The 55,625-nt window shown below is 73.7% G+C and carries 53 protein-coding genes, 1 rRNA gene and 1 pseudogene (1 of these 55 running past the window's edge); 34 read left to right on the plus strand and 21 right to left on the minus strand.

Annotation, left to right across the window (positions count from 1 at the left end; all coding sequences use genetic code 11):
* The 10 genes from rrf to P3H78_RS25045 all read left to right on the plus strand — a co-directional run.
* A 5S ribosomal RNA gene (rrf, locus tag P3H78_RS25000) occupies positions 1–82 on the plus strand; the annotation flags it as partial.
* Between the two features lie 60 nt (positions 83–142).
* Positions 143–787 (plus strand): HAD family hydrolase, encoded by a 645-nt coding sequence (locus tag P3H78_RS25005; RefSeq protein ID WP_276111403.1) that lies wholly within the window; start codon positions 143–145, stop codon positions 785–787.
* A 93-nt stretch (positions 788–880) separates the two neighbouring features.
* Complete coding sequence (locus tag P3H78_RS25010) at positions 881–1,657, plus strand: VC0807 family protein (protein WP_276111404.1); 777 nt, start codon at positions 881–883, stop codon at positions 1,655–1,657.
* A 66-nt stretch (positions 1,658–1,723) separates the two neighbouring features.
* Positions 1,724–2,941, plus strand: coding sequence for an MFS transporter (locus P3H78_RS25015; protein ID WP_276111405.1), 1,218 nt, complete (start codon positions 1,724–1,726; stop codon positions 2,939–2,941).
* Entirely contained in the window at positions 2,892–4,064 is a 1,173-nt protein-coding gene (locus P3H78_RS25020) for an acetoin utilization protein AcuC (protein WP_276111406.1), read from the plus strand. The genes P3H78_RS25015 and P3H78_RS25020 overlap by 50 nt, the downstream gene beginning before the upstream one ends.
* Positions 4,065–4,196: 132 nt before the next feature.
* On the plus strand, positions 4,197–5,039 hold the full coding sequence (locus tag P3H78_RS25025) for a phosphatase (protein WP_438828040.1): 843 nt from the start codon (positions 4,197–4,199) through the stop codon (positions 5,037–5,039).
* Between the two features lie 129 nt (positions 5,040–5,168).
* Positions 5,169–5,381: a helix-turn-helix domain-containing protein gene (locus tag P3H78_RS25030; protein ID WP_004984898.1), complete on the plus strand. Its 213-nt coding sequence runs from the start codon at positions 5,169–5,171 to the stop codon at positions 5,379–5,381.
* A 155-nt stretch (positions 5,382–5,536) separates the two neighbouring features.
* Complete coding sequence (locus P3H78_RS25035; protein ID WP_003948845.1) at positions 5,537–5,635, plus strand: 30S ribosomal protein bS22; 99 nt, start codon at positions 5,537–5,539, stop codon at positions 5,633–5,635.
* Positions 5,636–5,857: 222 nt separating this feature from the next.
* Positions 5,858–6,919, plus strand: a complete 1,062-nt coding sequence (locus tag P3H78_RS25040; protein WP_276111408.1) for an NAD-dependent epimerase/dehydratase family protein — start codon at positions 5,858–5,860, stop codon at positions 6,917–6,919.
* A 14-nt stretch (positions 6,920–6,933) separates the two neighbouring features.
* Positions 6,934–7,989 (plus strand): lysophospholipid acyltransferase family protein, encoded by a 1,056-nt coding sequence (locus P3H78_RS25045; RefSeq protein WP_276111409.1) that lies wholly within the window; start codon positions 6,934–6,936, stop codon positions 7,987–7,989.
* A 103-nt stretch (positions 7,990–8,092) separates the two neighbouring features.
* Here P3H78_RS25045 and P3H78_RS25050 read toward each other — a convergent pair whose 3' ends face one another.
* The 3 genes from P3H78_RS25050 to P3H78_RS25060 form a co-directional block, all read right to left on the minus strand.
* On the minus strand, positions 8,093–9,337 hold the full coding sequence (locus tag P3H78_RS25050) for a DUF5667 domain-containing protein (protein ID WP_276111410.1): 1,245 nt from the start codon (positions 9,335–9,337) through the stop codon (positions 8,093–8,095).
* Between the two features lie 234 nt (positions 9,338–9,571).
* Positions 9,572–10,396 carry an ECF subfamily RNA polymerase sigma factor, BldN family gene (locus tag P3H78_RS25055; RefSeq protein ID WP_276111411.1) on the minus strand — a complete coding sequence of 275 codons (825 nt, stop codon included), beginning with the start codon at positions 10,394–10,396 and terminating at the stop codon, positions 9,572–9,574.
* 426 nt (positions 10,397–10,822) lie between these two features.
* Entirely contained in the window at positions 10,823–11,755 is a 933-nt protein-coding gene (locus tag P3H78_RS25060; protein ID WP_276111412.1) for an HAD family hydrolase, read from the minus strand.
* Between the two features lie 185 nt (positions 11,756–11,940).
* Here P3H78_RS25060 and P3H78_RS25065 point away from each other — a divergent pair, with 185 nt between their 5' ends.
* From P3H78_RS25065 to P3H78_RS25085, 5 genes are all read left to right on the plus strand, one after another.
* Positions 11,941–12,225 carry a glutaredoxin family protein gene (locus tag P3H78_RS25065; RefSeq protein ID WP_276111413.1) on the plus strand — a complete coding sequence of 95 codons (285 nt, stop codon included), beginning with the start codon at positions 11,941–11,943 and terminating at the stop codon, positions 12,223–12,225.
* A gap of 280 nt (positions 12,226–12,505) precedes the next feature.
* Positions 12,506–13,264, plus strand: a complete 759-nt coding sequence (locus P3H78_RS25070; RefSeq protein WP_276111414.1) for a redox-sensing transcriptional repressor Rex — start codon at positions 12,506–12,508, stop codon at positions 13,262–13,264.
* The gene (locus P3H78_RS25075) at positions 13,261–15,015 is read left to right on the plus strand and encodes a glutamyl-tRNA reductase (RefSeq protein WP_276111415.1); all 1,755 of its coding nucleotides are present in this window, start codon (positions 13,261–13,263) and stop codon (positions 15,013–15,015) included. Before P3H78_RS25070 ends, P3H78_RS25075 begins: the two co-directional genes overlap by 4 nt.
* Positions 15,012–15,986, plus strand: coding sequence for a hydroxymethylbilane synthase (gene hemC / locus P3H78_RS25080; RefSeq protein WP_276111416.1), 975 nt, complete (start codon positions 15,012–15,014; stop codon positions 15,984–15,986). Before P3H78_RS25075 ends, hemC begins: the two co-directional genes overlap by 4 nt.
* Positions 15,983–17,689 (plus strand): bifunctional uroporphyrinogen-III C-methyltransferase/uroporphyrinogen-III synthase, encoded by a 1,707-nt coding sequence (locus P3H78_RS25085; RefSeq protein WP_276111417.1) that lies wholly within the window; start codon positions 15,983–15,985, stop codon positions 17,687–17,689. Before hemC ends, P3H78_RS25085 begins: the two co-directional genes overlap by 4 nt.
* Positions 17,690–18,016: 327 nt before the next feature.
* On the opposite strand, the gene P3H78_RS25090 is transcribed toward P3H78_RS25085, so the two are convergent.
* Positions 18,017–19,009 (minus strand): phospholipase D-like domain-containing protein, encoded by a 993-nt coding sequence (locus P3H78_RS25090; RefSeq protein WP_276111418.1) that lies wholly within the window; start codon positions 19,007–19,009, stop codon positions 18,017–18,019.
* Positions 19,010–19,277: 268 nt separating this feature from the next.
* Here P3H78_RS25090 and hemB point away from each other — a divergent pair, with 268 nt between their 5' ends.
* Positions 19,278–20,276 (plus strand): porphobilinogen synthase, encoded by a 999-nt coding sequence (hemB, locus tag P3H78_RS25095; RefSeq protein ID WP_276111419.1) that lies wholly within the window; start codon positions 19,278–19,280, stop codon positions 20,274–20,276.
* A gap of 83 nt (positions 20,277–20,359) precedes the next feature.
* On the opposite strand, the gene P3H78_RS25100 is transcribed toward hemB, so the two are convergent.
* Positions 20,360–21,157 (minus strand): DUF4232 domain-containing protein, encoded by a 798-nt coding sequence (locus P3H78_RS25100; protein ID WP_276111420.1) that lies wholly within the window; start codon positions 21,155–21,157, stop codon positions 20,360–20,362.
* Between the two features lie 213 nt (positions 21,158–21,370).
* Here P3H78_RS25100 and P3H78_RS25105 point away from each other — a divergent pair.
* Both P3H78_RS25105 and P3H78_RS25110 read left to right on the plus strand, forming a co-directional pair.
* A pseudogene (locus P3H78_RS25105) lies at positions 21,371–21,523 on the plus strand (helix-turn-helix domain-containing protein); the annotation flags it as partial.
* Between the two features lie 654 nt (positions 21,524–22,177).
* Positions 22,178–23,098 carry a hypothetical protein gene (locus P3H78_RS25110; RefSeq protein WP_276111510.1) on the plus strand — a complete coding sequence of 307 codons (921 nt, stop codon included), beginning with the start codon at positions 22,178–22,180 and terminating at the stop codon, positions 23,096–23,098.
* A gap of 201 nt (positions 23,099–23,299) precedes the next feature.
* Here the strand turns inward: P3H78_RS25110 and P3H78_RS25115 are convergent, their stop codons facing one another.
* Both P3H78_RS25115 and P3H78_RS25120 read right to left on the minus strand, forming a co-directional pair.
* Positions 23,300–23,449 (minus strand): hypothetical protein, encoded by a 150-nt coding sequence (locus P3H78_RS25115; RefSeq protein ID WP_276111421.1) that lies wholly within the window; start codon positions 23,447–23,449, stop codon positions 23,300–23,302.
* A gap of 192 nt (positions 23,450–23,641) precedes the next feature.
* On the minus strand, positions 23,642–24,421 hold the full coding sequence (locus P3H78_RS25120; protein WP_276111422.1) for a DUF4253 domain-containing protein: 780 nt from the start codon (positions 24,419–24,421) through the stop codon (positions 23,642–23,644).
* A gap of 358 nt (positions 24,422–24,779) precedes the next feature.
* On the opposite strand from P3H78_RS25120, the gene P3H78_RS25125 reads away from it, so the two are divergent.
* Complete coding sequence (locus P3H78_RS25125; RefSeq protein WP_276111423.1) at positions 24,780–25,205, plus strand: hypothetical protein; 426 nt, start codon at positions 24,780–24,782, stop codon at positions 25,203–25,205.
* A 71-nt stretch (positions 25,206–25,276) separates the two neighbouring features.
* Here the strand turns inward: P3H78_RS25125 and P3H78_RS25130 are convergent, their stop codons facing one another.
* Positions 25,277–25,663, minus strand: a complete 387-nt coding sequence (locus P3H78_RS25130) for a VOC family protein (protein ID WP_276111424.1) — start codon at positions 25,661–25,663, stop codon at positions 25,277–25,279.
* 71 nt (positions 25,664–25,734) lie between these two features.
* On the opposite strand from P3H78_RS25130, the gene P3H78_RS25135 reads away from it, so the two are divergent.
* Positions 25,735–26,697, plus strand: a complete 963-nt coding sequence (locus P3H78_RS25135) for a helix-turn-helix transcriptional regulator (protein ID WP_276111425.1) — start codon at positions 25,735–25,737, stop codon at positions 26,695–26,697.
* Positions 26,698–26,706: 9 nt separating this feature from the next.
* On the opposite strand, the gene argS is transcribed toward P3H78_RS25135, so the two are convergent.
* Positions 26,707–28,470, minus strand: coding sequence for an arginine--tRNA ligase (gene argS, locus P3H78_RS25140; protein ID WP_276111426.1), 1,764 nt, complete (start codon positions 28,468–28,470; stop codon positions 26,707–26,709).
* A gap of 234 nt (positions 28,471–28,704) precedes the next feature.
* Between argS and lysS the strand changes: the two genes are divergently transcribed.
* Positions 28,705–30,447, plus strand: a complete 1,743-nt coding sequence (gene lysS / locus P3H78_RS25145; protein WP_276111427.1) for a lysine--tRNA ligase — start codon at positions 28,705–28,707, stop codon at positions 30,445–30,447.
* A gap of 85 nt (positions 30,448–30,532) precedes the next feature.
* Here the strand turns inward: lysS and P3H78_RS25150 are convergent, their stop codons facing one another.
* The 3 genes from P3H78_RS25150 to P3H78_RS25160 all read right to left on the minus strand — a co-directional run bounded on the left by P3H78_RS25150 (position 30,533) and on the right by P3H78_RS25160 (position 34,011).
* A complete protein-coding gene (locus P3H78_RS25150; protein ID WP_276111428.1) occupies positions 30,533–31,960 on the minus strand; it encodes a DUF2637 domain-containing protein in 1,428 nt (475 codons plus the stop codon).
* A gap of 105 nt (positions 31,961–32,065) precedes the next feature.
* Positions 32,066–32,968 carry a DUF3558 domain-containing protein gene (locus tag P3H78_RS25155; RefSeq protein ID WP_276111429.1) on the minus strand — a complete coding sequence of 301 codons (903 nt, stop codon included), beginning with the start codon at positions 32,966–32,968 and terminating at the stop codon, positions 32,066–32,068.
* Between the two features lie 161 nt (positions 32,969–33,129).
* On the minus strand, positions 33,130–34,011 hold the full coding sequence (locus P3H78_RS25160) for a DUF3558 domain-containing protein (protein WP_276111430.1): 882 nt from the start codon (positions 34,009–34,011) through the stop codon (positions 33,130–33,132).
* Positions 34,012–34,230: 219 nt separating this feature from the next.
* Between P3H78_RS25160 and P3H78_RS25165 the strand changes: the two genes are divergently transcribed.
* Positions 34,231–35,424 carry an RtcB family protein gene (locus tag P3H78_RS25165; protein ID WP_276111431.1) on the plus strand — a complete coding sequence of 398 codons (1,194 nt, stop codon included), beginning with the start codon at positions 34,231–34,233 and terminating at the stop codon, positions 35,422–35,424.
* 58 nt (positions 35,425–35,482) lie between these two features.
* Here the strand turns inward: P3H78_RS25165 and P3H78_RS25170 are convergent, their stop codons facing one another.
* The 4 genes from P3H78_RS25170 to P3H78_RS25185 form a co-directional block, all read right to left on the minus strand.
* Positions 35,483–35,635, minus strand: coding sequence for a hypothetical protein (locus P3H78_RS25170; RefSeq protein WP_276111432.1), 153 nt, complete (start codon positions 35,633–35,635; stop codon positions 35,483–35,485).
* Positions 35,632–36,411: an SDR family NAD(P)-dependent oxidoreductase gene (locus P3H78_RS25175; RefSeq protein ID WP_276111433.1), complete on the minus strand. Its 780-nt coding sequence runs from the start codon at positions 36,409–36,411 to the stop codon at positions 35,632–35,634. The genes P3H78_RS25170 and P3H78_RS25175 overlap by 4 nt, the downstream gene beginning before the upstream one ends.
* An 86-nt stretch (positions 36,412–36,497) precedes the next feature.
* On the minus strand, positions 36,498–36,836 hold the full coding sequence (locus tag P3H78_RS25180; RefSeq protein WP_276111434.1) for a YnfA family protein: 339 nt from the start codon (positions 36,834–36,836) through the stop codon (positions 36,498–36,500).
* Between the two features lie 103 nt (positions 36,837–36,939).
* Positions 36,940–37,884: a LysR family transcriptional regulator gene (locus P3H78_RS25185; protein WP_276111435.1), complete on the minus strand. Its 945-nt coding sequence runs from the start codon at positions 37,882–37,884 to the stop codon at positions 36,940–36,942.
* Between the two features lie 449 nt (positions 37,885–38,333).
* Between P3H78_RS25185 and P3H78_RS25190 the strand changes: the two genes are divergently transcribed.
* From P3H78_RS25190 to P3H78_RS25210, 5 genes are all read left to right on the plus strand, one after another.
* Positions 38,334–39,749 carry an MFS transporter gene (locus tag P3H78_RS25190; protein ID WP_276111436.1) on the plus strand — a complete coding sequence of 472 codons (1,416 nt, stop codon included), beginning with the start codon at positions 38,334–38,336 and terminating at the stop codon, positions 39,747–39,749.
* A 159-nt stretch (positions 39,750–39,908) separates the two neighbouring features.
* Positions 39,909–41,009, plus strand: coding sequence for an LLM class flavin-dependent oxidoreductase (locus P3H78_RS25195; RefSeq protein ID WP_276111437.1), 1,101 nt, complete (start codon positions 39,909–39,911; stop codon positions 41,007–41,009).
* Positions 41,006–41,734: a CE1759 family FMN reductase gene (locus P3H78_RS25200; protein WP_276111438.1), complete on the plus strand. Its 729-nt coding sequence runs from the start codon at positions 41,006–41,008 to the stop codon at positions 41,732–41,734. Before P3H78_RS25195 ends, P3H78_RS25200 begins: the two co-directional genes overlap by 4 nt.
* 221 nt (positions 41,735–41,955) lie before the next feature.
* Positions 41,956–42,666, plus strand: coding sequence for a response regulator transcription factor (locus P3H78_RS25205; protein ID WP_276111508.1), 711 nt, complete (start codon positions 41,956–41,958; stop codon positions 42,664–42,666).
* Positions 42,667–44,130 carry a sensor histidine kinase gene (locus P3H78_RS25210; RefSeq protein WP_276111439.1) on the plus strand — a complete coding sequence of 488 codons (1,464 nt, stop codon included), beginning with the start codon at positions 42,667–42,669 and terminating at the stop codon, positions 44,128–44,130. It begins immediately after the preceding gene.
* A 61-nt stretch (positions 44,131–44,191) separates the two neighbouring features.
* Here the strand turns inward: P3H78_RS25210 and P3H78_RS25215 are convergent, their stop codons facing one another.
* Both P3H78_RS25215 and P3H78_RS25220 read right to left on the minus strand, forming a co-directional pair.
* Complete coding sequence (locus P3H78_RS25215) at positions 44,192–46,006, minus strand: phosphatidylglycerol lysyltransferase domain-containing protein (protein ID WP_276111440.1); 1,815 nt, start codon at positions 46,004–46,006, stop codon at positions 44,192–44,194.
* A gap of 241 nt (positions 46,007–46,247) precedes the next feature.
* Entirely contained in the window at positions 46,248–46,595 is a 348-nt protein-coding gene (locus P3H78_RS25220) for a hypothetical protein (RefSeq protein ID WP_276111441.1), read from the minus strand.
* A gap of 186 nt (positions 46,596–46,781) precedes the next feature.
* Between P3H78_RS25220 and P3H78_RS25225 the strand changes: the two genes are divergently transcribed.
* Positions 46,782–47,384 (plus strand): TetR/AcrR family transcriptional regulator, encoded by a 603-nt coding sequence (locus P3H78_RS25225; RefSeq protein WP_276111442.1) that lies wholly within the window; start codon positions 46,782–46,784, stop codon positions 47,382–47,384.
* Entirely contained in the window at positions 47,381–48,232 is an 852-nt protein-coding gene (locus tag P3H78_RS25230; protein WP_276111443.1) for an alpha/beta fold hydrolase, read from the plus strand. The genes P3H78_RS25225 and P3H78_RS25230 overlap by 4 nt, the downstream gene beginning before the upstream one ends.
* A 154-nt stretch (positions 48,233–48,386) precedes the next feature.
* On the opposite strand, the gene P3H78_RS25235 is transcribed toward P3H78_RS25230, so the two are convergent.
* Entirely contained in the window at positions 48,387–49,760 is a 1,374-nt protein-coding gene (locus P3H78_RS25235) for a sensor histidine kinase (protein ID WP_276111444.1), read from the minus strand.
* Positions 49,757–50,428 (minus strand): response regulator transcription factor, encoded by a 672-nt coding sequence (locus P3H78_RS25240; RefSeq protein WP_276111445.1) that lies wholly within the window; start codon positions 50,426–50,428, stop codon positions 49,757–49,759. Before P3H78_RS25240 ends, P3H78_RS25235 begins: the two co-directional genes overlap by 4 nt.
* A 151-nt stretch (positions 50,429–50,579) precedes the next feature.
* Here P3H78_RS25240 and P3H78_RS25245 point away from each other — a divergent pair, with 151 nt between their 5' ends.
* The 3 genes from P3H78_RS25245 to P3H78_RS25255 are packed head-to-tail and all read left to right on the plus strand — an operon-like array spanning position 50,580 to position 52,899.
* On the plus strand, positions 50,580–51,233 hold the full coding sequence (locus P3H78_RS25245; protein WP_276111446.1) for a DUF4956 domain-containing protein: 654 nt from the start codon (positions 50,580–50,582) through the stop codon (positions 51,231–51,233).
* The gene (locus P3H78_RS25250) at positions 51,230–52,048 is read left to right on the plus strand and encodes a polyphosphate polymerase domain-containing protein (RefSeq protein ID WP_276111447.1); all 819 of its coding nucleotides are present in this window, start codon (positions 51,230–51,232) and stop codon (positions 52,046–52,048) included. Before P3H78_RS25245 ends, P3H78_RS25250 begins: the two co-directional genes overlap by 4 nt.
* Positions 52,045–52,899, plus strand: coding sequence for a phosphatase PAP2 family protein (locus P3H78_RS25255; RefSeq protein ID WP_276111448.1), 855 nt, complete (start codon positions 52,045–52,047; stop codon positions 52,897–52,899). The genes P3H78_RS25250 and P3H78_RS25255 overlap by 4 nt, the downstream gene beginning before the upstream one ends.
* A 127-nt stretch (positions 52,900–53,026) precedes the next feature.
* Here P3H78_RS25255 and P3H78_RS25260 read toward each other — a convergent pair whose 3' ends face one another.
* Positions 53,027–53,653: a hypothetical protein gene (locus P3H78_RS25260; protein ID WP_276111449.1), complete on the minus strand. Its 627-nt coding sequence runs from the start codon at positions 53,651–53,653 to the stop codon at positions 53,027–53,029.
* Between the two features lie 410 nt (positions 53,654–54,063).
* Between P3H78_RS25260 and hemL the strand changes: the two genes are divergently transcribed.
* Positions 54,064–55,380: a glutamate-1-semialdehyde 2,1-aminomutase gene (gene hemL, locus P3H78_RS25265; protein WP_276111450.1), complete on the plus strand. Its 1,317-nt coding sequence runs from the start codon at positions 54,064–54,066 to the stop codon at positions 55,378–55,380.
* A protein-coding gene (locus P3H78_RS25270; RefSeq protein WP_276111451.1) for a histidine phosphatase family protein crosses the window boundary here: on the plus strand, positions 55,377–55,625 show its beginning. Its footprint extends 444 nt past the window's final position; the window shows 249 of its 693 coding nt (coding positions 1–249); it begins with the start codon at positions 55,377–55,379; its stop codon lies beyond the right edge, outside the window. Before hemL ends, P3H78_RS25270 begins: the two co-directional genes overlap by 4 nt.

The following is a 55,625-nucleotide window of genomic DNA, read 5'->3' on the forward strand; positions in this document are numbered from 1 at the left end:
CATTTCGAACCCGGAAGCTAAGCCTTACAGCGCCGATGGTACTGCAGGGGGGACCCTGTGGGAGAGTAGGACGCCGCCGAACTAATGTTGGGGAAAACCCCGCACCGTATGGTGCGGGGTTTTCTGCGTTTAGGGTTGGATCATGCGCTACGACCTGGTGATCTTCGACAACGACGGTGTGCTCGTCGACAGCGAGCCCATCTCCAACCGGCTGCTCGCCGCACACCTCACCGAGCTGGGGCACCCCACCTCGTACGAGGACTCCATACGGGACTACATGGGCTCGGCCATGCACCGCATCCACGAACTGGTCCTGGAGCGCACGGGCGAGCGGCTGCCGGACGACTTCGACGACGTCTTCCACGCACGCGTCTTCGCCGCCTTCGAGCGGGAGCTGAAGCCCGTGGCCGGCGTCGCCGGTGTGCTGGAGAAGCTGGCGGCGGACGGAACGCCGTACTGCGTGGCCTCCTCGGGCAGTCATGAGCGGATCCGGGTGGGGCACCGGACGACCGGGCTCGACCGGTGGTTCGACGAGGAGCGGGTCTTCAGCTCGCAGGACGTCGGCCGGGGCAAGCCGGCGCCCGACCTCTTCCTGTACGCGGCCGAGCGCATGGGGGTGGCACCCGCGCGATGCGTCGTCGTGGAGGACTCCCCGCTGGGCGTCCGGGCCGCCGTCGCGGCCGGCATGGACGTCCTCGGGTTCACCGCGATGACGCCCCCGGAGCGGCTCACCGGAGCCACCCGACTCTTCGGCGAATTCGGCGAGTTGACGGCTCTGCTGGCATGACGCGGACCATCGCGCGGGCACTGACAATTGTCATGCGGAGCTCCGGACGATCGTTTCTACCGCCGGTAGGGGCCCGACCGCGAAGCTGAAGGCATGACGACGAACCCGGGCACCAGCCAGAGCCACAGCAAGCTGAAGAACCTCGCGCCGCTGCTCATCGACGTCGCGGTGCCCATCGGCGGCTACTACGTGCTGAAGGACGGCCTCGGCACCAGCACCCTCGCCGCCCTCGGCTGGAGCAGCGTCGTGCCGGCCGCCCGGACCGTGTGGAGCGCGGTGAAGGAGCGCAGCGTCAACGGGCTGGCCGCTCTGATCCTGTTCGTGAACGTCGTCGGCCTCCTGCTGAGCCTCGTCTCCGGCGACCCGCGGCTGATGCTCGCCAAGGACAGCGGGGTGAGCAGCGCCATCGGCATCGGCATCCTGGTGTCCGTGGCCCTCGGCAAGCCGATGATGACCGTCGGCATGAAGCCGTGGCTGGTGAAGGGCATGGCGAGTCGTGAGGCCGCCTGGGAGCGGCTGGTCCGGGGGTCCGAGGCGTTCCGCCGGGCGGAGCGGCGCTTCTCGGTGGTGTGGGGCGTGGTGCTGCTCGCCGAGTGCGTGGTGCGGGCCGTGGGCGCCTTCACGCTGCCCGTCGACACGATGGTGTGGCTGGGCACGGTCGTCATGGTCGCGGCGATGTCCCTCGGGTTCCTCGTCAGCGGTGCGGTGGCGGCCGGCCCGATGGCCCGCATGCTCATCGCCGAGGCGCAGGCCGGCGAGGCGCCGCAGCAGCCCGGGACCACGACGACGATCACGGCGGCGACCGCGACGACGGCCACGGCGGTGACCGCCCCGGCGGCGCCCCTCCCCAGCACCGCCTCCGCCCGCTGAAGGTGAGAAGAATTCATCTTCGGCCGTGTCTACCCACAGGTAGTGCGGGGCCCTACGCTCGCCGCCATGACAGACGTGGTGCGGCGGGGCAGGGCCTCGTTGGCGTTCGGCTTCTTCGCGCAGGGCGCCGCCTTCGCCCTCCTGGTGACACGGATCCCGGCGATCCAGGACCGGTACGGCATCTCCGACGCGCTGCTGCCCGCCTTCCTCGCGGCCGTGCCGATCCTCGCGGGGGTCGGCAGCGTCACCACCGAGCGGCTGGTGCGACGGATCCGGCCCAGCCGGCTGCTGCGCTGGTCGCAGCCGCTGGTGCTGCTGGCACTGCTCGGGGTCGGCGCCGGCGACCGGCTCGTGGCGCTGGCCGCCTCGCTCGCCGTCTTCGGACTCGCCGTGGGTGCGCTGGACGCGTCGATGAACATGCTCGGCGTGAGCCTCCAGCGGACGGTCGGGCGCAGCATCATGCTCGGCTTCCACGCCGCCTACAGCCTGGGCGGGATCGTGGGCGCCTCGCTGGCCTGGGCGGGGGCGCACTGGCACCTGTCGCTGTTCGTGTCCTACCTGCCGGTCGTGCTGGTGCTGCTGCCGGCGACGCTCGTGGGCAGCCGCTGGTACGTCGACGGGTCCGGCGCCGCCGCGGCCGACGGGACGGGCCCGGGCGGGGAGCAGGCGGTCGTCTTCCGGCTGCTGCTGCCGCTGTGCCTGGTGATGACGTTCGCGTACATCGGCGACTCCACGGTCTCCAACTGGAGCGCGAAGTACCTCCAGGACGTGCTCGGCAGCTCGGAGCAGCTCGCGACGGTGCCGTACAACGTCTACATGATCACCACGCTGCTCGGCCGTGCCGTCGGCGACCTCGGGGTGCGGCGGTTCGGGGCGGTGGCGGTGGTGCGGCTGGGGGCGCTGGTCGCGGCCGGCGGCTTCGCCGTGGTCTCCGTGGCGCCGGGCGCCTGGGTGGGGATGCTCGGCTTCACCCTGCTCGGACTCGGGCTGTGCGTGCTGGTGCCGCAGACGTTCGCCGCGGCGGGCCGGCTGTTCCCGGGTGCGTCGGACGCGGCCGTGGCGCGGCTGAACATCTTCAACTACGTCGGCTTCCTGGTGGGTTCGCCGCTCGTGGGCGCGCTCGGGGACGCCTGGAGCTACCGCGGGGCGATGCTGGTGCCGATGGCGCTGGTGCTGGTGACCTTGGTGTATGCCCGGTCGTTCGCGCCGCGGGCCGACCGATACGGTGGCGGTCATGAGCGGCCGCGCACAGCTGATGTGGGACGAGGCAGTAACGGGCTATGACTTCGGCCCGGACCATCCGATGGACCCGGTCCGGCTGGCGCTGACCCGGAAACTGGTCGAGGCCCTCGGAGTCGACCGCGGGACGGACGTCGTCGCGGCCCGGCAGGCCGGTGACTCGACGCTGCGGCTGGTGCACCGCGAGGACTACATCGAGGCGGTGAAGGCCGCGTCGGCGGCCCCGGACGCCTGCGACGGGTCGTACGGGCTCGGGACGCTCGACGATCCCGCCTTCGCCGGGATGCACGAGGTCTCGGCCCTGATCGCCGGGCAGTCGGTGGGGGCGGCGGAGGCCGTGTGGCGGGGGGACGCGCTGCACGCGGTGAACTTCGCGGGCGGCCTGCACCACGCGATGCCGGGCAGCGCCTCGGGCTTCTGCGTCTACAACGACGCGGCGCTCGCGATCGCCCGGCTGCTGGAACTGGGCGCGGAGCGGGTCGCGTACGTCGACGTCGACGTGCACCACGGCGACGGGGTCCAGGCCGCGTTCTGGGAGGACCCGCGGGTGCTCACCGTCTCGCTGCACGAGCATCCCCGCACGCTGTTCCCGCAGACCGGATGGCCGGAGGAGACCGGGGCGCCGTCGGCGGAGGGCTCGGCGGTGAACCTGGCGCTGCCCGCGGGGACCGGGGACGCGGGCTGGCTGCGGGCCTTCCACGCGGTGGTGCCGGAACTGCTCGCCGACTTCCGGCCGCAGGTGCTGGTGACGCAGCACGGGGCCGACACGCACTTCGAGGACCCGCTGGCGCACCTGGCGGTGTCGCTGGACGCGCAGCGGGCCGTGCAGGCGGCCTGCCACGACCTGGCGCACGAGCACGCCGGCGGGCGCTGGGTGGCGCTGGGCGGGGGCGGGTACGCGGTGGTGGAGGTCGTGCCGCGGTCGTGGACGCACCTGGTGGGCATCGCGGCGGGCCGTCCGGTGGACCCGGAGACGGTGATCCCGGAGAGCTGGCGGCAGGAAGTGTTCGCGCGGACGCGGCAGTTGGGGCCGATGCGGATGACGGACGGACGGTGGCCGGTCGCCTGGGCGGACTGGGAGTCCGGCTACGACCCGGCGGACCGGCTGGACCAGGCGATCCTCGCCACCCGCCGCGCCGTCTTCCCGCTGCGCGGCCTGCTGGCCTGACCCCCCGACCGAGGCGGCCGGAGGCGGCCGCGAAGAGCATGCGCCCGGGGACTTCTCCGCAGGGGCGTCCGAGTGCCGGACGGTGGCTGCTTACGCCGACTGTGCGGTGTTTCCCGGGTTCTCGTGACGTTCATGCCGGGAGTCGGTCACCATCGCAGCGTGGGGAGCACCGCGGCGCTGCGCGCCCATCTGGTGGCGGTCCGGCTGGCCGGGACCGTGGCCACGACGCGGGAGCGGAGCCTGCGGAGCTACCGGTTGTTCGCCGCCCGCGATCCGCGCGCCCTGATCGGAATCGATCCGGAACGCGCTTGGGACCATGGCGATCTGATCGCGTTGATGGCCGAGAAGTGCGGGGTCTCGGCCGACCCCGGTCACATCTCCGGTCATGATGTGATTGACCCGGAGCTGACCCTGGCCGCCCTCGACTCCTTCGCGGACCGGATCGGCGCGGTCGCCCGGCGCGGCGCACCCGTGCTCCTGGGAACCGGCCACCCGCACCGGCTGCTGGGTTTCTACGCCTCCTTGGCCGATGCCCTGTCGTCGTCCGGCTGTACTGTCCTCACCCCCGCGCAGGGTCGCCGTGTCGACATAACGACCCGGTTCGGTCTACGCACGCACCGTCTCGACTACGCCCGGGGCGTCGCCTTCGTCCGGCCCGCCGACGGCGGGCGCCCCGGTGGTGGGCCCGGCGCGCACAGCCACTCGCCGCTCCCGGTTCGCCTCGCGCTGGCCGCGGCCGCGGAGGCCGGCGGCCCGCTGCCCCAGCTGGTGGTCGGGGATCACGGCTGGGTCTGCGGAGCAGGTCAACTGGGGTTCGAGGCCGTCGGCCTGGCCGACACCGACGACCCGGCGCTCTTCGTGGGCGAGGCCGAGGGGCGGATCCGGGTGGCCGTTCCGCTTGATGACGCGGTGCGGCCGGACTACTACCGTCCGCTCATCCGCTACGTACTCAATCGAGCGTGTCTGTCACAGTAGGCCTGCGATGGGTGCACCTCTTCCCCACTCGCATCATCCGCCCCTAGTCTGGGGAGTGAGCACGCAACGACGAAGAGTCACCGGAAGGGGAAGCCGGTGACCGTCGAGTGCGGAAGGTTCAGGTGTGTCATGGCTGCAGCTGGCGAGAGGCCTCTGAACGAGGTTCAGTTCCTGACCGTGGCGGAGGTCGCCTCGGTGATGCGAGTGTCGAAGATGACCGTGTACCGGCTGGTGCACAGCGGTCATCTGCCCGCGATCCGGGTGGGACGGTCGTTCCGTGTCCCGGAGCAAGCGGTTCACGAGTACCTTCGCGAGAGTTACGTGGGGGTGGAAACCGCCTGACATCGGCCGGCGGGGTCCCGCTCAGGGCACCTGGGACCCCCGCCGTTCCCCTCGATTACGAACCTCGGCACTCGGGCGGGTAGGCTAGCCCCTCGTAGGTCGTGTGGGCCCATGGCGCCCAAACACCGAGTGATGAGAAGTGAGCGAGGGTAGTCGTGGGCTCTGTTATCAAGAAGCGGCGCAAGCGGATGGCCAAGAAGAAGCACCGCAAGCTGCTCAAGCGCACCCGCGTCCAGCGTCGCAACAAGAAGTGACGTCGGCCGCTACGAGGTAGCGCGACACTGCGCAAGCGTGTCTGTGGCCCCCCACCGCAATCGGTGGGGGGCCACGTGCGTGTGCGGGGCCGCATGTGTTCGCACGTACGTGCGGGCGGTCACGTCGCGCATCGGGCGGTCATCACAGCGCAACATCGACCCGATAGGTTGGCCGTACACGGGGAACGCGGGATACAGGGTCCTGGAAGGAAGGCGCTGATCTTGGGACAGGTCGTGCTCGTGACGGGAGTGGCCCGGCAGCTGGCGGGCCGGTTCGTGCGGCGGATCCAGCGCGACCCGGAGGTGGACCGGGTCGTCGCCGTGGACGCCGTACCGCCCGAGCACCATCTGGGCGGCGCCGAGTTCGTCCAGGCGGACATCCGGCAGCCCACCATCGCCCGTGTGCTCGCGGAGAGTTCCGCCGACACGGTCGTCCACATGGACGTGACCGGCACCCCGCTGGGCAGCGGCAGCCGGGCCACGGTCAAGGAGACCAACGTCATCGGCACCATGCAGCTCCTCGGTGCCTGCCAGAAGTCCCCGGACGTGCGGCGGCTGGTGGTGAAGTCCAGCACCAACGTCTACGGGTCCGCGCCGCGGGACCCGGCCGTCTTCACCGAGACCACCCCCGCCAAGTCGCTGGCCGGCGGAGGCTTCGCCAAGGACACCGTCGAGGTCGAGGGCTACGTCCGCGGCTTCGCGCGCCGCCGGCCCGACGTCGCCGTGTGCGTCCTGCGGTTCGCGAACATCCTCGGCCCCACCGCGGACTCCCCGCTCGCCTCGTACTTCGCGCTGCCGGTCCTGCCGACCGTCTTCGGCTACGACCCGCGGCTGCAGTTCGTGCACGAGGACGACGTGATCGACGTGCTGCGGATCGCCGCGCACGATCCGCGCCGCGGCACCCTCAACAGCGGCACCTTCAACATCGCCGGGGACGGCGTGCTGCTGCTCTCCCAGTGCTCGCGGCGGCTCGGCCGCCCCACCGTCCCGCTGCTGCTGCCCGCGGTCACCTGGGCGGGCTCCCTGGTGCGTACCCTGGGCATGACGGACTTCTCACCCGAGCAGATCCGCCTGCTCACCCACGGCCGGGTCGTGGCGACGGACCAGATGCGCGAGACCCTGGGCTTCGCACCGCGCTACACGACCGCGGAGACCTTCGCGGACTTCGCCCGCAGCCGCGGACCCGGACTCCTGCCGCCGGAGGCCCTCGCGGGGGCCGTCGACCGGATCGCCGCGCTGTCCCCCGGGGGCAGCGGCCACCTCCCGACGGACAGCGCCAACTGAGGAGCGCAGCAACGATGGCGGACGCCAAGGTCATTCCGTTCGACGACGACCGCTCCCGCGGGAACCCCGCACAGCGGCCGCAGCGGCGCCGGGGCTCGGGCAGCCGGCGCGGCGCCCCGGACGCGGCGCCGGTCCGCGAGGTCCAGCCCCTGGCCGGCCGGGACGCCCCCGAGGACGACGTCCCGGCGGCCTCCGGAGAGGCGCAGCCGGGGCAGGGCGCCCGGCACGAGGGCGGACTGGAGCGCCGGATCGCCGGCGGCCTGTCCTTCCTGCGCCGCCGCCTCACCGGGGACTACGAGGTCGACGACTTCGGCTACGACGCCGAACTCACCGACCAGGTCCTGATGTCCCTGCTGCGCCCGGTCTACGAGAAGTACTTCCGGGTGGAGGTGAAGGGCGTCGAGAACATCCCCGACAAGGGCGGGGCGCTGATCGTCGCCAACCACTCCGGGACGGTCCCGCTGGACGGCCTGATGATGCAGGTCGCCGTGCACGACCACCATCCTGCGGGCCGGCACCTGCGGCTCCTCGCGGCCGACCTGGTCTTCGTGCTGCCCGTAGTCAACGAACTCGCCCGCAAGCTCGGCCACACCCTGGCCTGCTCCGAGGACGCCGAACGGCTCCTGGAGCAGGGCGAGCTGGTCGGGGTGATGCCGGAGGGTTTCAAGGGCATCGGCAAGCCCTTCAGCGAGCGCTACAAGCTCCAGCGGTTCGGCCGCGGCGGCTTCGTGTCGACCGCGCTGCGCCAGGGCACGCCGATCGTCCCCTGCTCGATCGTCGGGGCGGAGGAGATCTACCCGATGATCGGCAACGCCAAGACCGTCGCGCGGCTGCTGGGGTTCCCGTACTTCCCGATCACGCCGACCTTCCCGTGGCTCGGGCCGCTGGGTGCGATCCCGCTGCCGACGAAGTGGACCATCCAGTTCGGCGAGCCGATCGCCACGGACAGCTATCCGGCGGAGGCGGCGGAGGACCCGATGCTGATGTTCAACCTGACCGACCAGGTCCGCGAGCAGATCCAGCACACGCTGTACAAGCTGCTGGTGCAGCGGCGGTCGGTCTTCTTCTGAGCCGTCGCCGGGTCCGGTCCGTCCCCGGATCCGCGCCGCTGCGACACGACGGTGGGGGCGCCCCTGATGCCAGGGGCGCCCCCACCGTCGTGGCCGCGAGGGGTCAGTTCGTGTTCTGCCCGTCGATGCCGAGGCCGGGCAGGAGGCCCGGCAGCAGCGGCGGGATCGTCACGTCGGGACCGCTCGAGGGCGACCTGCCCGCGGACGGGGACGCGCTGTCGCCGGTCTTCGGCGGGTCGAGCAGACCACCCGTGCTGCCGCCGATCAGCCCGTCGCCCTCACTGCCGGAGCCCGCGGACCCGCTGGGGCTGCTGCTGCCGGAGGCGTGGCCGCCGGCGGTGGGGCCGCTGCCCGTGCTGGGCCGTGCCGCGTGGCCGGTGCCCGGGGCGCTGCCGGAGGGCGCGGCCGGACCGGTGCCGTGCTGCTGCCCGCCGCCGCTCGGGGTGGGGGACTGCGGAAGCAGCGACTGCAACGGCGCGACCTCTTCGTCTATGGCCGCGAACACCGACGACACCTGCTGACTGACGTCACCGAGCTGCGAGGGCAGCCGCTCGCGCAGCGCCCCCCAGACCTCGCGGTGGGACCGGGAGAAGGCGTCGAGGGCCTGGATCGGGCCGAGCGAGCCGGGGTCCCGCTCGTACGCCTCGTGCAGCAGGCGGTGGCCCTCGGCCGCGTCGTGCTGCATCCCCGACAGGGTGCGGCGGACCTCGCCGATGGACTCGTGGTCCAGTCGGCCGCTCCGGTCGCGCTCCATCAGGCGGCGGGCCTCGTTGAGCCGGGTGGAGGCCATGTCCAGATAGGCCTGGCCCTGCTGGTCCGCGCCCTCGGCCAGATACGTGAGCTTGAAATCCTCTATGCCGCGCTTGAGGCCGTACAGCGAGTCACCGGGGAGGGCGTCGGAGCTGGCGGCGGCGACCCCACCGAAGGCGCTCGCCGCCACACCCACGCTGAGCCCGCCGGCGGCCAGGCCCTTGGTCAGCCGCGTGCGCGGCCGCAGTTTCCCCAGCCCGCTCGCCCGGTGGGCGCCCCGGGCCCGGGGCGCCCGCTGCTCGGGCACCGAACGGCCCGTTGCCTCGCCTCCCACGGTGCCCGCCTGCAGCATGGCCTCCATCGCGGCCACCAGTTGGGCCCGCTGGACGACCTTGACCTCGGGGTCCAGCTCCGGCCGCGGCAGCGCGCCCAGGCCCGCGGCAAGGGCCAACAGAGGCCCCCGCTCGGTCCGTTCGGCGGCTGCCGCGGCTGGCGCCGGGCCCTCGGACTGCTCGGCCGCCGTGCCCTGGTCGGACAGCTCCTCCAGGGCCTGGGCGAAGGCGTTCGCCCGCCGGTGCGCCGATACGTTCGCGATCACTGGCGGCACCTCCTCTCGTCATGACGGTCGACTCCCCAGGGGTCCTGGCGGTTGCATGTCCGCGACCGCATCCACACGATCGGGTGATCGGGATCGGCCGGGACGTGACCACAGGGAGCCTGCATCCCGCACAACGAGCGGCTCGGCACTTGGGTTACGGACGAATGTGGATCGAGTCCGGAAGTCAACGCACAGCGACGGAACGTCAGTTGGTGGTCGCTGTGCGTGTGCGGGTCAGCGGGCGTCGTCCGGCAGGAGCCGGGCGAGGGTGCGCACGGCCCGGTACTGGAGCGTCTTGATCGCACCCTCGTTCTTCCCCATCGCCCGCGCGGTCTCCGCGACCGAGAGTCCCTGCAGGAAGCGCAGGGTCACGCACTCCTGCTGCTGGGGATTGAGCCGCCGTACGGCGTCCAGCAGGGCGGCGTTGGACAGCGACTCCAGGACGGAGTCCTCCGGGGAGCGCTCGACCTCGTTCGCGTCGAGCATCTCGCCGGTGGTGACCTCCAGCCGGAAGCGGCTGGACTTGAAGTGGTCGGCGACGAGGTTGCGGGCGATGGTGACCAGCCAGGCGCCGAAGTCGCGCCCCTGCCAGGTGAAGGTGCTGATGCGCCGCAGGGCCCGCAGGAAGGTCTCGCTGGTGAGGTCCTCGGCCGTCGCCTTGCCCCCCACCCGGTAGTAGATGTACCGGTACACCGTGTCGCTGTACTGGTCGTAGAGGCGGCCGAAGGCGTCGGCCTCGCCGGCCTGGGCCCGCTCCACGAGGTCCATCATCCGGGCGCTGTCGCTGTCCGCGGCCGGCCGGCGGACGGTGGTCCCGGCGGCCGGGCGTGCGCGTCTTCCGGCGGTGCGGCCTTCCCCCGCCCGCCGCCCCTCGACCACGGCGCTGCGCGCCGGAGCCTGCTCCATGCCGTCGGCCAGCGCGTAGTGCGGGCCCGCGGGCGCAGCGGTGGCGAATGCGGGACCGGCGTACGCGGTGGGGACGAGACCGCGCAGCAGGTCGAGGACCGTTGCGCGGAGCGTAGCCAGGCCCGAGGCGTCAACCCCGACGTGTGGGTACACGGGACTCCCAGAGGCAGAGCTTGCATCACGTGCAGTGCGGAACCGTTCACCCGTCGTAGCGACGGAGGGGTACCGGTTTGCGTCTGAGGAGAATAACGCTTCGTGCAGGCGCTGCTACACCCAGTTGCTCAAATCGTCGATTACGTCGCTTCCGTAACCGGTTGACGGTCACTCTCTTATCGCAGAGTGACCGTTTTCTGATCGATCGAGTCCGGCTTCCGTGTGACTCCCGGGCGGGTTGTGGCGGTGTACCGCCAATACAAATGGCCAGGCCAGTGCGGGGATGCGTTCGACCGGACGGCTCGGTTTCGGGTGTGCCGCGCAGGGGTGGGCCGGAGTGATCGCCGACACCGCGGCCGGAGCCGCGTGCGCGGCCCCGGCCGGGTGGTGACAGGGGGTGTCGGAGGTGCCGGTGACGCCGGGCGGCTACCGCCGGCGCCGGTGCAGGGCGATCGCGGCCGCCGTGCCGCCGGCCACCGCGCCCACCCCGGCGGCGGCCGGGATGCCGACCCGTGCCGCCTTGCGGCCGGTGCGGTAGTCGCGCAGCCGCCAGTCCATGCTGCGGGCGTGCCGGCGCAGCTTGCTGTCCGGGTTGATCGCGTACGGGTGGCCGACCAGCGACAGCATCGGGATGTCGTTGTGCGAGTCGCTGTACGCGGCGCAGCGGCCCAGGTCCAGGCCCTCGGCCGTGGCCAGGGCGCGCAGCGCCTCCGCCTTCGCCGGGCCGTGCAGCGGCTCGCCGACCAGCCGGCCGGTGTAGACGCCGCCGACCGACTCGGCGACCGTGCCGAGGGCGCCGGTCAGGCCCAGGCGGCGGGCGATCACCTGGGCGATCTCCACCGGCGCGGCCGTGACCAGCCACACCTTCTGGCCGGCGTCCAGGTGGGCCTGTGCCAGGGCGCGGGTGCCGGGCCAGATCCGCTCGGCCATGTACTCGTCGTAGATCTCCTCGCCGATGGACTGCAGCTCGGCGACGCGGTGGCCCTGCACGATGGACAGGGCCGAGTCGCGCGCCTCCTGCATGTGTTCGGGGTCCTCGACCCCGGCGAGCCGGAACCACGCCTGCTGCCAGGCGAACCGGGCGAGGTCGCGGGTCTCGAAGAACTTCCGCTTGTACAGGCCCCGTCCGAAGTGGAAGAGCGCGGCGCCCTGCATGACGGTGTTGTCCAGGTCGAAGAAGGCGGCGGCCCGGTCGTCGCCGGGCACCGGGAACGGGATCTCCTCCTCGCCCAGGGCGTCCTGGTGCTGCGGGGAGTCCTGCGAGGACTTGCGCGCTGCCTCCGCCGAGGCCTCGCCTGCCAACACGCTCCGCGCCGTGGCGGAGCGCCTACGGGGAGTGAGCCATCCGAGAGCGGCCATGGCGTGAGCATAGCCAGTCGGTTCGGCGGTTCCGGAGCCGAGAGGTTCGAAGGCTGTGAACTCTGCGCGGCCGTGTCGTTAAGGCGTGCGTGCGGACGGCGGGGCTCGGCTCCCCGGCGGCGGGTGCGGGCGCCGGTCCCGGGGTCGCGCCCGGCGGGTCCCGGGCGGCCGGCGCGGGCGCGAGAATGGCCGACATGAGCCCTCTCTTCCGCCGCAGGCCCTCCGCTCCGGGGGACCGCGTGGTCACCCTCGTCCGCAAGCCCGGCTGTCACCTGTGCGACGACGCGCAGGCCGTCGTGGAGAAGGTCTGCGCCGACCTCGGGGTCCGCTGGGAGCAGAAGGACATCACCGAGGACGCGCAGCTGCACGACCAGTACTGGGAGCAGATTCCGGTGGTGCTGATCGACGGTGCGCAGCACACGTTCTGGCGCGTCGACGAGGGGCGGCTGCGCAAGGCACTGACCGACTAGTACAAACGGCCGGAATTTCGCTTAGGATCGACGGCGTCTTGGTCTCGGGGGCGGTGATCGTAGAGGAGAGTGTGCGGTTTTGCCCCCGACAAGCAAGGAATGCGGGTGCTCCTGCGCCGGTTCCCCACCGGCGCGCGGGGGGCGCGTGACCCCGGTCACGTTGGCCGGGCAAATCGGACACCATCTTTGTGCACACGTTCACAAAGACATAGCCTGCTTTCCACGGGGCGGTCCGGGGACGTACGACCGCCCACAGCCCCGCTCTACCCGCAGGAGCACCGTGGCAACTGGCCGAACTCACCGACCGGCGACCCGCAGCCGAGGGATTCCCGAGGCCACCGTCGCCAGGCTTCCGCTGTACCTCCGTGCCCTGACCGCACTGTCGGAGCGCTCGGTGCCCACCGTCTCCTCCGAGGAGCTGGCCGCGGCGGCGGGGGTCAACTCCGCCAAGCTGCGCAAGGACTTCTCCTACCTCGGCTCCTACGGGACGCGCGGTGTGGGCTACGACGTCGAGTATCTCGTGTACCAGATCTCGCGTGAACTCGGCCTCACCCAGGACTGGCCGGTTGTCATCGTCGGTATCGGCAACCTCGGCGCGGCCCTCGCCAACTACGGCGGCTTCGCCTCCCGCGGCTTCCGGGTCGCCGCCCTCATCGACGCCGACCCCGCGATGGCCGGGAAGCCGGTCGCCGGGATCCCGGTCCAGCACACCGACGAGCTCGAGAAGATCATCCAGGACAACGGCGTCTCTATCGGCGTGATCGCGACCCCCGCGGGCGCCGCCCAGCCGGTCTGCGACCGGCTCGTGGCCGCCGGTGTGACCTCCATCCTGAACTTCGCGCCGACCGTGCTGAACGTCCCCGACGGCGTCGACGTGCGCAAGGTCGACCTCTCCATCGAGCTGCAGATCCTCGCCTTCCACGAGCAGCGCAAGGCCGGCGAGGAGGCCGCCGCCGACGGCGCACTGCCGACCGCCGCCCGCGCGGGGTCCGCCGACCAGGGGCCCGACGGGGACGTCCCCGCCGTGATGCCGGCATGAGTCTCCTCGTCGTCGGGCTCAGCCACCGCAGCGCTCCGGTCAGCGTCCTGGAGCGGGCGTCGCTGAACGCGGACGCCCAGTTCAAGCTGCTCCAGGACACCGTCGCCGCCGAGCCGGCCACCGAGGCCGCCCTGCTGGCCACGTGCAACCGGATCGAGCTGTACGCCGACGTGGACAAGTTCCACGCCGGTGTGGCCGAGCTGTCCACGCTGCTGGCCCAGCACAGCGGGGTCGGCCTGGAGGAGCTCACGCCGTACCTCTACGTGCACTACGAGGACCGCGCCGTCCACCACCTGTTCTCGGTGGCCTGCGGCCTGGACTCGATGGTCGTCGGCGAGGGCCAGATCCTCGGCCAGATAAAGGACTCCCTGGCGATCGCCCAGGAGCTGCACACCGCCGGACGGCTGCTGAACGACCTGTTCCAGCAGGCGCTGCGGGTCGGCAAGCGGGCCCACTCGGAGACCGGCATCGACCGCGCCGGGCAGTCCCTGGTCACCTTCGGCCTGGAGCAGCTCTCCGCGGGCGCCGACGTCGAGACCTGGGCGCGGGGCAGGAAGGCCCTGGTCATCGGGGCCGGCTCGATGTCCTCGCTGGCCGCCGCCACGCTCGCCCGGGCGGGCGTGGCGGAGATCGTCGTCGCGAACCGCACCCCGGCCCGCGCCGAGCGGCTCGCGCAGATCCTCACCGAGGGTGACGACACGGACGTGCTGGCCCGCGCGGTACCGATGGACGCGGTGCCGCTCGAGCTGACACGGGCCGACGTCGCCGTCTCCTGCACCGGCGCGACCGGACTGGTCCTGCCCGCCGACACCGTCGCCGCGGCCGTCGACGGCCGCCTCCCCGGGCCCGCAGCGGCCGGGAACGGCGACGCCCCCGCGGCCGAGGACGCTCCGGGCGCCGCGGACCGCCGTACGACGGTCCGGGCGGACCAGCGGGACACCCCCCTGCCGCCCGCCGGCGCGGGCGCGGAGGAGAGCTGCCCGCTCGACCTCTCCGACGTGCAGGCGGGTTTCTCCGTGCACGGCGAGGCAGCCGTGGCCGGCATGGACGCGGCCACCCTGGAGCAGCACTCCGCCTGGGTCGACAACGGCACCGTGGACCGCCGCGAGTCGGCCCGCCGCAGCGCCGAGGCCGACGCCGCGCTGATCACCAGGCTCGCGGCGGCCGCGACCGCCGTCGGCCGCATCCCCGAGCGCCGCATCCCCGAGCAGCCCACCGGGGCCCCGCGTCCCGAGCCGGTGCTGTTCCTGCTCGACCTCGCCATGCCGCGGGACGTCGACGCGGCCGTGCACCGGCTGGCCGGTGTGCGCCTGGTCGACATCGAGTCCCTCGCCGAGGCCTCCGCCGACGCGCCGATGGCGGCCGACGTGGACCAGGTCCGGCGCATCGTCGCCGCCGAGGTCACGGCCTTCGGGGCGGCCCAGCGGGCGGCCCACATCACGCCGACCGTCGTCGCCCTGCGCAGCATGGCCGCCGACGTCGTCGCCGGGGAGATCACGCGCCTCGAGGGGCGCCTGCCCGGCCTGGACGACCGGCACCGGGCGGAGATCACCCAGACCGTGCGGCGCGTCGTCGACAAGCTGCTGCACGCCCCGACCGTCAGGGTCAAGCAGCTCGCGGCCGAACCCGGCGGTGCCGGGTACGCGGACGCGCTGCGCACCCTGTTCGACCTCGACGCCGAGACGGTGGCCTCCGTCTCGCGCGCCGTGGAAAGCACCGAAGAGAAGGCCAGGAACCGAGGGCCGGCATGAGTGAGAAGGCACTGAGGCTCGGGACCAGGCGGAGCAAGCTCGCCATGGCCCAGTCCGGGCAGGTGGCGCAGGCCGTGAGCCGGGTGACCGGACGGCCCGTCGAACTCGTCGAGATCACCACCTACGGCGACACCTCCCGCGAGCACCTCGCGCAGATCGGCGGTACCGGTGTGTTCGTCACGGCGCTGCGCGACGCGCTGGTGCGGGGCGAGGTCGACTTCGCGGTTCACTCGCTGAAGGACCTCCCCACCGCGCAGCCCGCGGAACTGGTCCTGGCCGCCGTGCCGGAGCGGGAGGACCCGCGCGACGTGCTCGTCGCCCGGGACGCCCTGAAGTTCACCGACCTGGCCGCGTCCGCCCCGCGGGGCGTCGCGCGCATAGGCACCGGCTCGCCGCGCCGCATGGCGCAGCTGAACGCGTACGCGCGCAGCCACGGGCTGGACGTCGAGACGGTCCCGATCCGCGGGAACGTCGACACGCGCATCGGTTTCGTCCGCAGCGGCGAACTGGACGCGGTCGTGCTGGCCGCGGCCGGCCTGAACCGCATAGGACGCAGCGACGAGGTGACCGACTTCCTGTCGGTCGACACCGTTCTGCCCGCCCCCGGCCAGGGGGCCCTGGCGATCGAGTGCTCCGCGGGCAACGCGGACCTGATCGCCGCGCTCGCGGAACTCGACGACCCGTTCACCCGGGTCGCCGTGACCGCCGAGCGGTCACTGCTCGCCGCCCTGGAGGCCGGTTGCAGCGCACCTGTGGGTGCACTGGCCGACCTGCTGGCCGACGGGCAGTTTGTCAAGGAAATGCGCCTGCGCGGCGTCGTCGGCACCACCGACGGCACCTCGCTGGTGCAGCTGTCCACCACCGGTCCCGTGCCCCGCACGCAGGCGCAGGCGATGGCGCTCGGTCGCGAACTCGCCACCGAGATGCTTGCCCAGGGCGCGGCCGGTCTGATGGGGGAGCGAGCACATTGAGCCCCACCACCCTTCCCGCCGGTCCTGAACACGGGCACGTCACCTTCCTCGGTGCCGGACCCGGAGATCCGGGACTACTCACACTGCGCGCCGTGGAGGCGCTGGCGAGCGCGGACGTCCTCGTCGCCGAGCACGAGGTGCTCGACGTCGTACGGCCCCATGCCCGGCAGGGCGCCTCCTTCGTGCACACGGACGACGGTCCTGCCCAGGACCCCGTTCCGGGCACGGGCGCGCCCCAGTTGACGGTGGTTGACGGTACGTCAACAACCGTCGGCGCCCCCGCGGTGCGGGATGCCGCACATCTTGTCATGGAGGCTGCGCGGGGCGGCAGGCGGGTCGTCCGTGCGGTGTCCGGGGACCCGGGACTTGATACGTACGCCGCCGAGGAAATGCTCGCCTGCGCCGCAGCGGGTGTGCCCTTCGAGGTGGTGCCCGGTATCGCGAGCGCCGTCGGCGTGCCCGCGTACGCCGGTGTGCCGCTGCGCGACGCCCAGGGTGCCGACGTCCGCTTCGTGGACGCCCGGACGGCCTCCGACCGCTGCTGGACCGAGGTCGGCGCCTCGGACGGCACGGTCGTGGTGTCGACCACCCTCGACTCGGTCGCCGCGGCGGCCGGGGAGCTGGTGTCGGCCGGTCGCAAGCCGGACACGCCGCTGACCGTCACCGTCGCCGGCACGACCACCCGGCAGCGGACCTGGACGGCCACGCTGGGGACGATCGCGCAGACGCTGAAGCAGGCGAAGGTGCTGCCGTCCCCGGAGGGCGGGCGGCCGGTGATAGCCGTGGTCGGCGAGCGTTCCGCCGCCGCCCAGCGCGACCAGCTGTCGTGGTTCGAGTCCAAGCCGCTGTTCGGCTGGAAGGTCCTCGTGCCGCGCACCAAGGAGCAGGCGGCGTCGCTCTCCGACCGGCTGCGGTCCTACGGGGCCGTGCCGCACGAGGTCCCGACCATCGCCGTCGAGCCGCCGCGCACGCCCCAGCAGATGGAGCGGGCGGTCAAGGGCCTGGTCACCGGCCGCTACGAGTGGATCGCCTTCACCTCGGTCAACGCGGTCAAGGCGGTCCGGGAGAAGTTCGAGGAGTACGGCCTTGATGCTCGGGCTTTTGCGGGTATCAAGGTGGCTGCGGTGGGCGAGCAGACCGCGAAGGCGCTCATCGCCTTCGGCGTGAAGCCGGACCTGGTGCCGAGCGGGGAGCAGTCCGCCGCCGGGCTGCTGGAGGACTGGCCGCCCTACGACCCGGTCTTCGACCCGATCGACCGGGTGTTCCTGCCGCGCGCCGACATCGCCACGGAGACCCTCGTCGCCGGGCTCATCGAGCTGGGCTGGGAGGTCGACGACGTCACCGCCTACCGGACGGTCCGCGCCTCGCCGCCGCCGGCGGAGACCCGTGAGGCGATCAAGGGCGGCGGCTTCGACGCCGTGCTGTTCACCTCCTCCTCCACGGTGCGGAACCTGGTGGGCATCGCGGGCAAGCCGCACAACGTGACGGTGATCGCCTGCATCGGCCCGGCCACCGCCAAGACGGCGGAGGAGCACGGGCTGCGGGTCGACGTCATGGCGCCGGAGCCGTCGGCGCTCCGGCTGGCGGAGGCGCTCGCCGACTTCGGCATGCGCCGCCGGACCGCGGCGCTGGAGGCGGGCGACCCGGTGACCCGCCCGAGCGAGCGACGGCCGGGGGCTCGTCGGAGGCGGTCCACGACCTGAGGCGCCCGAGCAACGCGGACGGCCCGCGCCGTGCACCGCACGGCGCGGGCCGTCCGCGTCCGCGCAGTCCCGCGGGCGGCGGCCCGGCGAGGGTCGCGCACGGTCGGCTACGAGTGGATCGGCGACGCGTGGATCGACGACGGCGACCAGGCGGCCGTCCTCGTCCGGACCGGCCTGCTGGACCCGCCCCTGACGGCCCGCCTCCCCCTGCCCACCGACCGGACCACGGCCCTGGGCACCGGCACCGGTTTCGACGGACCGGCGCTGCGGGGGCGGGGGCGGCGGACACGGGCGCGACGCACCGCCCCCGTGTCCGCCGTCCGGCCGTCAGGCCGGGGTGCCGCCTGCGTAGTCGCTGTTGAAGGTGGACTCGACCGTGGCGGCGACCGACTGGGCCACGCCGGTGCCGGTGAGGATCAGGCCCAACTCGCGGTTGTTGCTGAGCGAGTTGCTGCTGATGTTCATGGAGCCCGCCTCGACCGCCTGGGTGGACAGACCGTAGTCGGCGACCATCGCCTTGGCGTGGATGTAGAAGCCGTTGGGGTCGGAGTAGCCGACGACGGTGCCGCCCGCGGACTTGATGGAGGACACCTCGCTCGCGTAGCTCGACGGGTTCTCCAGGACCACCCGGACCGCCACGCCCGCCTTGGCGCGGGCCACGATGGCGTTGACCACCGTGCTGTCGCTCAGCTCCAGTTCCTGGACGTCGAGGGTCTTGGTGGCGGCGTTGACGAAGGAGACCAGGCGGTTGCGGGAGTCGGTGGGGGACCACAGCAGGTGGTCGCCGTCGGTCGGGGTGATCGAGGTGGCCGCGTAGTCCGCGTTGAAGACCTTCTCGATCGAGGCGACGTCGCGGGTGTCGTCGTCGAACACCCCGTAGTCGCGGCTGGTCGTGTAGTACTGCGAGGTGAGGTTGCCCGTCATGATGAGGGACTTGGTGCCGTCGACCGTGATGGTCTTCTGGTGGGTGTAGACGTAGGCGGACGAGGACCAGACCACGCCCACGCCCGCATTGGTCAGGGACGTGTACGCCGAACCGTTCGCGCTCTGGTGCTGTCTGTCGAGGACGACCCGTACGGTGACGCCCTTGTTCTTCAGGGCTATCAGGTCGTTGACGGCGGTGGTGTCCTCCAGCTCGTACATGGTCATGTCGAGCGTGCTGGTGGCCGAGTTGATGAAGTCGTAGATGGTGGGCTGGCTGCCGCTCTGCGAGAAGGCGAACGCGGAGTAGCTGGCCGCGTTCGCGGGGACGGCGGTGGCGACGACGGCGGCGCCGGCCGCCAGCGCGACGCCCGCACGGCCGAGGACCTTCCACAGCATGGATGACTCCTAGTCGGTGGGGAGCCCACGGATGGGGAGTGGGCGCGTGCATGACACCACGCGCGTAGAACACTGGGGAGGTGTGCGGATCCAGGGACGGTCAGGACGCTGCAAAGACTTCGTATGCGGGCGCCTTGTGCCCGGATCTGTCCCTCGCGCGGGCCGCGCCCCGAGCCTCCGCGGGCCCGCCGCCGCCCCTCGCCGGGCCCCTCACGCGTCCGACAGGGCGTCGGCAAAGGGGGGTGCCGGGCGGGCGTAGCGTAGGGGCATGACGAAGTACGGATCCTTCCCCGGTACGCGTCCCCGTCGGCTGCGCACCACGCCCGTCATGCGCCGCATGGTCGCCGAGACCCGGCTGCACCCGGCGGACCTGATCCTGCCCGCGTTCGTGCGGGAGGGCGTGAGCGAGCCGGTGCCGATCACGGCGATGCCCGGGGTCGTGCAGCACACGCGCGAGAGCCTGAAGAAGGCGGCCGCGGAGGCCGTCGCGGCCGGAGTCTCCGGGATCATGCTCTTCGGCGTGCCGGAGGAGTCCCGCAAGGACGGCCTCGGGACGGCGGGCACCGACCCCGACGGCATCCTCCAGGTCGCCCTGCGCGACGTGCGCGCCGAGGTCGGGGACGACCTGCTCGTCATGTCCGACCTGTGCCTGGACGAGTTCACCGACCACGGCCACTGCGGCGTCCTCGACGCCGAGGGCCGCGTCGACAACGACGCCACGCTCGAGCGCTACGCCGAGATGGCGCAGGTGCAGGCGGACGCCGGGGCCCATGTGGTCGGCCCCAGCGGCATGATGGACGGCCAGATCGGCGTCGTCCGTGACGCGCTGGACCAGATCGGTCGCGAGGATGTCGCGATCCTCGCCTACACGGCCAAGTACTCCTCCGCCTTCTACGGCCCCTTCCGCGAGGCCGTCGGCTCGTCCCTGCAGGGCGACCGCAAGACCTACCAGCAGGACCCGGCCAATCTGCGGGAGTCGCTGCGGGAGCTGGCGCTCGACCTGGAGGAGGGCGCCGACATGGTGATGGTCAAGCCGGCCGGCCCCTACCTGGACATCCTGGCCCGGGTCGCCGACGCCGTGGACGTGCCCGTCGCCGCCTACCAGATCTCCGGCGAGTACGCGATGATCGAGGCCGCCGCGGAGAAGGGCTGGGTCGACCGCGACCGGGCGATCCTGGAGACCCTGACCGGCATCAAGCGGGCCGGCGCGCGGAACATCCTCACGTACTGGGCGACCGAGGTGGCCCAGAGGCTGCGCCAGGCGTAGCCGGCGGCGGCCGGACGCCCGGGAGGCGTCCCCGCGGGCCGGGCCCCGGGAAGGATCCCGGGGCCCGGCCCGCCGCCGTGCGCCTACCAGTTGAGCGCGTCGCCCCTGTCCTGCTGCCAGTAGGTCACCGCGAGCGTGCTGTCGTAGTAGACGCCCTTCGCGGGGAGGGCCGGGGTCGCGGACGGGCCGCCGCTGCTGTTCGGGGTCATGCCCTGGAAGCCGACCGTCAGCCGGTGGGCCGTCATGCCGCCGTCGCCGCTGCCGTCGGCGGCGGAGAGCAGGACGCCCGCGTACCCCGACTCGCCGGGCGCCAGCGACACCACCGCCTGCGGCTGCGTCTCCTGCGCGCCCTGCGGCACCCACTGCATCTCGTCGAAGCGGATCACAGGGAAGTAGGTGAGGTCGCACCACTTCGAGCCGGTGTTGGTGACCGTGAGCAGCATGTGGTTCAGGGGGCGGGGCACCGGGCGGGCGGTGACCTTCGTGTTGGCGCCGGTGCACAGCACGCGGCCGCTGCCCCCCTTGCCGGAACCGGACGCGCCGGCCGCCGTCCTGCCGCCCGCGTGCCCGGTCCCGGCGGCACCGCTGCCCGAGCCGGCCGAGGTGGGGGAGCTGCCCGAGCCGGCGGGGGCGCCGGTGCCGGTCGGCGCGGCCCGTCCGCCGGCCGCGGACGCGCCGCCCCGGGCGCCCGTGGTGCCGGCCGCCGCGGCTCCCGCCGGGGCGGTGGTCCGCGCGGCGCCCTCGTCCTTCGTGCCGGTGCCGTCCTGGCAGGCGGTGAGGGCGAGCGAGGCGAGGAGGACGCCCGCCGTGCCCAGGAGCACCCGCGGCCTCGTGCCGAACGGACGGGAGGTGCGGGCGGGAGCGGTACGGCGTACGGACATGGCTGGTCCCCTTTTCGAGAACGGTGACTGCGAACAACCGCTCGACCGGTGGACGGGAGCGGCGTGCTTGGATGGCCCCAGCCTGCGGGGCGATCCGTCCCGGCCGCCACGACCGGGCGGAGATCGGGGACGCTGGAACACCTGCATGGCCTATGACCTGCGGAGACATTCCCTTCCTGGAACACGGGAACGGGACACGGGGTGGGAGGAACGGTGTCGGAGGACACTGCGGGGGGCGATTTCGCAGCGCTGCTGCGGGAGTTGAAGGACCGTGCCGGACTCAGTTACGGCACGCTCGCCAAGCGGCTCCACATGAGCACGTCGACACTGCACCGGTACTGCAACGGGGCCGCCGTCCCCACGGACTACGCGCCCGTCGAGCGCCTGGCCCGGCTGTGCCGGGCGTCGCCGGGCGAACTCGTGGAGCTGCACCGGCGATGGATCCTGGCGGACGCGAACCGGGGACGGAGACCGGCCGGTTCGGCCGATGCGGCGGGGACGACCGATGCGGCGGGGCCGGCGGGCGTATCGGGGGCGTCGGACGTGCCGGGGGCTTCGGGGGAGGCGCCGGACCGCGGGACTTCGGGGGCGCAGGGCCGGGGGACGGGCGCCGCACCGGGTCCGCGTCCCGGGGGCGCGACGGAACCGGGGGCGGAGCGTGCGGCCGAGGGCTGCGGGTCCGCCCCGGCCGGGGACGGCGGCCGGGTGACCGGGGCCCGGCGCGGCCGTTTCTCCGGGTTCGGGCGCGGCCGGGTCTCCGGGGCCGGGGACGGTCCGGGCGCGGAGACCGAGGACGGCCCGGCCTCCCGGTCCGGGCGTGACCGAGCCACGGGGACCGGGTTCTCCCGGGCCGGGACCGGCGAGGTGCCCGCGGCCGTGCGTGGCCGGGTCACCGGGGCCGCCGGGTCGCCCCCGGCCGGGGACGGCCCGGGCCCCGTGGCGCGGGACCGCCCGGACCCCGTGGCGCGGGGCGGCCGGGTCGCCGGGGCCCACGGCGCGGGGGCCGCGCGGGGGCGGCGCATGCGTCCCGTCGTGCTCGCCGGGGTCGCCGTGGCCGCCGTCCTCGGTGCCGTGGCGCTCGCGGTCGGCCTGCCGTCGCAGGACGGCACCGACGGCGGCCGGGACCGGCCCGCCGCGGCCGGGCAGGACGGCGGCGAGGGCCCGGACGGCGGACGCGCCTCCACCGGCCCCTCCGCCGCGGCGTCCCGTTCCGCCCCGGCCTCCGCCGGGCCCACCGCGGGACCGGCCGCGCCGCGCGGGGGAGGCGCCGGGAAGGGAAGGGCCGCGGCCACGCCCACCGGCGCGGACGGCGACGACGGCACCGGTCCGCCGCCCCTGACGGTGGCCACCCGGCCGTACACCTGGGAGTCCCCCTGCGACCAGCACTATCTGATCGCCCACGGGCCGGGGGAGGTGGCGCCGCCGCCCGTGGAGCAGGACGCGCCGGCCTGGGTGGCGGTGGCCGGCGCGGTGTCGTCGGGCCGCCAGTACCTCACACTCACCGTGCAGGGCACCCGGGGTGCGACCGTCGTCGTGGACAGCCTGCGGGTGCGCGAGGCGGGCAGGCGGCCGCCGCTCGCCTGGAACGACTACGCGATGGGCTACCCGGGCGTCGGCTGCGGCGGCGGGGTGCCGACCCGCTCCTTCACCGTCGCCCTCGACGCGGCCCGCCCCGTCGTCGTCCCCGAGGCGGGGCACCGGAACTTCCCGTTCAAGGTGAGCGAGTCCGACCCGGAGGTCTTCTACGTCACGGCCGACGCCTCGGCGTACGACGTGAGCTGGTACCTGGAGCTGAGCTGGTCCAGCGGCGACCGCCACGGCACACTGCGCATCGACGACCGAGGCCGGCCCTTCCGCACCAGCGGCGCCGGCGGCCGCCCCGGCTACGAGTTCCCCCTCGGCGGCAAGGGCTGGGTCCCCGCGGGCTCGACCACTCCCTAGTGCTGTGGCCGGAGGGGTCACCGGCTCGCGGCGCCCGGCACGGCACCTCGCTGCGTTGCCGCCTCACCCGGGTACCTCCCGTACGCGGGCGACGCTCCGCCGCGCGATGCTCCCCACGGCCTGAACGGCGTGGGAGGTGCCGCCGGCACCGGACGCCGCGAGCATCCCGGCACACCTTTGCGGCCACAGCACCCGGTGTGTCTACGGGAGGTCGCCGTGCAGCCGTGACGACGAGGAGGACGGTCCCTCGTCGCGGATGCCCTGGCCGTCGTGGCAGGCCGTCAGGGTGAACGCGGCGAGGAGCAGTGCCACGACGGCGAGCACGCGGGCACGGGCGGGACGTGCGGGCATGGGGGCTCCCTGGGGACGGCACGGGTCCGACGGTGATCGCCTCCAGCCTGACCGGTGCGGGGCACCCGGCGCCACGGGTGCGGCCGGATATGGGACACCGGGACGCCCGTCCCGCCCCTGAGCTGCGCGAACGCCGGCCCCTGGGGACGGGATCCGGGACACCCGCCCCGACTACGGGGCCCTCGGGCCGCGTCAGCCCCACCAGAAGTGCCAGCTGCGCGCGCCGAGGAGCTGCCGTGCGTACGCCTGCGGGCTCTCCGCGTGGTCGATATTTTCCGGGCAGAAGGCGAGGTGCTCGGCCGTGATCGCCTCCGCCTCGGCGGGGGTCGCCGGCGGCGCCGCCACCGACACCACGAGCCGGTCGAAGCCGAGGGCCACCACCCGCACGCCGAAGCGGTCCTCCCAGGAACGGAGGACGGCGCACAGGCGTGCCACGTCGCTCTCGTGGTTCAGCGGGCCGGTCCAGCCGATCGCCGCGGGGACGTCGGCGCTGCGGCGGGCCGGGACCAGCGCGAGGTGCGGCCGGGCGAACGCGGCCCGGTCGTCCGCCAGCGCGTCGGCGACCTCGGCCGCCCGCACGTCCGGATCGACGCTCGGAGTGCGGCCGCCCGCCGGTCCCGGCCACTGCTCGCCCTCGTCGGCGCACTCCTCCCAGAGCTGCGCCAGGACCTCCTCGGCGTCGTGGTCCCCGGGGTAGGACGTCTCACCGGGCAGCAACTCCCACTCCTCCGGGCCGCCGTGACGGTCGCCCAGGTCCACGAGGACCGGGATCAGGCCCAGCCGGGCGGCGGGCGCTCCGAGCGCGGTCCAGTTGCCCGGGGAGGCGGCGCGGCCCGCGTACCAGAGCAGAGGCTCGTGCCAGGGACCCTCGTCCGTCGTGTCGAGCAGCACGCCGGGCGGCAGCTGCAGCCCGAGCGAGCGCCCGCTCGGATCGGAGGCCAGCTTCGGCAGAGGGTTCGGAAGTGTCGCCATGCCGCCGACTGTAGAGGCAGCCACTGACAACACCCGTCGCACCGGCAGCCGTTGGGCCGGCCGCAGCCGCCCGGCAGATCTGCACGTCCGCCGGTCCTCCCGGCGTGAGCGCCGCTGCGGGTGACGTGCTGCTGTGCGAGAGCGAGCCGGTGACGGACGCGTTCCTGCGCGGTGTTCCGCCGGGTGGTCGTCCTGGGTGCTGTTCCCGCAGGTCAGGGGCCGGTGCGTCCCAGGAACGCGTCACTGCCTCGCGGACTCTGGTGGACGTCGGGCGGGAGCGGCCATCGTCGCAGCAGCAGAGGGCGGCGACAGAGGACCCGCCGTCCCCGGACCTACGGACAAGGGAATCCGAACCATCATGAACGCACGCACCCGCTTCGCGGTCTCCTGTGCCTCGCTCGCAGCGGTCGTGGGGATCGCCATGCCCTCGACCGTGGCGGCCGCATCGCCGGCCGCCTCCGCCACCGCCTCCGCCGTCACGTGCTCGGGCTGGAAGACGATCCACGCCGACCACAACTCCGTCGGGGTGAAGTACATGGAGTGCGACCGCAAGGTCGGCGGACACCAGCAGACCAGCGCCGCCCTCTACATCTGGGACAACAAGACGGACGGCAAGTACGCCCGCGTGAACGTGGCCACGGGATACGCCCACTGGTCCGGCCTGGACCAGACCTGGTACCGCTACTACTCCTGGACGAGCACCCGCCACCACAGCCCCAAGTACCAGACGGGGTGGCACGCCGGGAACGACGTCGAGGTGCTGCTCAAGGCGGTCCGCGGCTGACCCCGCCGGTGGGCCCCGCCCCCACCCGGGGGCCGGGCCCCACCGCAGTGCCGGGCTCAGGGGCTGTCCCGTCAGACGAGTGTGGTGATGCAGAACGGGTGGCCGGCCGGGTCCAGCAGGACCCGCCAGCGCTCGCCTCCTGGCTGGAAGTCGGGCCTGGTGGCGCCGAGGCCGAGCAGTCGCTTCTCGGCGAGGTCGAGATCGTCGACGCCGAGTTCGATGTGCGCCTGCTTCTCCTGCGCCGGGTCCGGCCAGGTGGGCGGGCGGTAGCCGGCCAGGCGGCTGAAGCCGAGGCCGGTCGCCCCCTCCTTGCCCAGCAGGACGAAGTCGTCGGTGGAGCAGAGGGCCGACATGCCGAGCAACTCCCCGTAGAAGCGGGCCATTTCGGCGGGGTCGGCGCAGTCGAAGGTGACGGCGGCGTAGCGGAACACGGGTGCGGACGAGCTCTCTGCGGTCATGGAGGGGACGCTATGCGGTGACCCGGACAGATACGGTCCTGGTTGTCGCGCCGTGTGGAAGACTTCCGCGCGTGATCGGCTCGTCCGCCCGCCTGCTGCGGCTCCTCTCCCTGCTGTCGGCCCGGCCGTCCTGGACCTGCGCCGAGCTGGCCGAGCGGATGGAGGTCACGGACCGCACGGTCCGCCGGGACGTCGCCAGGCTCAGGGACCTCGGCTATGCCGTCGACTCCGACGCGGGCCCGTGGGGCGGTTACCGCCTGCGTGCCGGCGCGCGGGTGCCGCCGCTGATCCTCGACGACGAGGAGGCGCTGGCCGTCGCGACCGGGCTGCGCGAGGCGGCGCTGAGCGACGCGCTCGGCGGCGACCAGGCCGCACTGTCGGCCCTGCTGAAGCTGCGTCAAGTGCTGCCCCGGCGCGTCGCCGAGCGGCTGGGGGAGCTGGACGACGCGTTCGTGCGGCTCCCCGGGACCGACGGTCCGCAGATCAGGGCGGGCCTGCTGCTGGAGCTGGCCGCCGCCTGCCGGCAGGGGGAGCGGGCCCGGCTGTCCTACACCGACGGAGAGGGCCGGGCCACGGTCCGGGACGTCGACCCGTACCGTCTGGTCCACACGGGACGGCGCTGGTACTTCGTCGCGCGGGACGTGTCCCGGGACCAGTGGCGCACCTTCCGGGCGGACCGGGTCGACCGGCTCCGGCCGACCGGTCGGCCCGTGGATCTCACCGACCCGCCGGACCCGGCGCGGCTGGTCTCCCGCAACATCGCGAACGGCCCCTACCCGCTGTCGGCGACGATCCGCCTGCCCCTCCCGATGAGTCAGGCGCTACGGCTCGTCCCGGCCACGGTCGGCAGCCACCGCCCGGACGGCCCCGACGCCACCCTCGTGGACATCGGCGGCCCCGACGCGGACGGGCTGGCCCGCTACCTCCTCGGCCTGGCGGCACCTCTGCGCGTCCTCGCGCCGGAGGCGGTCAGGCAGGCCCTGGTGCGTCGCACCAGGGCCCTCCTCGACGGCAACGGCCCATCCGCGGAGTGAGAGAGGCGCTCAGAGCCGCTCGGGCGTCCTGATGCCCAGCAGGGCCATGCCCTGGTGCAGGGTGCGGGCCGTGACGTCGCACAGGAACAGGCGGTTCTCGACCTGCTCCGGCGTCTCGGCCTTCAGGACCGGGCACTGGTCGTAGAAGGTCGTGTAGAGCGACGCCAGCTGGTACAGGTACGCGGCCAGCTTGTGCGGGGCGTACTCGGCGGCGGCCTCCGCGACCGTCTCCGCGAAGGCGTCGGCGTGCAGGCCCAGGGCGCGCTCCGCGGCGGCCAGTCCCAGCTCCGGGCGGGCCGCCGGACGGACCTCGCCGGCCTTGCGGAGGATCGACTGGATCCGGGCGTACGCGTACTGGAGGTAGACGGAGGTGTCGCCGTTGAGCGAGACCATCTGGTCCAGGTCGAACTTGTAGTCCCGGTTCGCCGACGTCGACAGGTCCGCGTACTTCACCGCGCCGATGCCCACCTGGGCGCCGCGCTCGGCGATCTCCTCCTCGGACAGGTCGCGGGCCTTCTCCCGGACGACCGCCGAGGCCCGCTCGACCGCCTCGTCGAGGAGGTCCACCAGCTTGACCGTCTCGCCCTCACGGGTCTTGAAAGGCTTGCCGTCCTTGCCGAGGACCGTGCCGAAGGCGAGGTGGTGCGCGGTGGCGTCGTCCCCGAGCCAGCCGGCCCGGCGGGCGGTCTCGAAGACCATCCGGAAGTGCAGCGCCTGGCGGGCGTCCACCACGTAGAGCAGGGTGTCGGCCTTCAGGTTGAAGACGCGGTCGCGGATCGCGGACAGGTCCGTCGCCGCGTAGCCGTAGCCGCCGTCGGACTTCTGCACGATCAGCGGGACCGGGTTGCCGTCGGTGCCCTTGATGTCGTCGAAGAAGACGCACAGCGCGCCCTCGGAGCGGACCGCGACACCGGACTCCTCCAGGAGGCGGCAGGTCTCGGCCAGCATGTCGTTGTAACCCGACTCGCCGACGATGTCCGCGTCCTGGATCTCCATGTCCAGCTTCTCGAAGACGGAGAAGAAGTAGATCTTCGACTCGTCGACGAACTTCTGCCAGATGGCGAGCGTGCGCGGGTCGCCGGCCTGGAGGTCGACCACCCGGCGCCGGGCGCGTGTCTTGAACTCCTCGTCGGCGTCGAAGAGGCGGCGCGCCGTCTTGTAGAGGCGGTCCAGATTCGACATCGCCTCCTCGCCGGACACCTCGGACGACTTGTGGTCCAGCTCGTGCGGGTGCTCGTCGAGGAACTGGATGAGCATGCCGAACTGGGTGCCCCAGTCGCCGATGTGGTGCCGGCGGACCACCCGCTCGCCGGTGAACTCCAGGAGCTGCGCCACCGACGCGCCGATCACCGCGGACCGCAGGTGGCCGACGTGCATCTCCTTCGCCACGTTGGGCTGGGCGTAGTCGATGACCGTCGTGCCCGGCTGCTCGGCGTACGGCACGCCGAGGCGGCCCTCGGGGTCGGCGGCGCGCGCGGCCAGGTTCTCCGTGATCGCCCGGTCGGTGACCGTGATGTTGAGGAAGCCGGGTCCGGAGACCTCGACGTCCCCGATCACGTCACCGGTGACGACCTGGGAGACGATCTGCGCGGCCAGCTCCCGCGGGTTCGCCTTCGCCTTCTTGGCGAGGGCCAGGATCCCGTTGGCCTGGAAGTCCGCCCGGTCGCTTCGTCGCAGCAGCGGGTCCGCGCCGGCGCCCTCCGGCAGGCCGGCGGACAGGGCGGACGCGAGACGCTGGTGGACGGCGGCGGTGAGGGACGTGACCGGGGCCATAGAAGTGGGTGCCGTTCTCCTCGTACGAACAGATGGGCCCGGCCAGTATCCCATGCGGGGTAAAGCGAATTTTCCGGTCGCCCGGTGAACGCCGGGCCGCGCCGCGCCGTCCCCCTCTGTGTGACCGCAGGGCCGTGAGAAGGCGTTTTCACGGAAGCGGCCCCGCCTGGGACAATGGAGCGGCCAGCCGGGCGACGTACCGGCTGCTCCATCGAGAACTCGGAGAAAGAGGACGTGCCGATCGTGGCTCAGAGCACCGATACCACCGACTGGGTCTCCCGTTTCGCGGACGAGGTCATCGAGGAGTCGGAGCGTCGGGCCCCGGGCAAACCGGTCGTCGTCGCGTCCGGGCTGTCTCCCTCCGGACCCATCCACCTGGGCAACCTCCGCGAGGTGATGACCCCGCACCTCGTCGCCGACGAGATCCGCCGGCGCAGCCACCACGTGCGCCACCTGATCTCCTGGGACGACTACGACCGGTACCGCAAGGTCCCGGCCGGGATCGCCGGGGTCGACGCGTCGTGGGCCGAGCACATCGGCAAGCCGCTGACGTCCGTCCCGGCGCCGGAGGGCTCGTCGTACCCGAACTGGGCCGAGCACTTCAAGGCCGCGATGACCGCCTCGCTCGCCGAGCTGGGCGTGGAGTTCGACGGCATCAGCCAGACCGAGCAGTACACCTCCGGCGCGTACCGGGAGCAGATCCTGCACGCGATGCGGCACCGCGGCGACATCGACGCGATCCTCGCCCAGTACCGCACCAAGGCCAAGCCCGCCAAGAAGCAGCAGCAGAAGGCCGTCGACGAGGCCGAGCTGGAGGCCGAGGAGGGGTCGGGCGCGGCGTCCGAGGACGACGGCAGCTCCGGCGCCGGCGGGTACTTCCCGTACAAGCCTTACTGCGGCAACTGCGGCAAGGACCTCACCGCCGTCACCTCCTACGACGACGACTCCACCGAGCTGACGTACTCGTGCACCGCGTGCGCCTTCTCGGAGACGGTCCGGCTCAGCGAGTTCAACCGCGGCAAGCTGGTCTGGAAGGTCGACTGGCCGATGCGGTGGGCGCGCGAGGGCGTGATCTTCGAGCCGAGCGGCGTCGACCACTCGTCGCCGGGCTCGTCCTTCCAGGTCGGCGGGCAGATCGTCGGCATCTTCGGCGGCTCCCAGCCGATCGGCCCGATGTACGCCTTCGTGGGCATCTCCGGCATGGCGAAGATGTCGTCCTCGCGCGGTGGCGTGCCCACCCCGGCGGACGCGCTGAAGATCATGGAGCCGCAGCTCCTGCGCTGGCTGTACGCCCGCCGTCGCCCGAACCAGTCCTTCAAGATCGCCTTCGACCAGGAGATCCAGCGCCTCTACGACGAGTGGGACAAGCTCGCGGCCAAGGTCGCCGACGGCTCCGCGCTGCCGGCGGACACCGCCGCGTACACCCGCGCGGTCGGCACGGCCGCCGGTGAGCTGCCGCGGACGCCGCACCCGCTGCCGTACCGCACGCTCGCGTCCGTCGCCGACATCACCGCCGGCCACCAGGACCAGGCGCTGCGCATCCTGTCCGAGCTCGACCCGGCCGACCCGCTCGCCTCGCTCGACGAGGCGCGCCCCCGGTACGACCGGGCCGAGGCGTGGATCAACACGCAGGTCCCCGCGGACCAGCGCACCATCGTCCGCGCCGAGCCCGACGCCGAGCTGCTGAAGTCCCTGGACGACCAGGGCCGGCAGTCGCTGCGCCTGCTGCTCGACGGGCTGGCCGAGCACTGGTCCCTCGACGGGCTGACGCACCTGGTGTACGGCGTGCCCAAGGTCCAGGCCGGCTTCTCCGCCGACGCGACGCCGAAGGAGCTGCCGCCGGAGATCAAGGCCGCGCAGCGGGCGTTCTTCGCGCTGCTGTACCACCTGCTCGTCGGCCGGGACACCGGTCCCCGGCTGCCCACGCTGCTCCTCGCGGTCGGGCAGGACCGGGTGCGGGCCCTGCTCGGCGACTGACCCGCTCCACGACGAAGGGGCCGCCCGGTGCACCGGGCGGCCCCTTCGCCGTTCCTCCGGGCGGCGGTCCTGCGCGCCGCCCGCCCTACGCGATGTGGTTCTCCTGGAGTTCCGCGTCGAAGCGGAGGGCGAACCGGTCGACCAGGCGCTTGGCCTCGGCGCCGGACAGCGGGATGCCGAACGAGGCCTCCACCCCGTCGGCGAACTGATGCGCGGTGGGCAGGCTGCCGTTGATCGACTGCCGGAACACCTGGTAGTACGCCTCCTCGTCCGGCTCGACGGGCGAGGTGCCGCCGCCGTCGCCGAGGGGGCGGGTGCGGTTCGGGCCGGCCGGGATCGGGAAGCTGCCCGTCTCCTCCGGCCCCGGCTCGCCCTGCCCGTCGGACTCCGCCGCCCGGTCGGGGCGCGCACCCCCGCGCGGGTCCCCGCCGGCGTTCTGGTCGGCGGGCCGCCGCGGGCCGGGCACCTGCGGCCCCTGCTGCTCCTGCGCCTCCCGGTACTCCTCGGCCTGCTGCTGCTCCGCGTACCACTGGGCGTACCGCTCCGGGTCGTACGACGGGTCGTAGTCGCCGTGGTAGTCGACCGCCTGCGGGGCCTGGAACCAGGGGCTCTGCTCGTCGGGCGGCAGCTCCTCCTCGTCGGCCGGGGGCACGGGCCCCGCGTCCTGCGGGTGGACGGCGCCCCCGGGACGCCCGGGGCCCTGCGGTCCGCCGGTCCGCTCGGCGGGCAGCTCCGGGCGCGACGGCGCCCCCGCGGCCACCGCCTGCCGGGCGCCGGTGGCCGTCTCGTCCTGCGGCCGCGGTGCGGGCGGGAGCAGCGCGGGCTCGATGCCCGCCGCCGCCAGGCCCTCCGGGGCCGTCTGGGCCAGCGGGACGCCGTACCGGGCCAGCCGCAGCGGCATCAGCGACTCCACCGGGGCCTTGCGGCGCCAGGCCCGCCCGAAGCGGGACCGCAGGCGCGCCTGGTAGACGAGACGTTCCTGCTCCAGCTTGATCACCTGGTCGTAGGAGCGCAGCTCCCACAGCTTCATCCGGCGCCACAGCAGGAAGGTCGGCACCGGCGAGAGGAGCCAGCGGGTGAGGCGGACGCCCTCCATGTGCTTGTCCGCCGTGATGTCGGCAATCCGGCCGATCGCGTGCCGGGCCGCCTCCACCGCGACCACGAACAGGACCGGGATCACCGCGTGCATGCCGACGCCGAGCGGGTCGGGCCAGGCGGCGGCGCCGTTGAACGCGATCGTCGCCGCCGTGAGCAGCCACGCCGTCTGACGCAGCAGCGGGAAGGGGATGCGGATCCAGGTCAGCAGCAGGTCCAGGGAGAGCAGGACGCAGATGCCCGCGTCGATGCCCACCGGGAAGACGTAACTGAAGTTCCCGAAGCCCTTCTTGAAGGCGAGTGCGCGGACGGCCGCGTACGAACCGGCGAAGCCGATACCGGCGATGATCAGCGCGCCGGACACGACCACACCTATGAGAATGCGGTGCATCCGGGTCAGCTGCAGCGGCTTGGCCACCCGTACTCCCTCCCCAGTGCGTGTTGTTGCGCGCAACAGAGTGGCACATCCGTGCGGAGCACGTGTGGCCGGATCCGTCCGACCGGGGCCGTCGGCCCCGTGACCTCAGTTCTTCGAGGCCGACGGGGAGGCCGACTTGGCGGCCCCGGCGCTCGCCGACGGCGACGCCTTGCCGGACCCGGCACCCTTCGAGGCGGACGGGGAGGCCGGCTTCGACGCGGACGTCCCGCCGGAGGAGGACCCGCCGCCGTTCGCCGAAGCGACCGCGGCCACCGCCTCCTTGGCGGCCGTCTGCGCAGCCTTGGCCAGACCGCCGGCGTCCGGGGCCTGGTCGCCGGCCAGTCCGGCGCCGTTGTAGTCGACGGTCACGACGACGTTCTGCACCCGCGTCACGACCGTCTCCTGCTTGAAGGACCCCTCCTTCTTCTTCAGGTCGTAGCGCACCGACGTCGCCTCGTCGCCCGTGCCCGCCAGTGGCGCGGACTTGGTGTTCCTCGCACCCTCCACCGAGCGGGCGTCCTGCACCTGCCGCTGGTAGTAGCCCTGGGCCTGCTTGTCGCCCGAGCCGCGGGAGGCGTCGGAGTCGAAGCGCAGGAGGGAGACGTTCAGCCAGCGGAACTGGGAGCCCTTCACGCCGTTGTTGTCGAGGCTGCTCCAGGAGCAGCCGGCCCGCCTGGACACGTCGCTCGACGTGCCCTCCTTGGCCGACTTCGTGCCCTTGGGCACCATTTCCTCGAGAGTCCTGCCGGACAGGACGCGGCACGCCTCGGGAAGCTTCCGGTAGGCCGCGGGCTGCACGGTGGGCGAGGCGCTCGCGCTCGTGGCGCTCTTCGAGTCGCCGGCCGGGGTCTCCTTCGCGTCGGCGGAGGAGCCGGAGCCGGAGGAGCATGCCGCGGCCAGGAACATCACGGGGACGGCGGCCGCGACGACAAGGGCACGGTTCGGACGCTTCACTCGTGGGTCACGCTGGTCTCGCTGATCTGCTCGCTGCATGGTTCCTTCACTCATGACGCTTGGATTCCTGCGGTCTTCCTGCGCTGTTCCTGTGGACGTTCTGCGGGGTTCCTGCGGTCGGATCGGGTCCGGGGGGCCACGGTACGCGGTGGAAGGACCGCGCGGACCCGCTTCACGGGTCCGCGCGAGGGGCGTCGAGCGCCGGGTGGGACGGCTCAGCCGCCCAGCGAATCGGCCAGCTGGGCCGCCAGTTTCCGGGCCTTGTCCTGCATTTCCTTGCTGTCCGGGACCGCGCCGAGCGTGGCCGGCTGCTCCTCGTAGACGATCGTCACGACGACGTTGGACGTGCGGAACGCCACAGTCACGGTGCGCTGCTCGACCGTCGATCCGGTGCTGTTGAGGGCGTCGTCGAGGAACGCCTCGTCCCCCAGGTCGTCGAGCGTGCGGGGCTGGAGGTCGGACGGGGTCGCGTCGCCGGACGAGGACGCCGAGGAGCCCGCGGAGCCCGAGGAGGGGGCCGTGGGGGCGGAGGACGCGGACGAGGGTGCCGAGGAGGACGAGGCCGCCGGGGGCGCGGCCGGGGAGGAGGTCGAACCGGACGGCGCGGGGGAGCCCGACGCCGCCGACGCGGAGCCGCTGCCGGTGGGTTCGGGCAGGTCGGCGGCGGTCTGCTTGGCGGCGAAGACGGAGTGCGCCTGGCTGTCGTCGCTGACGGAGTTGTCGTAGGAGACGACCCGTTCGAAGTCGACGGAGAGGTGGTCGGTGGCGTCCGGGCCGTCGACCTTCCAGCGGCAGCCGACCTTGCGGTCGGTGTCGTAGGTGAGTGCGGCGTCGCCCTCGTAGGCCCTGGTGCGCTGGTCCACGTCCGCGATCCGCCGGATGCCGGGCAGCAGCGCGTCGAGCGTGCCGTGGCCGATCACGCCGCAGGGCTCCGGCAGCGTGCGGTACTTGCCCGGCTGGGCCGCAGCCGTCGCCGTCCCGGTGCCGCCCCCCTTGGCGCTGTCCGTGGTCCCGCCGCCCGAGGAGCCGCCGGAGCAGCCGGCCAGCAGCGCCGCCAGCAGAGCCGCGGCGCCGGGTACGTACGCCTTCCGCAGCACGGGCAGGCTCCTCTCGACGAAGTCCGTTCGATGGTGGTGGTCTCGGTGTCCCCGCCGCTCGGCGCGGCCATATTCGCTTGCCGGGCGGGGGCGCCTCCTGCAGACAATGTGTATCGCACGCACTGCCGTGGACGCCGGTCCGATGCCCTGTTTCGTCGACCTCGGCGCCGGTATTGCGATTCAAGACTTCTGTATGTTTTTCGGGGGAATGAGGACGATATGTCGTACGTGGAGATGCCGGGCGCCCAGGTCCCCATCCGGATGTGGGCCGACCCGGCCGGGGTCGAGGGCCAGGCGCTGCAGCAGCTCCGGAACGTGACGACGCTGCCCTGGATCAAGGGCCTCGCGGTCATGCCCGACGTGCACTTCGGCAAGGGCGCGACCGTCGGCTCGGTCATCGCGATGCAGGGTGCCGTCTGCCCGGCCGCGGTCGGCGTGGACATCGGCTGCGGGATGAGCGCCGTGCGCACCTCCCTGACCGCCGGCGACCTGCCCGGTGACCTGTCCCGCCTGCGCAGCAGGATCGAGCAGGCCATCCCGGTGGGCCGCGGGATGCACGACGACGCGGTGGACCCGGGCGGCTTCCACGGGCTCGCCACCGCCGGCTGGGACGACTTCTGGGGGCGCTTCGACGGGATCGCCGAGGCGGTCAGGTTCCGTCAGGAGCGGGCGGTCCGGCAGATGGGGACGCTCGGTTCCGGCAACCACTTCGTGGAGGTCTGCGTCGACTCCTCCGACGCGGTCTGGCTGATGCTGCACTCCGGCTCGCGGAACATCGGCAAGGAGCTGGCGGAGCACCACATCGGCGTGGCCCAGAAGCTCCCGCACAACCAGGACCTGATCGACCGCGACCTCGCCGTCTTCGTGGCGGACACCCCGCAGATGGCCGCCTACCGCAACGACCTGTTCTGGGCACAGGAGTACGCCAAGTACAACCGCACGCTCATGATGGCGCTGCTCAAGGACGTCGTCCGCAAGGAGTTCAGGAAGGCGTGGCCCACCTTCGAGCAGGAGATCTCCTGCCACCACAACTACGTGGCCGAGGAGCGCTACGACGGCATGGACCTGCTCGTCACCCGCAAGGGGGCGATCCGGGCGGGCTCCGGCGAGTACGGCATCATCCCGGGCTCGATGGGCACCGGCTCGTACATCGTCAAGGGCCTCGGGAACGACCGGTCCTTCAACTCCGCCTCGCACGGCGCCGGGCGGCGCATGAGCCGCAACGCCGCCAAGCGCCGCTTCTCCACGAAGGACCTGGAGGAGCAGACCCGGGGTGTGGAGTGCCGCAAGGACTCCGGCGTGGTGGACGAGATCCCGGGCGCCTACAAGCCGATCGAGCAGGTCATCGACCAGCAGCGCGACCTCGTGGAGGTCGTGGCCAAGCTCAGGCAGGTCGTCTGCGTGAAGGGCTGACGCCAAAGGGCGGGCACGGCGCTCCGGTGCCGTGCCCGCCCCTTCGTCCGCCGGCGCGTCACCTCGCGTGCCGGACCGCGTAGATCATCACGAACGCCACGATGTGGATGCCGAAGAGGAAGTACGCCAGGAAGTACCAGACCTGGCGCTCGCGCCTGCGCTCCAGGTCCAGACGCGCCCGCTCGGCCTGCCGAGCGGCGTCGTCGGTCACTGCGTCTCCCGGTGCACCTTGGTGTTCGAGGCCTGGGCGCGCGGGCGCACCACGAGCAGGTCGATGTTGACGTGGCTGGGCCGGGTGACCGCCCAGGTGATGGTCTCGGCGACGTCGTCGGCGGTGAGCGGCTCGGCGACGCCCTCGTAGACCTTGGCCGCCCGGTCCCGGTCGCCGCCGAAGCGGGTCAGCGCGAACTCGTCGGTCCGCACCATGCCCGGGGCGACCTCGATCACCCGGACCGGCCGGCCGACGATCTCCAGGCGCAGCGTCTCGGCGAGGACGTGGCTGCCGTGCTTGGCGGCGACGTAGCCCGCGCCGCCCTCGTAGGTGCCGTGGCCCGCCGTCGACGACACGACCACCACGGTCCCGTCGCCGCTCGCGTCCAGCTTGGGCAGCAGGGCCTGGGTGAGGTTCAGGGTGCCGATGACGTTCGTCTCGTACATCGTGCGCCAGTCGGCGGGGTCGCCGGTCGCCACCGGGTCGGCGCCGAGCGCGCCGCCCGCGTTGTTGACCAGCACGCCGACGGTGGTGAAGGCGGACGCGAACTCGTCGACCGCGGCCCGGTCGGTGACGTCCAGCGGGTACGCCGTCGCCGCGTGCCCGGCCGCGTCGATCTCCTCGGCGAGCGCCTCGATGCGGTCCTTGCGGCGCGCGGTCAGGACGACGCGGTAGCCGGCCGCGGCGAGCTGCCGGGCCGTGGCGGCGCCGATACCGCTGCTCGCACCCGTGACGACGGCGATGCGGGAGGCGGCGGACGGTGCGGCGGTGGCCATGGGGCTGCTCCTCGGGCTGCGGCGTTTCGACCGTGCCCAGGGTAGGCGACGGGCCCGGACGGACGCCCGGCCGTCCCGCGCCCGCGTCAGCCTCCGTTGCGCGGCGCCCACATGATCACGGCCATGCCGGCGAGGCAGATCAGCGCCCCGGCGACGTCCCAGCGGTCGGGCCGGAAGCCGTCCGCGACCATGCCCCACAGGATCGAGCCGGCGACGAAGATCCCGCCGTACGCGGCGAGGATGCGGCCGAAGTGCGCGTCCGGCTGGAAGGTGGCGACGAACCCGTACGCGCCGAGGGCGAGCACCCCGCCCGCGGCCCACAGCCAGCCGCGGTGCTCGCGCACGCCCTGCCACACCAGCCAGGCGCCGCCGATCTCGAACAGGGCGGCGACGACGAACAGGGCGGCGGAGCGGAGGATCAGCATGCGGGCAGCTTGGCACGGCACGCCCCGGGCGGAGCCGCCCGCCGGGCACCACCGCGTCCGGGCCCTGAGGGAGCCCTGGTCGAAGTGGTGCGCCGGCCTCGGGTCAGGACGTTCCGCTCCAGTGCCGCGACCAGGCCGGGGCCCAGACGTCCGTGTCCGGCACGGGCCGCTGGGGGGCCAGGTGGCCGAGGAGCGCGGCGAGCGCCGGGTGCCGGTTGTCGCGGCGGTGGAGCAGACAGTGCGGGTAGACCGGCGTCGGGTGGCGCAGGGGGATGCGCCGCAGGTCGTAGGCCGTGGGCCAGAGCACCCGGGTCCCCTCGCCGACGAAGCTGGCCAGGGACGCGGACTCGGCGAGCACGTCGGGCAGCGGCTCGGTGCCGAAGTGCGGCCCGACCACGTCGAGGGTGAGTCCGAACGCGGCCGCGAGGTCGGCGTAGTAGACCGCCCACTCCGTCCCGGGCACGATTCCGGGCATCCAGATGCGGTGCCCGGCCAGCGCGGCCGGGGCGATCGTGTCGGCGTCGGCGAAGGGGTGCGCCGGTCCGGTGAGCAGCTGGAGCGGCTCGTCGAGGACCGGGGTCGCCTCGATGCCGTCGGGCAGCCGGCTGCCCGGCGCGGTGACGGCCCGGAAGGAGGCGTCGACGGCGCCGGAGCGCACGGCGTCGAGCGCGGCCGCCGCGTCGTGCAGGGTCACCAGGTCGAGCCGGGTGCCCGGGTGCGCGCGGTGGAAGTCCCGCAGCAGGCCGGCCGGGGCGAGCCGGCGGCCGACGACGTCGACGCGCAGCGGCCGCCGGCCGGGCCGTACGGAGGCGGCCGCCCGCTCCTCGGCCGCCAGCAGGTCGCGGGCGTGCGGCAGGAACGCCTGCCCGTCGACGGTGAGCCGGGCGCCCTGCGCGGTCCGGGTGAACAGCGCCACCCCGAGGTCCTTCTCCAGCGCGGCCACGCGCTTGGACACCGCCTGCTGCGTGACCGACAGTTCGGTGGCGGCCTCCCGGAACCGTCCCGCGTCGGCGACGGCCACGAAGGTACGCACGGCGTTGAGGTCCACGGGACACGACCCTAAGGGCTGTCCCGTGATCCCCGGCGGGCGCACGACGACAGCCACGGCGCCTCGCCGCGTCGTCCGGTCGCCCGGACACGTCCCGCACGAGGAGGGCCCTCCGTCCTGCGCCGCACCGCGTCCGACGCCGCGCGCCGACCCACCGGGGACCACGGGACAGCCCGTGGGCCCATCCGGGTCCGGCCCGCGGCGGACCCGGATCCCGGCGCCGCCCGGATCCTGCCGCCGGACGTCCGCGGCGGCCCAGGGGTGTCCCGGCTGCGACAACCGCCGGTTGTCGCCCACGGTCCGGGCGGTTGTTTGCCCCGCGGGACCGCCACCGCTTGGATGGCGCCGGTCGAGGGGCGCGCGGTCCCGGGGCCCGGTGGGACGGGGCCGGGGCGCGGGGCCGGTCTGCGGTACGGGAGAGCGCGGGAGAGGCGGACGGGTTGGGCCGGGTGACGGGGAGGACGCTGGGGCGGCCGTTCGGGTGGCTGTGGGCGGCGTACGGGATCAGCACCTTCGGGACGTGGCTGGCCTTCGACGCCTTTGCGATGACCGCGGTCCTGGTGCTGCACGCCGGTGCGGCCCAGGTGTCGGTGCTCGCCGCGGCGGGCCTCGCGGTGGGGGCCCTGGTGGCGGTGCCCTTCGGGCCGTGGGTGGAGTTCCGCGGCAAGCGGCCGGTGATGATGGCGGCCGACCTGGTGCGGTGCGCGGCCATGGCGACCGTGCCGGTCGCGTACGTGTGCGGGCGGCTGGTCTTCGCGCATCTGCTGGTGGTGTCGGTGATCGTGGCCGCGGCGGACATCGCCTTCGGCGCGGCGAGCGGCGCCTTCCTCAAGCGCCTGGTGCCGCCGGAGGGCCTGCTGGTGGCGAACGGGCGCTTCGAGTCGACCACCTGGACGGCCACGATGCTGGGGCCGCCGGCGGGCGGTGCCCTGGCCGGGGCCTTCGGGCCGGTGGTGACCGTGGCGGTGGACGCCGTCAGCTATCTGCTGTCGGCCGCGGGCATCCGGGCGATCGGCCGCACCGCGGCGGACGACGCGGCGCACCCCGGGCGGCGGACGCCGCGGGCGGGGGAGCGGCGGGAAGAGGAAGGGGAAGGGGAAGGGGAAAAGGGGGAGCGGCGGGCGGACGGGCCGCACCACGAGCGGCCCACGGCGCCTGCGGCGGCCGCGGCGCCCGGGACGCCCGCGGTGGCTGCGGCGCCCGGGACGCCCGCGGTGGCTGCGGCGCCCGGGAGGGCCGCCGGGCTGCTCGACGGCTGGCGGTTCGTGCTGGCCGACCCGTCACTGCGCCCGCTGTTCTTCAACACCCTCCTGGTCAACGGCCTGATCATGGCGTCGTCGCCGCTGCTCGCGGTGCTGATGCTCGGACCGCTCGGGTTCGCGCCGTGGCAGTACGGCCTGGCCTTCGCCGTGCCGTGCGCCGGCGGTCTGGCCGGCTCCCGGCTGGCCCGCCCGCTGGTCGCGCGGTTCGGGCAGCGCCGGGTCCTGCTCACCACGGGCGCGCTGCGCGCCTGCTGGTCGGTGGCGCTCGCCCTCGTACGGCCCGGCACGGCGGGGCTGGTCCTGGTGATGGTGGCCGAACTGGGGCTGATCGCCTGCTCGGGGATCTACAGCCCGGTGCTCGCCACCCACCGGCTCGAGCGGACGGCGCCGGAGCGGGTCGCCCGCACCCTGGCGGCGTGGTCGGTGAGCAGCAAGGCCACCACCGCCGCCCTGACCGCGGCCTGGGGCGCGCTGGCCCAGTTCACCGGGACGCGTACCGCGATCGGCCTGGCGGGGCTGCTCCTGCTGGCCACTCCTCTGCTGCTGCCCTGGCGCACCCGGACCCCGCGGCCCGAACCGCTCCCGGCGGCCGCCGAGGTGTAGGGCGGCCCGCCACCCGGAGGCCGCCGAGGCGTCAGGGCGGCCTCCCGGGTCCGGTCGCAGCCGCCCCGGACCCCCTCGTGGCCCGCGCGGAATAGCGCCGGTGGGGTCACCGTTGGACGGGTATAGTTGAACCGTCAACAATCTGGAGGGTGAGCGACCATGCAGTTCGGGATCTTCAGCGTCGGCGACGTCACGCCGGACCCCACCACGGGCCGTGCGCCGACCGAGCACGAGCGCATCAAGGCCATGGTCGCGATCGCGCTGAAGGCCGAGGAGGTCGGCCTGGACGTCTTCGCGACCGGCGAGCACCACAACCCGCCGTTCGTCCCGTCGTCCCCGACCACCATGCTCGGCTGGATAGCCGCGCGCACGGACCGCCTGGTCCTGTCCACCTCCACCACCCTCATCACCACCAACGACCCGGTGAAGATCGCGGAGGACTTCGCGACGCTCCAGCACCTCGCCGACGGCCGGGTCGACCTGATGACGGGCCGCGGCAACACCGGCCCGGTCTACCCCTGGTTCGGCCAGGACATCCGGCAGGGCATCGACCTCGCCGTCGAGAACTACGCCCTGCTGCACCGTCTGTGGCGCGAGGACGTCGTGAACTGGGAGGGGAAGTTCCGTACCGCGCTGCAGGGCTTCACCTCCACCCCGCGCCCCCTGGACGGGGTCCCGCCCTTCGTCTGGCACGGCTCCATCCGCTCCCCGGAGATCGCCGAGCAGGCCGCCTACTACGGCGACGGCTTCTTCCACAACAACATCTTCTGGCCCGCCGACCACACCAGGCGCATGGTCGAGCTGTACCGCACCCGGTACGCCCACTACGGGCACGGCACCCCCGAGCAGGCGATCGTCGGCCTCGGCGGCCAGGTGTTCATGCGCCGCAACTCCCAGGACGCCGTCCGCGAGTTCCGCCCGTACTTCGACAACGCCCCCGTCTACGGCCACGGCCCGTCCCTGGAGGACTTCACCGAGCAGACGCCGCTCACCGTCGGCTCCCCGCAGCAGGTGATCGAACGGACCCTGTCCTTCCGTGACTACGCCGGCGACTACCAGCGCCAGCTGTTCCTGATGGACCACGCGGGGCTGCCGCTGAAGACCGTGCTGGAGCAGCTCGACCTGCTCGGCGAGGAGGTCGTCCCGGTGCTGCGCGAGGAGTTCGCCCGGCTCCGTCCGGCCGGGGTGCCGGACGCACCCACCCACGCGTCCCGGTCGGCCGCCCGGCCGGCCGACGTCTCCGAGGAGGCCGCCGTATGAAGCTCGTGGTCGTCTCCGCGGGGCTGAGCGTGCCGTCGTCCACCCGGCTGCTGGCCGACCGGCTGGCCGCCGCGGTGGACCGCCGGACCCCCGTGGACGTGCAGGTCGTGGAGGTGCGCGCACTCGCCGTCGAGATCGCACACCACCTCACCAGCGGTTTCCCCGGCCCGGACCTGGCCGCCGCGCTGCGGGCGGTGGGGGAGGCCGACGGGCTGGTCGTGGTCACCCCGGTGTTCGCGGCCTCGTACAGCGGACTGTTCAAGTCGTTCTTCGACGTGCTCGACCAGGACGCGCTCGCCGGCCGCCCGGTGCTGGTCGCGGCGACCGGCGGCAGCGCACGCCACTCGCTGGTGCTCGACCACGCGCTGCGGCCGCTGTTCGCCCATCTGCGGGCCGTGGTCGTCCCCACCGGCGTCTACGCCGCCTCGGAGGACTGGGGCGCCGAGGGCCTGCCCGAGCGGATCGACCGCGCGGCGGGCGAGCTGGCCGCGCTGCTGGCGGCGGCCCGGCCGGACCACGGCCGCGGGCTTCCGGACCCCGGACCCGTGCCGCCGGGACGGGGCGCCGAGCCGGCCGCCCACCGGCCTCTGCCGCCGGAGCGGGGGCCGGTGCCGGTGCCCGGCGCGCCCGTGTCCGAGGGGCCGCCGGTGCGGGCCGGAGGGTTCGAGGTCGTGCCCTTCGCACAGCGGCTGGCGGCACTCGCGGGCGGCACACCGCAGGGCTGACGGGACGGCCGTGCCCCGCGCGGGGCACACCGCCCCGGCGGCCGCGCCCCGGGACACCGGTCCCGGACGCACTCCGGCCCGAGCATAGGTGAGAGGACCGTGCGGACCCGCTCCGGGTTGCGTCCAGGACGGTGAGAGCCGGGTAAAAAGGGTGATCGTAGGCCCACTCGCCCCGACCTCGGCACCGTCGGCCTTGGCAGACTGGTCGCGTGTCCCAGACTGTGCTGCTCGCCGAAGACGACCGCGCCATCCGCCACGCCCTGGAGCGTGCCCTGACTCTGGAGGGCTACGAGGTGACGGCGGTCGCCGACGGCGTCGAGGCACTCGCACAGGCGCACAAGACGCCGCCGGACGTCCTCGTCCTCGACGTGATGATGCCCGGCATCGACGGCCTCCAGGTCTGCCGGGTGCTGCGCGCCGAGGGCGACCGCACCCCGATCCTGATGCTCACCGCCCTCGTGGAGACCGCCGACCGCATCGCCGGCCTGGACGCGGGCGCCGACGACTACGTGGTCAAGCCCTTCGACGTCGAGGAGGTCTTCGCCCGTCTGCGCGCCCTGCTGCGCCGCACCAGCCCCGACGCCGCCGGCTCCTCGGGCGACGCCCCCGCCAGGGACCCGCAGCTTCCCGAGCGGCAGATCGAGGCGGCCGGCATCCGCATGGACCTGCAGGCCCGCCGGGTCTGGCGGGGCCCGCGGGAGCTGGAGCTGACCCGCACCGAGTTCGAACTGCTGGAACTGCTGGTCCGCAACTCCGGCATCGTCCTCGACCACTCGACCATCTACGACCGCATCTGGGGCTACGACTTCGGCCCCGGCTCCAAGAACCTCGCCGTCTACGTCGGCTACCTGCGCCGCAAGCTGGACGAGCCGGACGCGCCCCAGCTGATCCACACCGTGCGCGGCGTGGGTTACGTGCTGCGGGAGGACTGAATGAGCCGCTTCGCGCGGCTCCTGGAGCGGCCGCGGCCCCGGCTGTCGTCGCTGCGGACCACCTTCGCCGTGACGTTCGCCGTGGTCACCGCAGCCGTCACGATCCTCGTCGGCATCCTGTCGTACAACTCCGCCGCGCGTCTGGTGCGCGTCGACCAGCAGTCCGTGTTCACGCAGGTCGTGCAGGACGTGCAGGACGAGGTGCGGCGCTACGACCGGACGCCCGAGGACTTCTCCTCCTCCCGCCCCGGGCACGAGGTCGTCCGGCCCAGCCGCACCGACGTGCAGGTGCTCGGCGACAAGGGCCAGATCGTCGACCACGGCAGCCCGGCGCTGCCGGTCACCGCCAAGGACCGGGCCATCGCCTCCACCGGCGCGGCCGGGCACATCGTGGAGTACAAGGACGTCGTCGTCGCCTCCGACGTCTACCGCATCGCGACCGTCGCGCTCGGCGACGGGCGCGGCGCCGTGCAGGTCGCGCAGGAGTTCAGCGACACCGAGGACCTGCTGCACGCGCTCCAGCAGCGGACGCTGGTCCTGATGGGCGTGGTGGTGATCGCGGCGGGTCTGTGCGGCTGGTGGCTGGCCCGCCGCATCACCCGCCGGCTGGTCGCCCTCACCTCCGCCGCCGAGGACGTCGCCCGCACCCGGCAGCTCGGCATCGAGGTCCCGGTCACCGGCTACGACGAGGTGGGCCGCCTCGGCCGCTCCTTCGACCGGATGCTCGGCCGCCTCGCCCAGTCCGAGGAGGACCAGCGCCGGCTCGTCCAGGACGCCGGGCACGAGCTGCGCACCCCGCTGACCTCACTGCGGACCAACATCTCCCTGCTGCGCCGCATCGACGAACTGCCGCCCGCCACCCGCGAGGACCTGGTCGCCGACCTCACCCAGGAGGCCCGCGAGCTGACCGACCTGGTCAACGAGCTGGTGGACCTCGCGGCCGGGCAGTCCGACACCGAGCCGCCGCAGCGGGTGGACCTCGCCGAGATCGCCGAGGACGTCGCGGGCCTCGCCCGGCGCCGTACCGGGCGCGACATCGTGGTCCGCGCCGCCGGCGACACCACGACCGACGGCCGCCCGGGGATGCTCCAGCGCGCGCTGTCCAACCTGGTGGAGAACGCCGCCAAGTTCGACCGCGGCGGTCACGGTCCCATCGAGATCACGGTCACCGGGCCCGCCCGGCCCGGCACGGTCCGCGTCGAGGTCCTCGACCGGGGGCCCGGCATCGTCGAGGGCGACCTGATCCGCATCTTCGACCGCTTCTACCGCGCCCCCGACGCCCGTTCCCTGCCGGGCTCGGGCCTGGGCCTGTCGATCGTGCGCGAGGTCGCCATGTCCCACCGGGGCGCGCCCTTCGCCTTCCGGCGCGACGGGGGCGGCTCCGTGATCGGCTTCACGGTGGGCGCGGACCGCGCCCACCACGACCACACCGCCCCGTCGAGCGGCACCCGCGGGACCTCGTGACCCCCGCCCCGGACCCCGCCCCGAGGGAATAGGGGCGGGGTCCGGGGCCGGCGGGGAGCCGTCAGGAGGCGGAGTCCGCCCCGGCCGGGGCGGTGTCCTCGGCGGACTCCTTGCGCCGGGTGAACGACGGCAGGGCCGGCGGCGTCAGGAACCCCTCGGCGCGGGCGCTGGCGAGACCGATGCGCGGGATGTCGCTGCTCTTGGCGAAGAGCAGGAAGCGCGGCTCCCACACCGGCCGGTACTTGGCGTTGGCCCGGTAGAGCGACTCGATCTGCCACCAGCGGGAGAAGAAGGTGAGCACCGAACGCCACAGCCGCAGCACCGGACCGGCGCCCAGCCGGGCGCCGCGCTCGAAGACGGACCGGAACATCGCGAAGTTCAGCGACACCCGGCGCGCCCCGACCTCCCCGGCGCGCAGCAGCAGTTCGACGACCATGAACTCCATCAGGCCGTTCTCGCAGTCGCGGTCACGGCGCATCAGGTCCAGCGAGAGTCCGTCCTCGCCCCACGGCACGAAGCTCAGCAGCGCCCGCGGCACGTCGTCGGCGTCACGGCACTCCAGCATCACGCAACGGCCGTCGTCCGGGTCGCCGAGCCGGCCCAGCGCCATGGAGAAACCGCGCTCGGTCGCCCCGTCGCGCCAGGCGTCGGCCCGCTCGACGAGCAGGGCCATCTCGTCGTCCGCGATGTCCTCGTGGCGGCGGATGCGCACCGTGTACCCGGCCCGCCGGACCCGGTTGTGGGCCTGCCGCACGACCCGCATGGCCCGCCCCTCGAGGCTGAAGTCGGGCACCTCCACGATCGCCTCGTCGCCCAGCTCCAGGGCGTCCAGGCCGTGCCGGGCGTAGATCGTGCCGGCCTCCTCGCCGGCGCCCATCACGGCGGGCGTCCAGGCGTGGCGGCGGGCCTCGGCGAGCCAGGCGTCGATCGCGCCGGGCCACGCCTCGGGGTCGCCGATGGGGTCGCCGGAGGCCAGGCTGACCCCGCCGACCACGCGGTAGGTGACGGCGGCCTTGCCGGTGGGGGAGAAGATCGCTGCCTTGTCGCGGCGCAGCGCGAAGTAGCCGAGGGAGTCCCGCTCGCCGTGCTTGGCGAGCAGCCCGCGCAGGCGGCGCTCGTCGTCCGGGCCGAGCAGGGCGGCGCCGCGGGGCGCGCGGAAGCAGGCGTAGAGGACGAGGAGGAAGGTCGCCGCCATCAGGACGTTGATGGTGATGTCCACCCAGCGCGGGGCGTGCACGGCGGCGACCCGGTCGGCGAGCGGGCCGACGCTGACCCCGCGCAGCAGGGTGTACGCGATCTTGTCCAGGAGGGAGGCGTCGGACACCTTGTTCGTGGCGTTCACGAGCAGCGTGCCCAGGGTGCCGCTGACCAGCAGGCCGCCGGCGCCGACGGCCAGGGCCAGCTTCGGGTTGGAGCGGTCGCCGATGGCGTTGAACTCGCGCCGGCCGACCAGCAGCGCGGCCACGAAGAGGCCGGTGAGTGTGGCGGAGAGCCAGTTGAAGACGTGGTCCTGGTAGCCGTCCTGGGTGAGGGCGAGGACGTAGAGCGCGAACAGGGGGCCGGCGAGCAGCAGGTTGAACACCCACGCCGCCCGCTTCCGGCGCCGCATCACCACGGCGAGGAACAGCGCGAGCGCCGCCGAGACCAGCCCGGCCGTGGCCAGGTAGGGGGTGAAGAACGTACCGGCGTTGTGCTCGTGGACCTCCTCGCGGAACGGCAGCGAGACCACCGCGACGATGTTGAGGACCGCGAGCAGGCGCAGGTACCAGACGGTGGCCGTGGCTGCTCTGGCGCGCAGCCGCGGGCCGGGGGAGGGGAGAGCGGAGCGCCGGGGATCGCGCTGCGAGGGGATGAGGGCCGACTGCTGAGGGGTCATGGTGACACGTCACCTTGGGATGGGCCGGCGGACCGGCGGGGACGGAGCGGGCAGGCGGAGAGCGCGGTCCGCCGCACGCCGTTGTCGCCGACCCTACGGCTTGTAGGGTAACGGAGCGGGGCGGGCCGGCGGCCGCCGGTCCTCTGGGAACGGGTAAGGAGCGGGTGGGCGGATGCTACCCGGCTGCGGTGGGCCGTCCCGTGCGGGACGTCCGCCGCGGCCGTCGCTTCCGCGCCGTCCGTCAGTCCGCGGCGGCGGGTGCGGGCCCGCCGTCGCCGGGGAGGGCGTCGCCGCCGGGACCGGTGCCGCAGCCGGCCGCGCGCCTGCGGGACGCCGTCAGCAGCCAGGCCAGGTTGCCCAGCGCCGCGCCCGCCGCCACGGTGGCCATGATCACGCCGGCCGTGGCGAAGCCGTCGCTGAACAGGTGCGGCCGGCGGTCCAGGCTGTGCAGCCCGAAGCCGCACAGCTCGTAGACACCGACGGCGGCGATCGTCAGGCTCACGACGAGCAGCGCGACGGTCGGAGCGAGCCCGCGCTCGGCGTCCTCGCCGGGCGGGGCGCCCGGCCCCGGACAATGCGCTTCCTGCATGGATCCCCCGTGAACTGTTGGACGGCGAGCCGGACCCTACAGTACGTAGGGCCACCCGCGGAGGGAAACCGGCCTCGATCCGGATGCCCCGCCCGGTCCCCGCGATGCGCCTCCGCTTTTTCTCCGTTGCCTCCCTAGGGAGCCTAGGTTGAAACTAGGGTCCCTAGGAAATGAAGGGGAGGACGCATGGTGCGGGCCGGACTGACGGCGGAGCGGGTGACGGCCGCGGGCGCCGAGCTGGCGGACGAGCTCGGGTTCGAACAGGTGACGATGGCCCGGGTGGCGCGCCGGCTCGGGGTGAAGGACGCGAGCCTCTACGCCCACGTCCGCGGCCTGGAGGACCTGCGCGGCCGGATCGCGCTGCTGGCGGCGGACGAGAAGACCCTCAGGATCGCGGAGGCGACCGCGGGGCGGGCCGGCCGGGACGCCCTGGTCGCCTTCGCCGACGCCTGGCGGGAGTACGCCCACGCACACCCGGGCCGCTACGCGGCGACCCAGGCCCCGATCCGGATCGACCCGGAGGCAGCCGCCCGGGCCCCCGGACCGCGGCGCGCGGTCGAGCTGACCTACGGCATGCTCCGCGGCTACGGGCTGGCCGAACCCGACCTGACCGACGCGGTCCGGCTGCTGCGCAGCACGTTCCACGGATTCGCCGCCCTGGAGGCGGCGGGCTCCTTCGCGCACGCCCGCCCGCCGCAGGACTCCTGGGCCCGCGCCCTCGACGCCCTGCACCGCCTGCTGGAGCACTGGCCGCCACCCCGGCCGGAGGCCGCGGGAGCCGCGTCGTGAGCGCCCCCGTCACCGGCTGCCTGCGGGTGCCAGGCGCGAGCCTGCACCACGAGGTGCGGGGCCGCGGCCCGCTCCTGCTGCTGATCCCGGGCGGAGCGGGCGACGCGGCCTCCTACGACGGTGTCGCCGACGCCCTCGCCGCCGAGTACACCGTCGCCGCCTACGACCCGCGCGGCATGTCCCGCAGCCCGCTGGACGACCCCGGTGCCGGGCAGCGGGTGGCCGACCACGCCGACGACGCCCGCCGCCTGCTGGACCTGCTGTCGCCCGGCGAGCCGGCCCGGGTGTTCGGCGCCAGCTCGGGGGCGATCACCGCCCTGCACCTGCTCACCGCCCATCCCGACCGCGTCGCACGCGTCGTGGCGCACGAGCCGCCGGTCGTCGAGGTCCTGCCGGACGCGGCCGCGCACCGCGCGCTGGTCGCCCGTGTGCAGGAGACGCTGCGGGCCCGGGGGCCGATGCCGGCCATGACCGAGTTCGCGGCGGGCCTACGGAAGGACGGCGACCCCGCACCGTCGCAGGCCGCCGTCACCCTGCCGCCGCAGGCCGCGGCGCGCGCCGGCCGGACCATGGCGAACCTGCCGTACTTCCTCGGCCGCATCGTGCCCGCCTTCATGTCCTACGCGCCGGACCTGCACCGGCTCCGGGACCTGGCGGACCGGCTCGTGCTCGCCTGCGGAGAGGACGCGCACGGCGAACCGCCCCACCGCGCCGCCGCGTTCCTGGCCGACCGCGTCGGCACGGCCCCCGCGCCCTTCCCCGGCGGTCACGTCGGCCTGACGACGCATCCCGAGGAGTTCGCCGCCACCCTGGCGGGCCACCTCGCGGACCCGGCGGCCCGGGACTGACCTCCCGGCCCCGGGACGGGCCCAGCGCCGGCCGGCGGCACGTGGCGTCCGGCCTCTGCCCCGACCACGCGCGCCGAGGCTCAGGCCGCGCACGGTCGGCAGGGAGGGCCGGAAGGGCGCACGGTCGGCAGGGGGGCCGGAAGGGCGCGCGCGGTCAGCAGGGAAGGCTGAGGGTGACCGCCGTCCCGTCCGCGCCGTTCTCGGCGTGCGCGGTGCCGCCGTGGGCGGCGGCCACGGCCTGCACGAAGGCGAGGCCCAGCCCGGAACCCGCGCCGGTACGGCTCGCGTCGGCCCGGGCGAAGCGGTCGAACGCCCGCGGCAGGAACTCCGCGGGGAAGCCCGGCCCCTGGTCCGTCACCCGCAGCCGCAGCCCGTCCTCGAGGACGGCGGCCGTGACCCGGACCGTCCCGCGGCCGTGGCGCAGGGCGTTGTGGACGAGGTTGCCGACGGCGGGCGCCAGCCACCGGGCGTCGACGTCGACGGTCGCCTCCGCCGCATCGGTGGTCAGGCCCCGCCCGGCCTGACCGGCGGTGCGCAGATGCGGGGCGACGGCGCTGCCGAGGAGGTCGGCGAGTCGTACGGAGGTCCGGGCGAGGCGGTCGGTGCTGCCGAGTTCCTCCAGGTCCAGCAGGGCGTCGGAGAGGGCGATCAGACGCTGGACCTCGGCGTCCACGGAGCGCAGGGTCTCGGTGAGTTCCCCGGCCGAGCGGGGGCGGTGCAGGGCGACGTCGACCTCGGCCCGCAGCAGCGACAGCGGGGTGCGCAGCTCGTGGCTGGCGTCCGCGATGAACTGGTGCTCGCGCTCGGCCGACGCCTCGAGCCGGTCCAGCATGCGGTTGAGGGTGTGGCCGAGGCGGGTGATCTCGTCGTCCCGGTCGGCGGGCACGTCCAGCCGCAGCTTCTGGGCACCGTCGGCGAGGGTGGCCGCCGCGGTGCGGTAGCGCTCCACGGGACGCAGGGCTGCTCGGGCGGTGCGGTAGCCGACGTACGAGGCGGCGATCAGGGTCAGGCCCGAGGCCAGGGCGAGCTGGGCGAGGAGCTCGCGCAGGGCCTCGTCGCGGTGCCCCCGGCGGACGGCGGCGACGACGACCCGGGTCGCTCCGCGGGCCGTCACACGCTCGGCCTGGAGGCGCAGGGTGTCCGGGGTGATCGGCAGCAGCGAGCCGACATCACGCCGTACCGTGCGGCCGGACACGGCGGAGGCGACCTCGGCCGGCGTGAGCAGGGCCCGGCGGCTCACCGCGTCACTGGAGGCAAGGACGCGGCCCCGCGCGTCGAGGACCTGGCAGAGGCTGCCGCTGGGACCGGGAGGCAGTGCGGTGCCGGCGCGGAGAGCCCGGTCGAGGCTGTGCCGGTAGGCCGTCAGGTCGTCGTGGAGCTGCCGGTCGAGGGCGGTCTGGACCCGCCAGTAGACCAGCCCGGCCGCTCCGGTCAGGACGAGGGACATGGTGACGGCGACGGCCAGCACGAGCCGTGCCACGACGGGCAGCCGGCCCATCCGGGCCGGCAGTCCGCCCGCCCGCGTCACGCGGCGGTCTCGAGGCGGTAGCCGCGCCCGCGCACGGTGGTGATCGTCGTACGGCCGAAGGCCCGGTCGACCTTGGCGCGCACCTTGGACACGTGGACGTCTATGGCGTTGCTGCGCAGGTCGGTCTCGCCGTCCCATACCTCGTCGAGCAGCTGCAGCCGGCCCACCACCCGGCCGGGGTTCTCCATCAGCACCCGCAGCACGGCGAACTCCCGCCGGGAGAGGTCGAGTTCCACGTCCGCCCGCCAGGCCCGCTGCTGCTCGGGGTCGAGCACGAGATCGCCCACCTGCAGCCGGCCCGAGCAGTCGGGCCGGCGCCGGGACAGCGCCCGCAGCCGGGCGAGCAGCTCCTCCATGGCGAAGGGCTTGACCAGGTAGTCGTCGGCGCCGGCGTCCAGGCCGGCCACCCGTTCGCTGATCGCACCGCGCGCGGTGAGCAGGATGACGGGCACGTCGACGCCCTCGTCGCGCAGCGTCCGGCAGACCTCCAGCCCGTCCGTCCCCGGCAGCATCACGTCCAGCACGATCCCGTCCAGGCGCGGGTCGCGGGCGGCGGCCAGGGCGGAGGGGCCGTCGTAGCGCCCCTCGGCGGTGTGTCCGGACTCGGTGAGGTAGCGGACGACGAGGTCCGTGAGACGGGTCTCGTCGTCGACGACCAGGTAGTGCATGCCGGTCAGGCTAGCGCCCGCGAACCCGGCTCCGGAGGGCCGAAAGCCTTCATGATCCGTTCATGTGACATCCCTACCTTCCTTCAGGTCGCGGCGCACCGCGGGCCGCGACCGGTCCGCCGTCCGACATGCCGGGACGGAAGGGATTTCCATGCACATATTGGTGCTCGCCGCCAAGGGCATCACCGCCCACATCGCACCCGCCGACCTCACCACGCGCGGCGGCCTGGACGTCGTCGCCCTGATGATCCTGGTCGGATGGCTCTACCGGCGCCGGCCCAGCGCACCGGCGATGCCGTTCGTCCTGGTCGCCCTGAACATCGGCCTCTTCGCGGCCATGACCACGATCAGCGCCGGCAAGTTCCCGGCCGGGGTCGGCTTCGGCCTGTTCGGCATCCTCTCCCTGGTCCGCCTGCGCAGTGCCGCCTTCACCCTGCGCGACGTCGCCTACACGTTCGTGGCCCTGGTCGTCGCCCTGTGCACCGGACTCCCGCAGCGCGACAGCTGGCTCGTCATCGCCCTCGACGCGGTCGTCCTGGTGGCCGTCCTGCTGGTCGACGACCCCCGCGCGTACGAGCCGCCGACCCGCACGGTGAAGCTGACCCTCGACCGCGTCTACGACGACCCCTCCCTGATCGCCCAGGACGTCGCGTTCCGCTTCGGCCGGGCCCCGCTGTCCGTGGTGGTCGACGAGGTCGACTACGTTCGCGAGACCACGCGGGTCAGCGCCCGCTACCCCGCCGGACCGGCCGAGGCGGCCGCCGACCGGGAGAACGAGCCGCGGGAGCAGGTGACCGCCGCGTGAGCCACGCCGCCCCGTTCGCGGCCGGCCTCGGACTGTCCTCGCTGCGCGGCGCCACGCTCGCCCAGGTCGACGCGGCCGCCGCGCTCCAGCACCGCACCGACCGCAAGTACCTGCTGCCCCTCGACGGCGCACGCCTCCTCGTCGACCGGCTCGCCGGCAGCCACCACGTCCTCGACCTGGCCGGCCGCCGGACGACGAGCTACCGCAGCACCTACTTCGACACCGAACGGCTCGGCGCCTGGCGGGCCCACGTCCAGGGCCGCCGCCGGCGCTGGAAGGTCCGCACCCGCCTGTACGCGGAGGACGGGCTGTGCAGGGTGGAGGTGAAGACCAAGGACGGCCGGGGCGCCACCGTCAAGCACGCGCTCAGGGCGTCCGCCGGCGTCTACGGCCACCTGGGCGAGCACGCGGCCGACTTCGTCGACGGCGTGCTGCGGCGGGCGGGGATCCCGGTCACCGCCGGGGCGCTGTCCCCCGCCGCGGAGATCCGCTACGTCCGCGCGGCCCTCGCCGACCTGGACCACGGCACGCGCGTCACGCTCGACGGCGGCCTCACCTGCCACCACATGGACCGCACCGCCGCGCTCGACCCCGGCCACGTCCTCGTCGAGACCAAGGGCGGCACCCGCCCGGCCCCCGCCGACCGCCTCCTGCTGCGCCTCGGCGCCCGCCCCGTCTCCCTGAGCAAGTACGTCGTCGGGCAGTCCCTGCTCACGCCCGGCCTGCCCGACAACGACGTCCGCCGCCTCGCCCGCCGGTACTTCACCGCCGGGCCCCGTCCCGCCCCGCTCCTGGAAAGGACCCCCGCCGCATGAAGGCCCTGCGCCGCATCAAGTGGCAGTACGCGCTCATCGGCCTGCTCGCCGCGTCGGCCGCCGCCGTCGGCCTGCTGCGACCGCAACTGGTCCCCACGGCGCTGTCGTCCGTGAAGAAGCCGTCGGCGACCGACCGCATCAGGCAGAGTCCGCCCCCGGCCCTCTTCGGCGACGCCGAGATCACCCCGATCGGCCTTCAGGCCCAGGCCCAGCGCCGGAAGGCCGATGCCCTCTTCGCCCGGTGGAGGAAGGAGCACGGCACCGTCCGGGACGACGCCGCGTTCGCCGCGTGGGCGGCCCGGCAGGTCCCGGCGCCGCCCCCGGCGAAGGCCCGCACCGCCGAACTCCGCCAGGTCCAGAAGCTGGCCGGGACCCGCACGGCCGCCGGGAGGAAGGCGGCCACCTGGCTGGAGCTCAACGGCAAGAAGGACATCTGGAAGCTCTACCTCCACGACCAGCGCGAACTCGTCCCCGTCCAGCGGGGCACGGCGGAGAAGGCCGAACTCAAGAGCGCGCTCAAGCTGGCGAAGACCCTCAGCGACCAGGTCGCCGCCCGCGACAGGCAGCCCGCGCCCTTCGTCCTGGACCGGACCCTGCGCCCGGAGAAGCACATCAAGCCCGGTGCCACGAGCCCGTACTCCTACCCGTCGAGCCACGCCGCCCGGTCCGCCGCCGCCGTCACCATCCTCGCCGCGCTGTCCCCGCACCGCGCCGAGGACTACCGGTGGATGCAGGACGAAGTCCTCTACTCACGGCTCTACATGGCCGGCCACGTCGCCAGCGACATCACCGCCGGAACCCTGCTCGGCGACCTGATCGGCGACTACGAGGTGGCGAGCGCCGGCCACTGACCCGTGCCCTCCCGCCCCCGCGCCGGGCCGCCCTGCCCCCATGGGCCGCCGGCCCGGCCGGGGCGGAGCCGGCCGGCCCACCCGGGCCGCGGCGCCGAACCCCGCCCGCGCCGCAGGCGCCCTCCCCTCAGGGCCACACCAGGCAGTACGGCTGATGCCCCGCCTCATGCAACCGATGGCTGAAGTCCTGCCACTCGTGGAGCAACTGGTACACGTTGAACGCGTCGCGGGGGCCGCCGCGGTCCGGGACCGTGGACCAGATGAAGGCGGCCGCGCCGACCGCCTCCTCGCCGATGTCGCGCAGCGGGTCGACGACGGTCATCGGGAGCTTCACGACCGCGTAGTCGGGGTGCAGGACGACCAGCTCCAGCGGCGGCACCTTGTGCAGGGGGACGCCCTCGATGCCGGTCAGCACCATCGCGGCCATGGTCTCCGGCTTGATCTTGGTGAACATGCCGTTCATGCCGAGTTCGTCGCCGCCGAGTTCCTCGGGGCGCATCGAGATCGGGACCCGGGCCGCGGTCGCGCCGTCGGGCGCGCCGAAGTACTTGTACGTCACCCCCACCCGACCACCATTCCTGCTCCCCGCCCTCAGCGGCTCGACCCGTCGGCCGGCCCGCTCGGGCTCGCCCGGTACCCCGTGTGTCTGTCGTGCTTCGGCCGCTTCCTCCGCCTCGCGCCGGTGCCTTCCCCGCCGGGCACGTCGAGGACCCAGGTCGTCAGTCCCCTCGCCCAGTCCGCCACCGCGATGCATATCTCCACCCGACTGCTTTTCTAGGACGCGTGGCCCCCGCCGCGCAACCCGATCATCGTGTCAGTGACCTCCCCCACGGCCGCTCGCCGAAACGTGCGGTGAAACTTCCGTCCGCGGGTGGGTCGCGCCCCTTCGACACCTGCTTTCGCCATGTCCATACGTACGCGGAGTCCAGTTTCGCAGATGGGCGGCGGGGAAAACCGCGCTCGGCCGGTCCGGGCGGGTGGCGCACCGGCGCTCCGGCCGACTCCCGCGCCCCGCCCCGCGCCCGCCCCGCCCCCGTGGCGCGGCGGGCCCCGGCCGTCCCCGCCCCCGGTCGCCTCCGCCGCCCGCGGTGCGCCGTGGGCGCTGGCCTACCCTGAGATGGTCCCTACCCACCGGATTCCGAGGACTCGGAGAAGCCGCAGGCCATGAGCGAACTGCCATATCCATACGAAGCCCCCGCCTCGCAGGCGCTGTTCGACCGTGCGGCGGCGGTCACGCCCGGCGGCGTGAACTCGCCGGTGCGCGCGTTCCGCGCCGTGGGCGGCACGCCCCGGTTCATGGTGTCCGGCAGCGGCCCGTACCTGCGGGACGCCGACGGCCGGGAGTACGTCGACCTGGTCTGCTCCTGGGGGCCGATGATCCTCGGGCACGGCCGCCCCGAGGTGATCGCCGCCGTGCAGGAGGCGGTCGCGCGGGGCACCTCCTTCGGCACGCCCGGTGAGGGCGAGGTCGCGCTCGCCGAGGAGATGACGCGCCGGGTCGAGCCGCTGGAGCAGGTCCGGCTGGTGTCCAGCGGCACCGAGGCCACCATGTCCGCGATCCGGCTGGCCCGCGGCTTCACCGGCCGCACCAAGGTGATCAAGTTCGCCGGGTGCTACCACGGGCACGTCGACGCGCTGCTCGCCGCGGCCGGCTCCGGCGTCGCCACCTTCGCGCTGCCCGACACCCCGGGCGTGACCGGCGCCCAGGCCGGCGACACCATCGTGCTGCCGTACAACGACCTCGACGCGGTGCGCGCCGCCTTCGCCGCCCATCCCGGCGAGATCGCCTGCGTGATCACCGAGGCCTCGCCCGGCAACATGGGCGTGGTCCCGCCGCTGCCCGGGTTCAACCAGGGCCTGAAGGACACCTGCGCGGAGCACGGCGCCCTCTTCGTCTCCGACGAGGTCATGACCGGCTTCCGCACGAGCCGCGCCGGCTGGTACGGGGTCGACGGGGTCCGGCCGGACCTGATGACCTTCGGCAAGGTGATGGGCGGCGGCTTCCCCGCCGCGGCCTTCGGCGGCCGTGCCGACGTGATGGCGCACCTCGCGCCCGCCGGGCCCGTCTACCAGGCCGGCACCCTCTCCGGGAACCCGGTGGCCACGGCCGCCGGCCTCGCCCAGCTGCGGCTGCTGGACGACGCGGCGTACACCAAGGTCAACGACGTGTCGCAGCAGATCCAGGCGCTCGTCTCGGAGGCGCTGACCAAGGAGGGCGTGGCGCACACGCTGCAGAACGCCTCCAACATGTTCTCGGTGTTCTTCACGGACCGCCCCGTCCGCACCTACGAGGACGCCAAGGCGCAGGAGTCGTACCGCTTCACCGCCTTCTTCCACGCGATGCTGGCGAACGGCGTCTACCTGCCGCCGTCGTCCTTCGAGTCCTGGTTCGTCTCCACCGCCCACGACGAGCAGGCCCTCCAGCGGATCGCCGACGCCCTTCCGGCGGCGGCGCGGGCGGCGGCGGAGGCCACGGCATGAGCGAGACGCAGGGCAACGGCGACATCACCGTCGTCCACCTGATGCGCCACGGCGAGGTCGAGAACCCGGAGGGCGTCCTCTACGGGCGGCTGCCGGGCTACCACCTCTCCGAGCTGGGCCGGAAGATGGCCGAGCGGGTCGCCGAGCACCTCGCCCCCCGCGACGTCACGCACGTCGTCGCCTCCCCGCTGGAGCGGGCGCAGGAGACCGCGACGCCGATCGCCAAGGCGCACGGCCTCGACCTG

Origin of the sequence: Streptomyces tropicalis, from assembly GCF_029269835.1 — a bacterium.
Lineage (GTDB): Bacteria > Actinomycetota > Actinomycetes > Streptomycetales > Streptomycetaceae > Streptomyces > Streptomyces tropicalis.

Coding starts and splice junctions, on each gene's coding strand:
- P3H78_RS25255 (WP_276111448.1), top strand. CDS start 52,045: ATGAAGGCCCTGCGCCGCATCAAGTGGCAGTACGCGCTCATCGGCCTG.
- P3H78_RS25005 (WP_276111403.1), top strand. CDS start 143: ATGCGCTACGACCTGGTGATCTTCGACAACGACGGTGTGCTCGTCGAC.
- P3H78_RS25225 (WP_276111442.1), top strand. CDS start 46,782: ATGGTGCGGGCCGGACTGACGGCGGAGCGGGTGACGGCCGCGGGCGCC.
- P3H78_RS25010 (WP_276111404.1), top strand. CDS start 881: ATGACGACGAACCCGGGCACCAGCCAGAGCCACAGCAAGCTGAAGAAC.
- P3H78_RS25025 (WP_438828040.1), top strand. CDS start 4,197: ATGCCGGGAGTCGGTCACCATCGCAGCGTGGGGAGCACCGCGGCGCTG.
- P3H78_RS25180 (WP_276111434.1), bottom strand. CDS start 36,836: ATGCTGATCCTCCGCTCCGCCGCCCTGTTCGTCGTCGCCGCCCTGTTC.
- P3H78_RS25155 (WP_276111429.1), bottom strand. CDS start 32,968: ATGAGTGAAGGAACCATGCAGCGAGCAGATCAGCGAGACCAGCGTGAC.
- hemL (WP_276111450.1), top strand. CDS start 54,064: ATGAGCGAACTGCCATATCCATACGAAGCCCCCGCCTCGCAGGCGCTG.
- P3H78_RS25215 (WP_276111440.1), bottom strand. CDS start 46,006: ATGACCCCTCAGCAGTCGGCCCTCATCCCCTCGCAGCGCGATCCCCGG.
- P3H78_RS25195 (WP_276111437.1), top strand. CDS start 39,909: ATGCAGTTCGGGATCTTCAGCGTCGGCGACGTCACGCCGGACCCCACC.
- P3H78_RS25125 (WP_276111423.1), top strand. CDS start 24,780: ATGAACGCACGCACCCGCTTCGCGGTCTCCTGTGCCTCGCTCGCAGCG.
- P3H78_RS25260 (WP_276111449.1), bottom strand. CDS start 53,653: ATGCATCGCGGTGGCGGACTGGGCGAGGGGACTGACGACCTGGGTCCT.
- P3H78_RS25015 (WP_276111405.1), top strand. CDS start 1,724: ATGACAGACGTGGTGCGGCGGGGCAGGGCCTCGTTGGCGTTCGGCTTC.
- P3H78_RS25245 (WP_276111446.1), top strand. CDS start 50,580: ATGCACATATTGGTGCTCGCCGCCAAGGGCATCACCGCCCACATCGCA.
- P3H78_RS25090 (WP_276111418.1), bottom strand. CDS start 19,009: ATGCTGTGGAAGGTCCTCGGCCGTGCGGGCGTCGCGCTGGCGGCCGGC.
- P3H78_RS25175 (WP_276111433.1), bottom strand. CDS start 36,411: ATGGCCACCGCCGCACCGTCCGCCGCCTCCCGCATCGCCGTCGTCACG.
- argS (WP_276111426.1), bottom strand. CDS start 28,470: ATGGCCCCGGTCACGTCCCTCACCGCCGCCGTCCACCAGCGTCTCGCG.
- P3H78_RS25240 (WP_276111445.1), bottom strand. CDS start 50,428: ATGCACTACCTGGTCGTCGACGACGAGACCCGTCTCACGGACCTCGTC.
- P3H78_RS25120 (WP_276111422.1), bottom strand. CDS start 24,421: ATGGCGACACTTCCGAACCCTCTGCCGAAGCTGGCCTCCGATCCGAGC.
- P3H78_RS25165 (WP_276111431.1), top strand. CDS start 34,231: ATGTCGTACGTGGAGATGCCGGGCGCCCAGGTCCCCATCCGGATGTGG.
- P3H78_RS25065 (WP_276111413.1), top strand. CDS start 11,941: ATGGCCGACATGAGCCCTCTCTTCCGCCGCAGGCCCTCCGCTCCGGGG.
- hemC (WP_276111416.1), top strand. CDS start 15,012: ATGAGTGAGAAGGCACTGAGGCTCGGGACCAGGCGGAGCAAGCTCGCC.
- P3H78_RS25045 (WP_276111409.1), top strand. CDS start 6,934: ATGGCGGACGCCAAGGTCATTCCGTTCGACGACGACCGCTCCCGCGGG.
- P3H78_RS25220 (WP_276111441.1), bottom strand. CDS start 46,595: ATGCAGGAAGCGCATTGTCCGGGGCCGGGCGCCCCGCCCGGCGAGGAC.
- P3H78_RS25200 (WP_276111438.1), top strand. CDS start 41,006: ATGAAGCTCGTGGTCGTCTCCGCGGGGCTGAGCGTGCCGTCGTCCACC.
- P3H78_RS25130 (WP_276111424.1), bottom strand. CDS start 25,663: ATGACCGCAGAGAGCTCGTCCGCACCCGTGTTCCGCTACGCCGCCGTC.
- P3H78_RS25020 (WP_276111406.1), top strand. CDS start 2,892: ATGAGCGGCCGCGCACAGCTGATGTGGGACGAGGCAGTAACGGGCTAT.
- P3H78_RS25110 (WP_276111510.1), top strand. CDS start 22,178: ATGCGTCCCGTCGTGCTCGCCGGGGTCGCCGTGGCCGCCGTCCTCGGT.
- P3H78_RS25075 (WP_276111415.1), top strand. CDS start 13,261: ATGAGTCTCCTCGTCGTCGGGCTCAGCCACCGCAGCGCTCCGGTCAGC.
- P3H78_RS25115 (WP_276111421.1), bottom strand. CDS start 23,449: ATGCCCGCACGTCCCGCCCGTGCCCGCGTGCTCGCCGTCGTGGCACTG.
- P3H78_RS25210 (WP_276111439.1), top strand. CDS start 42,667: ATGAGCCGCTTCGCGCGGCTCCTGGAGCGGCCGCGGCCCCGGCTGTCG.
- P3H78_RS25060 (WP_276111412.1), bottom strand. CDS start 11,755: ATGGCCGCTCTCGGATGGCTCACTCCCCGTAGGCGCTCCGCCACGGCG.
- hemB (WP_276111419.1), top strand. CDS start 19,278: ATGACGAAGTACGGATCCTTCCCCGGTACGCGTCCCCGTCGGCTGCGC.
- P3H78_RS25030 (WP_004984898.1), top strand. CDS start 5,169: ATGGCTGCAGCTGGCGAGAGGCCTCTGAACGAGGTTCAGTTCCTGACC.
- P3H78_RS25100 (WP_276111420.1), bottom strand. CDS start 21,157: ATGTCCGTACGCCGTACCGCTCCCGCCCGCACCTCCCGTCCGTTCGGC.